35 protein-coding genes and 2 pseudogenes (1 of these 37 cut by a window edge) are annotated in these 57,297 nt (G+C 62.1%); 16 read left to right on the top strand and 21 right to left on the bottom strand.

Annotation, left to right across the window (positions count from 1 at the left end; translation table 11 throughout):
* Positions 1-193: 193 nt before the first annotated feature.
* Positions 194-262 (bottom strand): annotated as a pseudogene (locus C8K63_RS31300) (hypothetical protein); the annotation flags it as partial.
* Between the two features lie 188 nt (positions 263-450).
* Here C8K63_RS31300 and C8K63_RS27030 point away from each other — a divergent pair.
* From C8K63_RS27030 to C8K63_RS27010, 4 genes are all read left to right on the top strand, one after another.
* A complete protein-coding gene (locus tag C8K63_RS27030; protein ID WP_108219472.1) occupies positions 451-1,233 on the top strand; it encodes an enoyl-CoA hydratase-related protein in 783 nt (260 codons plus the stop codon).
* A complete protein-coding gene (locus tag C8K63_RS27025; RefSeq protein ID WP_108219471.1) occupies positions 1,230-2,411 on the top strand; it encodes an acetyl-CoA C-acyltransferase family protein in 1,182 nt (393 codons plus the stop codon). The genes C8K63_RS27030 and C8K63_RS27025 overlap by 4 nt, the downstream gene beginning before the upstream one ends.
* A 299-nt stretch (positions 2,412-2,710) precedes the next feature.
* A complete protein-coding gene (locus C8K63_RS27015; RefSeq protein WP_108219469.1) occupies positions 2,711-3,832 on the top strand; it encodes an HlyD family secretion protein in 1,122 nt (373 codons plus the stop codon).
* Positions 3,829-5,421, top strand: a complete 1,593-nt coding sequence (locus tag C8K63_RS27010; protein WP_108219468.1) for a DHA2 family efflux MFS transporter permease subunit — start codon at positions 3,829-3,831, stop codon at positions 5,419-5,421. Before C8K63_RS27015 ends, C8K63_RS27010 begins: the two co-directional genes overlap by 4 nt.
* 12 nt (positions 5,422-5,433) lie before the next feature.
* On the opposite strand, the gene C8K63_RS27005 is transcribed toward C8K63_RS27010, so the two are convergent.
* From C8K63_RS27005 to C8K63_RS26990, 4 genes are all read right to left on the bottom strand, one after another.
* Positions 5,434-5,874, bottom strand: coding sequence for a carboxymuconolactone decarboxylase family protein (locus C8K63_RS27005; protein ID WP_108219467.1), 441 nt, complete (start codon positions 5,872-5,874; stop codon positions 5,434-5,436).
* A 237-nt stretch (positions 5,875-6,111) separates the two neighbouring features.
* Positions 6,112-7,554, bottom strand: a complete 1,443-nt coding sequence (locus tag C8K63_RS27000) for a mechanosensitive ion channel domain-containing protein (protein ID WP_108219466.1) — start codon at positions 7,552-7,554, stop codon at positions 6,112-6,114.
* Between the two features lie 202 nt (positions 7,555-7,756).
* On the bottom strand, positions 7,757-8,440 hold the full coding sequence (locus C8K63_RS26995) for an isochorismatase family protein (RefSeq protein WP_108219465.1): 684 nt from the start codon (positions 8,438-8,440) through the stop codon (positions 7,757-7,759).
* A gap of 93 nt (positions 8,441-8,533) precedes the next feature.
* On the bottom strand, positions 8,534-9,400 hold the full coding sequence (locus C8K63_RS26990) for a pirin family protein (RefSeq protein WP_108219464.1): 867 nt from the start codon (positions 9,398-9,400) through the stop codon (positions 8,534-8,536).
* Between the two features lie 104 nt (positions 9,401-9,504).
* Here C8K63_RS26990 and C8K63_RS26985 point away from each other — a divergent pair, with 104 nt between their 5' ends.
* Positions 9,505-10,413, top strand: a complete 909-nt coding sequence (locus C8K63_RS26985) for a LysR family transcriptional regulator (RefSeq protein WP_095942547.1) — start codon at positions 9,505-9,507, stop codon at positions 10,411-10,413.
* 83 nt (positions 10,414-10,496) lie between these two features.
* Positions 10,497-10,619, top strand: a pseudogene (locus C8K63_RS30405) (hypothetical protein); the annotation flags it as partial.
* 39 nt (positions 10,620-10,658) lie between these two features.
* Here the strand turns inward: C8K63_RS30405 and C8K63_RS26980 are convergent.
* The 7 genes from C8K63_RS26980 to C8K63_RS26950 form a co-directional block, all read right to left on the bottom strand.
* On the bottom strand, positions 10,659-13,892 hold the full coding sequence (locus tag C8K63_RS26980; RefSeq protein WP_108219463.1) for a transporter substrate-binding domain-containing protein: 3,234 nt from the start codon (positions 13,890-13,892) through the stop codon (positions 10,659-10,661).
* A complete protein-coding gene (locus tag C8K63_RS26975) occupies positions 13,893-14,519 on the bottom strand; it encodes a response regulator transcription factor (protein ID WP_108219462.1) in 627 nt (208 codons plus the stop codon). It abuts the gene before it with no gap.
* A 108-nt stretch (positions 14,520-14,627) separates the two neighbouring features.
* A complete protein-coding gene (locus tag C8K63_RS26970) occupies positions 14,628-15,029 on the bottom strand; it encodes a chemotaxis protein CheY (RefSeq protein ID WP_108219475.1) in 402 nt (133 codons plus the stop codon).
* Positions 15,030-15,156: 127 nt separating this feature from the next.
* Positions 15,157-15,873 (bottom strand): MgtC/SapB family protein, encoded by a 717-nt coding sequence (locus C8K63_RS26965; protein ID WP_108219461.1) that lies wholly within the window; start codon positions 15,871-15,873, stop codon positions 15,157-15,159.
* Positions 15,874-16,012: 139 nt separating this feature from the next.
* A complete protein-coding gene (gene mgtA, locus C8K63_RS26960) occupies positions 16,013-18,724 on the bottom strand; it encodes a magnesium-translocating P-type ATPase (RefSeq protein ID WP_108219460.1) in 2,712 nt (903 codons plus the stop codon).
* Between the two features lie 570 nt (positions 18,725-19,294).
* Positions 19,295-20,632, bottom strand: a complete 1,338-nt coding sequence (locus C8K63_RS26955) for a lysine N(6)-hydroxylase/L-ornithine N(5)-oxygenase family protein (protein ID WP_108219459.1) — start codon at positions 20,630-20,632, stop codon at positions 19,295-19,297.
* A 133-nt stretch (positions 20,633-20,765) separates the two neighbouring features.
* The gene (locus tag C8K63_RS26950) at positions 20,766-21,248 is read right to left on the bottom strand and encodes a sigma-70 family RNA polymerase sigma factor (protein ID WP_108219458.1); all 483 of its coding nucleotides are present in this window, start codon (positions 21,246-21,248) and stop codon (positions 20,766-20,768) included.
* Between the two features lie 388 nt (positions 21,249-21,636).
* Between C8K63_RS26950 and C8K63_RS26945 the strand changes: the two genes are divergently transcribed.
* Genes C8K63_RS26945 through C8K63_RS26935 form a run of 3 tightly spaced genes read left to right on the top strand, consistent with a single transcriptional unit; the run spans position 21,637 to position 26,185 of the window.
* A complete protein-coding gene (locus tag C8K63_RS26945) occupies positions 21,637-22,809 on the top strand; it encodes an efflux RND transporter periplasmic adaptor subunit (protein ID WP_108219457.1) in 1,173 nt (390 codons plus the stop codon).
* Complete coding sequence (locus tag C8K63_RS26940; RefSeq protein ID WP_108219456.1) at positions 22,810-24,783, top strand: MacB family efflux pump subunit; 1,974 nt, start codon at positions 22,810-22,812, stop codon at positions 24,781-24,783.
* A gap of 7 nt (positions 24,784-24,790) precedes the next feature.
* A complete protein-coding gene (locus tag C8K63_RS26935; protein WP_108219455.1) occupies positions 24,791-26,185 on the top strand; it encodes an efflux transporter outer membrane subunit in 1,395 nt (464 codons plus the stop codon).
* A 132-nt stretch (positions 26,186-26,317) separates the two neighbouring features.
* Here the strand turns inward: C8K63_RS26935 and C8K63_RS26930 are convergent, their stop codons facing one another.
* Positions 26,318-27,937, bottom strand: a complete 1,620-nt coding sequence (locus C8K63_RS26930; protein WP_108219454.1) for a PvdJ/PvdD/PvdP-like protein — start codon at positions 27,935-27,937, stop codon at positions 26,318-26,320.
* A 243-nt stretch (positions 27,938-28,180) separates the two neighbouring features.
* Here C8K63_RS26930 and pvdM point away from each other — a divergent pair, with 243 nt between their 5' ends.
* From pvdM to C8K63_RS26905, 5 genes are all read left to right on the top strand, one after another.
* Entirely contained in the window at positions 28,181-29,530 is a 1,350-nt protein-coding gene (gene pvdM, locus C8K63_RS26925; protein WP_108219453.1) for a pyoverdine-tailoring dipeptidase-like protein PvdM, read from the top strand.
* Positions 29,531-29,560: 30 nt separating this feature from the next.
* Entirely contained in the window at positions 29,561-30,841 is a 1,281-nt protein-coding gene (locus C8K63_RS26920) for an aminotransferase class V-fold PLP-dependent enzyme (protein WP_108219452.1), read from the top strand.
* Between the two features lie 16 nt (positions 30,842-30,857).
* Positions 30,858-31,730, top strand: coding sequence for a formylglycine-generating enzyme family protein (locus C8K63_RS26915; RefSeq protein WP_108219451.1), 873 nt, complete (start codon positions 30,858-30,860; stop codon positions 31,728-31,730).
* A 206-nt stretch (positions 31,731-31,936) separates the two neighbouring features.
* Positions 31,937-33,586, top strand: a complete 1,650-nt coding sequence (locus C8K63_RS26910; protein WP_108219450.1) for a cyclic peptide export ABC transporter — start codon at positions 31,937-31,939, stop codon at positions 33,584-33,586.
* A gap of 126 nt (positions 33,587-33,712) precedes the next feature.
* A complete protein-coding gene (locus C8K63_RS26905) occupies positions 33,713-36,130 on the top strand; it encodes a TonB-dependent siderophore receptor (protein ID WP_108219449.1) in 2,418 nt (805 codons plus the stop codon).
* Between the two features lie 136 nt (positions 36,131-36,266).
* Here the strand turns inward: C8K63_RS26905 and C8K63_RS26900 are convergent, their stop codons facing one another.
* The 3 genes from C8K63_RS26900 to C8K63_RS26890 all read right to left on the bottom strand — a co-directional run bounded on the left by C8K63_RS26900 (position 36,267) and on the right by C8K63_RS26890 (position 38,055).
* A complete protein-coding gene (locus C8K63_RS26900; RefSeq protein ID WP_108219448.1) occupies positions 36,267-36,794 on the bottom strand; it encodes a PaaI family thioesterase in 528 nt (175 codons plus the stop codon).
* 65 nt (positions 36,795-36,859) lie between these two features.
* Positions 36,860-37,396: a glyoxalase superfamily protein gene (locus tag C8K63_RS26895; RefSeq protein ID WP_108219447.1), complete on the bottom strand. Its 537-nt coding sequence runs from the start codon at positions 37,394-37,396 to the stop codon at positions 36,860-36,862.
* A gap of 206 nt (positions 37,397-37,602) precedes the next feature.
* Complete coding sequence (locus C8K63_RS26890; RefSeq protein WP_108219446.1) at positions 37,603-38,055, bottom strand: hypothetical protein; 453 nt, start codon at positions 38,053-38,055, stop codon at positions 37,603-37,605.
* Between the two features lie 3 nt (positions 38,056-38,058).
* Here C8K63_RS26890 and C8K63_RS26885 point away from each other — a divergent pair, with 3 nt between their 5' ends.
* On the top strand, positions 38,059-38,403 hold the full coding sequence (locus C8K63_RS26885; RefSeq protein ID WP_256595022.1) for a nuclear transport factor 2 family protein: 345 nt from the start codon (positions 38,059-38,061) through the stop codon (positions 38,401-38,403).
* Here C8K63_RS26885 and C8K63_RS26880 read toward each other — a convergent pair.
* Both C8K63_RS26880 and C8K63_RS26875 read right to left on the bottom strand, forming a co-directional pair.
* Entirely contained in the window at positions 38,400-39,092 is a 693-nt protein-coding gene (locus C8K63_RS26880; protein WP_108219444.1) for a hypothetical protein, read from the bottom strand. The two genes, C8K63_RS26885 and C8K63_RS26880, sit on opposite strands and share 4 nt — an antisense overlap.
* On the bottom strand, positions 39,085-40,272 hold the full coding sequence (locus C8K63_RS26875) for an AAA family ATPase (RefSeq protein WP_108219443.1): 1,188 nt from the start codon (positions 40,270-40,272) through the stop codon (positions 39,085-39,087). Before C8K63_RS26875 ends, C8K63_RS26880 begins: the two co-directional genes overlap by 8 nt.
* 631 nt (positions 40,273-40,903) lie before the next feature.
* Between C8K63_RS26875 and C8K63_RS26870 the strand changes: the two genes are divergently transcribed.
* Positions 40,904-41,263 (top strand): DUF6124 family protein, encoded by a 360-nt coding sequence (locus C8K63_RS26870; RefSeq protein ID WP_108219442.1) that lies wholly within the window; start codon positions 40,904-40,906, stop codon positions 41,261-41,263.
* Between the two features lie 148 nt (positions 41,264-41,411).
* Here C8K63_RS26870 and C8K63_RS26865 read toward each other — a convergent pair whose 3' ends face one another.
* The 3 genes from C8K63_RS26865 to C8K63_RS26855 form a co-directional block, all read right to left on the bottom strand.
* Positions 41,412-42,383, bottom strand: a complete 972-nt coding sequence (locus C8K63_RS26865; protein WP_108219441.1) for an alpha/beta hydrolase — start codon at positions 42,381-42,383, stop codon at positions 41,412-41,414.
* 93 nt (positions 42,384-42,476) lie between these two features.
* On the bottom strand, positions 42,477-54,281 hold the full coding sequence (locus C8K63_RS26860; protein ID WP_108219440.1) for an amino acid adenylation domain-containing protein: 11,805 nt from the start codon (positions 54,279-54,281) through the stop codon (positions 42,477-42,479).
* A protein-coding gene (locus C8K63_RS26855) for an amino acid adenylation domain-containing protein (RefSeq protein ID WP_108219439.1) crosses the window boundary here: on the bottom strand, positions 54,278-57,297 show its 3' portion. It continues 79 nt past the right edge of the window; 3,020 of the gene's 3,099 nt are visible here — the last part of the coding sequence; its start codon lies off the right edge, out of view — the gene reads right to left on this strand; it ends in the stop codon at positions 54,278-54,280. Before C8K63_RS26855 ends, C8K63_RS26860 begins: the two co-directional genes overlap by 4 nt.

Raw genomic sequence — 57,297 nt, 5'->3', positions numbered from 1 at the left:
CTTGGAACACAAGGCGCGCAAGCTGGGCATGCAGTTGGTGATGGCTGGATAATTTTTAGAGCAAAAACAATGGGTTATTTTTTGTTTGATAAGAGCTGCCGCAGGCTCGGGCCGCGTTCGGACGATCTTTTGACTTTCAATGCCTGCGCAACCACTCGATAAACAGCGCAAACAATTCCGACTGCACCCCCACCTACAGCTTCAGGTACAGGTTCTTGCGCACGGTTTCCGACGAGATGTTCATCTGGCTGGCCGTGGATTTTTCACCGATGTAATCCGCCCGGTTGTACAGCCGGAGCGTATTGCTGTCGTCCACCTGAGCGGCGTGGGCATTCGGTGGATTCGCCGGCATGGCAAAAAGCGGCAGTGCAGTTGACCCGTTTTGCCATAGATCCGGGGTTTGTCCGGCGCTTAAAGTGGCAGCCCTGAACCGACCCTGCAGAGCCTGCGATGACCGACCTGATCAAACACGAGCAACGCGATGGCGTGTTGACGCTGACCATCGACCGTCCGGACAAGCTCAATGCACTGAACAACGCCATGTACACGCAACTGGCCGAGCTGTTGCTGGCCGCCGACGAAGACGAGCAGACCGGCGTGGTCATCATCACTGGCGGCCCGACCTGCTTTACCAGCGGCAATGACCTGGTGGATTTCCTCCAACACCCGCCGACGCATCTGGACGCCCCGGCGTTCCACCTGATGAAGGTCGTCACGCGCCTGCAAAAACCGCTGGTCGCGGCAGTCTGCGGGGCGGCCATCGGCATCGGCACCACCTTGCTGCTGCATTGCGACCAGGTACTGGTCACCCGTAACGCCAAGCTGCGCATGCCGTTCGTCAACATCGGCCTGTGCCCCGAGTTCGGCGCCAGCCTGTTGCTGCCACGCCGCCTCGGCCATGCCCGTGCCGCGAGCCTGCTGCTGTTGGGCAACGGCCTGGACGGCAACGAAGCGGTGGCCTGGGGCCTGGCCAACGAAGCCTTCGATGACGGCGAGCAATGCCTGGCGGCGGCGACAAAAATCGCCCAGCGCTTTCTGGCCATGCCCCAGCAAGCCTTGCGCCAGTCCCGGCAATTGATGAAGCAGGCTTGCCTGGCCGAACTGGAAGCGACCCTGCGCGAAGAAAACACGCTGTTCATTCAGCGCCTGAACACCGACGAGGCGAAAGCCGCCTTGAACGCCCTGCTCAATCGCAGTACAGACAAGAATCCACCGAAAGGAAACCAGCCATGAACACTCCGGAAATCTACGTCGTCAGCGCCGCCCGTACCGCCATCGGTACGTTCGGCGGTTCGCTCAAGGACGTGCCACTGGCCGACCTCGCGACCACTGCCGTGAAAGCCGCCCTCGAGCGAGCCGCCGTGGACCCGGCGCTCGTTGGCCATCTGGTGATGGGCAACGTGATCCCGACCGAAACCCGCGACGCCTACATCTCCCGCGTCGCGGCGATGAACGCCGGCATCCCGAAGGAAACCCCGGCCTACAACGTCAACCGCCTGTGCGGTTCAGGCCTGCAAGCGATCATCAACGCCGCCCAGACCCTGATGCTCGGCGATGCCGACATCGTCGTCGGCGCCGGTGCCGAATCCATGAGCCGCGGTCCGTACCTGATGCCGGCCGCCCGTTGGGGTTCGCGCATGGGCAACGCCCAGGTCATCGACTACATGCTCGGCATCCTGCATGACCCCTTCCATGGCATCCACATGGGCATCACCGCCGAGAACGTCGCCACGCGCAACGGCATCACACGCGAAATGCAGGACGCCCTGGCTTTCGAAGACCAGCAACGCGCGGCCCACGCGATTGCCAACGGCTACTTCAGCGAGCAGATCGCGACCGTGGAAATCCAGGATCGCAAAGGCGTCAAACTGTTCAGCGTCGACGAACATCCGCGCGCCACGTCCCTGGAACAACTGGCGGCGATGAAGCCTGCGTTCAAGAAGGACGGCTCGGTCACCGCCGGCAACGCCTCGGGCCTCAACGACGGTGCAGCGGCACTGGTCATGGCCAGTGGCAACGCGGTCCAGGCCAACAACCTGAAACCCCTCGCCCGCCTGGTCAGCTACGCCCACGCTGGCGTCGAACCGGAATTCATGGGCCTGGGCCCGATCCCGGCCACCCGCCTGGCGCTCAAGCGCGCCGGCCTGACCGTCGCCGACCTGGACGTGATCGAAGCCAACATCGCCTTCGCCGCCCAGGCCTGCGCCGTCAGCCAGGAACTGGACCTCGACCCGGCCAAGGTCAACCCGAACGGTTCGGGCATCGCCCTGGGCCACCCGGTGGGCGCGACCGGCGCAATCATCGCCACCAAGGCCATCCACGAACTGCACCGCACCGGCGGCCGTTACGCGCTGGTGACCATGTGCATCGGTGGTGGTCAGGGGATTGCGGCGATTTTCGAACGCGTTTAAGCCATAGCTGCAAAAAAGGCCGGTGATCGCGCAGATCACCGGCCTTTTTCATTCCCGATTCTATGTGGGAGCGAGCCTGCTCGCGATTGCGGCCGTTCAGTCGGCAAAGATGTTGCCTGACACACTGCTATCGCGAGCAGGCTCGCTCCCACAGGGTCCTCCAGCGCACACAAAATCTTCTTTCATTTCCACTTATCAAACGACCTGACGATCGGCAGCAAAAAGCATTTGCCACAAAATATTACATGCGTCATATTACGAGTATCATAATTAACCTCCGCTCCAACAGGTAATCCTCCATGACCAGCATGTCCACCGTTGAACACGACCTGGCTGCCCCGGTGACTGCCGCCAAACCTCCCCTGCTCAAACGCCTGCTCTTGCCCGCCGTGGGGATCGCAGCACTGGTACTGGCCGGTGTGTATGGCGTGCATTGGTGGAGTGCCGGCCGCTTCATCGAGGAAACCGACGACGCCTACATCGGTGGCGACGTAACGGTGATCGGGCCGAAAGTGGCGGGCTACATCGACGAAGTGCTGGTGGCCGACAACCAGAAGGTCAAGGCCGGCGACGTGCTGATCCGTCTCGATTCCCGCGACTACCGGGCCAACCTGGCCAAGGCCGAAGGCGCGGTGGCCGCCGAAGAAGCCCTGCTCGCCAACCTCGACGCCACCGAGCAACTGCAACAGGCCGTCATCGGCCAGGCCCGCGCCGGCATCGATGCTGCCGGCGCCGAGGCCACCCGCTCCCGGGATGACGATGCCCGCTACAAAAAACTGGTGACCACCAACGCCGTCTCGGTGGAAAGCGCCCAGCGGGCCAACGCCACGTTCAAGACGGCCCAGGCCCAAAGCAACCGCGCCCAGGCTGAACTGCTGGCCGCGCAGCGCCAGTTGAATGTGATCGACACCCAGAAACAACAGGCCCGGGCCGCCTTGATCCAGGCCAGGGCCGAGCGCGACCTGGCGCAATTGAATGTCGGCTACACCGAACTGAAGGCGCCGGTCGATGGAGTGATCGGCAATCGCCGGGCCCGGGTTGGCGCCTATGCCCAGGCTGGCTCGCAATTGCTCTCGGTGGTGCCGTCCAGCGGATTGTGGGTCGATGCCAACTTCAAGGAAGACCAACTGGCGCACATGGTGCCGGGGCAGCGGGTGGTGATCCATGCCGACGTGCTGTCGGGTCAGGCGTTCCACGGTCACCTGGACAGCCTCGCCCCCGCCAGCGGTTCGCAATTCAGTGTGTTGCCACCGGAAAACGCCACCGGCAACTTCACCAAGATCGTGCAGCGGGTGCCGGTGCGTATTCACCTCGATCCGGCCGACAGCGTACTCGGCCACCTGCGTCCGGGGTTGTCGGTGACCGCTGAAGTGGACACGCGCAAGGAGCCTGAGGCGCCAGCCGTGGCCAGCGCGCCATGAGCCAAGCCCTCGCCGCCCCGGCGCAACCGTTCAATGCCGCGAACATGGCGACGGCGACCAAGGTCTTCGCCTTTGCCAGCATGTGCATCGGCATGTTCATTGCGCTGCTGGATATCCAGATTGTCTCGGCTTCGTTGCGTGACATCGGCGGCGGGCTCTCTGCCGGCACTGACGAAACCGCGTGGGTGCAAACCAGTTACCTGATCGCCGAAATCATCGTGATCCCGCTGTCGGGCTGGCTGTCCCGGGTGTTCTCGACGCGCTGGCTGTTCTGCGCGTCGGCGGTGGGCTTCACCCTGACCAGCCTGCTGTGCGGCGCGGCCTGGAACATCCAGAGCATGATCGCCTTTCGTGCCCTGCAAGGGTTTCTGGGCGGCTCGATGATCCCGATGGTGTTCACCACCGCGTTCGTGTTCTTCACCGGCAAGCAACGGGTGATCGCCGCCGCGACCATCGGCGCGGTGGCCTCATTGGCACCGACCCTGGGGCCGGTGATCGGTGGCTGGATCACTGACATATCGTCCTGGCACTGGCTGTTCTACATCAACCTGGTCCCCGGCATCTTTGTCGCCGTGGCCGTGCCGATGCTGGTGAAAATCGACCAGCCGGAACTGTCGCTGCTCAAAGGTGCGGATTACTTGTGCATGGTGTTTCTGGCGCTGTTCCTCGGCTGCCTGGAATACACCCTGGAAGAAGGGCCGCGCTGGAACTGGTTCAGCGACCGTACGATCCTGACCACCGCGTGGATCAGCGGCCTGGCCGGCCTGGCGTTCATCGGCCGAACCTTGCACGTGGCCAATCCGATCGTCGATCTGCGTGCCTTGAAGGATCGCAACTTTGCCCTTGGCTGCTTCTTCTCGTTCGTCACCGGCATCGGCCTGTTCGCCACGATTTACCTGACGCCGCTGTTTCTCGGCCGGGTGCGGGGCTACGGTGCGCTGGACATTGGTCTGGCGGTTTTCTCCACCGGGGTGTTCCAGATCATGGCGATTCCGTTGTATGCCTTTCTGGCCAACCGCGTCGATCTGCGCTGGATCATGATGACCGGCCTGGGGCTGTTCGCCTTGTCGATGTGGGATTTCAGCCCGATCACCCATGACTGGGGGGCCAGGGAACTGATGCTGCCGCAAGCCTTGCGCGGGATTGCTCAGCAACTGGCGGTACCGCCCGCGGTGACGCTGACCCTCGGTGGCCTGGCGCCGGCGCGGCTCAAACATGCGTCGGGGTTGTTCAACCTGATGCGCAACCTGGGCGGGGCTATCGGCATCGCCGCGTGTGCGACCATTCTCAATGACCGCACCAACCTGCATTTCACCCGGCTGGCGGAGCACCTCAACAGCACCAACGAGGCGCTCAACCAATGGCTGTCCCAGGTCGGCAACAACTTCGCCGCCCTCGGCCAGAGCGGTGACGCCGGGGTCACCGCCAGCCTGCATCAACTCTGGTTGCTGACCTACCGCGAAGCCCAGACGCAAACCTATGGCGACGCATTTCTGATGATCGGAGTGTGCTTCGTCATCGCCACGGCGATGGTGCCCTTGATGCGCAAGGTGCAACCACCGGCCGCGCCGAGCGCCGATGCGCATTGATGCTTGTGCGGGTCAGGCCTGAGGCATTTTGCGGAAGCCGATGGCCAGGCGATTCCAGGCGTTGATGGTGGTGATGGCGACAGTCAGGTCGACCATTTCCCTGGCATCGAACTGGGCGGTAGCCAGTTCATAGTCTTCGTCGGGGGCATGGGTCTGGCTGATCAGGGTCAGGGATTCGGTCCAGGCCAGTGCGGCGCGTTCACGTTCGGTGAAGAACGGTGTTTCGCGCCAGGCCGACAATGTGGCCAGGCGACGCTCGGACTCACCGCCCTTGCGCGCATCGGCGCTGTGCATGTCCAGGCAGAAGGCGCAGCCGTTGATTTGCGAGGTGCGCAGCTTGACCAGCTCGATCAGGTTTTTTTCCAGCGGCAGTTTCGACACCGCTGTTTCCAAAGCGATCATCGCTTTGAGGGCGTCAGGGGACGCGGTGTAGAAATCGATACGGGGTTGCATGGCGTGCTCCAGGGCAAGTGGGTGTGTCGCTACGTTAGTCCCGCGGCTTGGTTACACAAATAGCCAATTTTCCAGAAGTCGAGTAGGCCATTGGCGCGGGTGTGATGGGTTTCGCTCTTCACTTTTGGTGAGTTCACTGCCGTCATCGCGAGCAAGCTTGCTCCCACAGGGAAATGCGCTCAAATGTGGGGCCAAGCCGACTCCGGGCGGCGATCCGACGATCCGCGTAGCGGCCATTCAAACCCGATTGCGCAACCACCGCAGAAAGCCCTTCTTCTCCACTGTCACCGGCAGGTCCTGAGTCAGGGTTTTCGCTTTGAGCAGCCGGTAATCGAGCAAGGTCTGCATCGCATCGTTGATGTCGTGGCGGGCATCCAGGCACGGCTTGAGGTATGCCTTTTCGATGCGGTACAGGGCACAGAAGGTCTTGGCGGTGAACCGCGCCGGCACCGAACTGTCGGCCAGAATACCGGCCTCGCCGATCACTTCCCCCGGCCCCATGCGCCCGGACTCGAAAGGCGCGCCGTGCCGGGTCAGCGTCACCGTGACCACCCCGGACTCGATGATGAACAGGTGATCGCTGACCTCCCCCGCCTCCAGGATCGTTTCCCCGGCGCGGAACGATTGCAACATCATGTTCTGGCTGAAGGTGTCTTTCTCTTCCTGGCGCAAGGTGGAGAAAATCGGCGAGCTGTCGAGCAACGCCCGGGGCCGCGACAGGTTGCCCGGCGGATTGGGTTCCACGCTCGACAGCAGGTTGACGCCGGACGCCTGCAAGTGCCGGTAGGCCAGGTCGAACAGTTGATTGCGCACCGAACGCTTCTCGTCCATCGACGCGACAAACCCGTTGATTTCATAGACCACTCCGGTGTTGCTGGCGCATTTCATGCCGACATTCGGCGACGGTGTCTCCAGCAGAAAGCGGCAGCCCTGCATGGCCCGCTCCAGGGCTTCGATCACCGTGTTCGGTCGCGCGTGGGGGCTCACTTCCAGCGAGACGGAAATGCCGAACATGTCGCTGGGCCGACTGAAATTGATGATCTTGGCCTTGGCGGCCAGGGAGTTGGGTATGACCGCCATGCAACCCTGGGAGGTCTGCAGGCGCGTGGCACGCCAGTCGATGTCGGTGACCCGGCCTTCCATGCCGTCTATGGAGATGTAGTCATCCAGTTGGTAGGGTTTGGTGGTGTTCAGGACGATCCCGGAAAACACGTCACTGAGGGTACTTTGCAAGGCCAGGCCGACAATGATCGCCAACGCACCGGACGTCGCCAGCACGCCCTTGACCGGCAGATCGAGTACATAGGCCAGGGCGGCAATGATCGCGATCAGGAAAATCACCGCACCGAGCAGATCCTGAAGCAATCGCCCGGTATGCCCGACCCGTTGCATCATCACCGCGCCGATCAGCACCGTCAGCATCCGCGCGCCGAACAACCACCAGCCGATCTGCAATCCGGTGGCGGCCAGGTGCAACGGTACATTGTCGGCCCAGGGCGGCGGCTCCATCGGGTTCAGGCCTTCGTTGAACAGCAGAAGGCTGTATAGCGCGAAAATCGTGACCCGCAACAGAAGCTTCCAAGGGTTGCGGTTGTCACCGATTAAACGCCACAACCCGAGGTCAATCAGGATCAGCGCCATGGCGCAGATCAATGGGTGTTCGGTGAGGAAAGACAGCATCAAGCAACTCCAGCCAAGGCTAATAACGCGAAGATCGCACAGATTGGCCATAGTGTAGGAGCAATTGATTTGGCTGGATTCTGCAATCACCACAAAAACAATTGTAGGAGCGAGCCTGCTCGCGATGGCGGCCTGACAGTCACTACATCAGTGTCTGTTCTACCGTCATCGCGAGCAGGCACGCCCCCACAGGGGCAACCGGTCAGCGCTGGGAGTCCAGCGCCTCGTGTTCATTCGCCACTTGCCGGGCCTTGAGGTAACTCTCGATCAGCAACTGATAATGGGGCATGGCCTGGGCGTAGACAGCGGCCCACTGTTCGGCATCCGGACGGTTCCACGAGCCTTGCAGCTCGGATAGCGTCGCCATGATGTCGATCGGCACCACCCCGGCCTGGGCCAGACGGGCAACGGTCAGCTCGGTGGCCAGTTTCGAGTGGTTGCCCGAGGCGTCGACCACGGCAAACACCTTGTAGCCTTCATGCACGGCGGCGATGGACGGGAACGCCAGGCACACGCTGGTCAGGGTGCCGGCGATCACCAGGGTTTTCTTGCCGGTGGCTTTGACCGCCGCATGAAACTCCGGATTGTCCCAGGCGTTGATTTCACCTTTGCGCGCCACGTACTGCGCATGGGGCGCGGCTTCGTGGATTTCCGGGATCAACGGCCCGTTCGGCCCCTGGGGAACGGAAGCGGTGGTGATCACAGGCATCTTCAGCAAGGTCGCGGCCTTGGCCAGGGCAATGGCGTTGGCGCGCAGTTGAGGCACGTCCATGTCCTTGACGATCTGGAACAGTCCGCTCTGGTGATCGATCAACAGCATCGCGCTGTCATTGGGGTCGATGGTCGGTTTCTGGCCGTTGAAGTTGGCCGCGTAGACAGTGTTCATGTGCGTTTCCTCTTTCTTTTGGGCAACAGCCATCCCTGGCCTGAAAACCGGCCTACTCATCCTGTGTAGAGTCGGGTGTAAAAGCGCTGCGAATTAAGCGTGCATCCGGCCGAAGCGACCGGACTGGAAGTCGGCGAAGGCCTGGTGGATTTCCTGCTCGGTGTTCATCACGAACGGCCCGTGGCCGACGATCGGCTCATCGATCGGTTCGCCGCTGAGCAACAGCACCACCGCATCTTCGCTGGCTTGGAGACTCATCTGGTCGCCCTTGCGGTCGAACAGGGCCAGTTGCCCCTGGCGCACAGATTCCAGGCCGTTGACCTGCACCGTGCCACGCAAAACCACCAGTGCGGTGTTGCGCCCTTCATGCAGATCGAGGGTGAGCAATTTGCCGGCATTCAAACGAATGTCCCACACGTCGATCGGGGTAAAGGTGCGCGCCGGGCCTTGGTGACCGTCGAACTCACCGGCGATCAGGCGCAGGCTGCCGGCGTTGTCCTGCAAGGCGATGCTCGGGATGTCGCCGTCGAGGATCGTCTGGTAACCGGGGTCGGCCATCTTGTCCCTCGCCGGCAGGTTGACCCACAGCTGCACCATCTCCAGGGTGCCACCGCTTTTGGCGAAACCTTCGGAGTGAAACTCTTCATGCAGGATCCCCGAGGCTGCGGTCATCCATTGCACATCGCCAGGGCCGATCTTGCCGCCACTGCCGGTGGAGTCCCGGTGCTCCAGTTCGCCCTCGTAAACGATAGTCACGGTTTCGAAGCCACGATGCGGATGCTGACCAACGCCACGTCGCTCGCTGGTTGGAGTGAATTCCGCAGGGCCGGCATGATCCAGCAACAGGAACGGGCTGATGTGTTTGCCCAGGTTGTCGTAGGAAAACAGTGTGCGAACCGGAAAACCGTCGCCAACCCAATGGGTCCGTGGACTGGTGTAGATACCGATGATGTTTTTCATGGTGTCTCCTGATGAGGTGGGTGAAGCCATGGACAGAGCTTAAAACCGTGACCTTTGCTGCGCTAGACTGCAAAAATCAGCTTTAGCGTTCTATTTGGAGAACGATGGTGGAAGACCTCAACACCCTCTACTACTTCACCCAGGTAGTGGAGCATCACGGTTTCGCCGCAGCGGGCCGGGCGCTGGACATGCCCAAGTCCAAGCTCAGCCGACGCATTGCCGAACTCGAAGAGCGCCTCGGCGTGCGCCTGCTGCACCGCACCAGCCGGCATTGCTCGTTGACGGAAATCGGCCAGGCCTACTACCAGCGCTGCCTGGCCATGCGCGTGGAGGCGGAAAGCGCCGCCGAACTGATCGAGCGCAACCGCTCCGAGCCCCAGGGCCTGGTGCGTGTCAGTTGCCCGACGGCGCTGCTCAATTCCTGGGTCGGGCCGATGCTGACCCGCTACATGCTCAAGTACCCGTTGGTGGAGTTGTTCATCGAGAGCACCAACCGCCGGGTCGACCTGATTCACGAAGGCTTCGACATTGCGCTGCGGGTACGCTTTCCACCACTGGAAAACACCGACATGGTGATGAAGGTGCTGGGCAACAGCACCCAGAGCGTGGTCGGCAGCCCGGCCTATTTATCGCGCCTGTCGACACCGGCCTCCCCGGCCGACCTCAGCGGCTTGCCGAGCCTGCACTGGGGCGCGGCGCAGCGCGAATATCAGTGGGAACTGTTCGGGGCCGACGGCAGCACCGCGATGATCCGGCATGCACCGCGGATGGTCACCGATGACCTGTTGGCGTTGCGCCATGCGGCGGTCGCCGGAATCGGCATCGTGCACCTGCCCAGTGTGGTGGTACGCGATGAAATCGCGGCCGGGCAACTGGTGGAGCTGGTGCCAGGCTGGGCGCCGAAGAGCGGCGTGATTCATGCAATTTTCCCTTCGCGTCGGGGCTTGCTGCCATCGGTGCGCACGTTGATCGACTTTCTCGGGGAAGAGTTCAGCCGCAGTGATATTGCCTAGGGTCGGGGCAAGGGTTTAGACCGAGTGATGGCTATCGCGAGCAGGCTCGCTCCCACAGGGGATTTGTGGCGCATATAGATCCAATGTGGGAGATTCTATGGTTGAGGAAAAGCCCTCAACCCGCCTTCGGCCTGGGTACGTTTCGCCTGCAAGGCCAGGTGGTCATCGATTCGGTAAGCACCGCCCTGGCGCTCGGCCACCGGCTGACCAGCCCCAAGGGCATCGCGCCGCACTGGGTTTGAGCCTCAATCCTGCTCGATACTCTGGTCCAGGCGGGCCATGGCTTGCTGCAACTGGTCGACGGCATCGTCGATCAGTGCCGCGCGGCCGTCATTGCATGCCCGCTCCAGTTGTTCGCAACACTCGACCAGGGCAAGCGCTCGCACCATCAGCGCCCCGCCCTTGATCCGGTGTGCCAGCGTCTGCAAGCCCGGGCGATTGCCGTTGGCGTGCAAGGCCAGCAAATGCACACGGTCCTCGCGGTTGGTCAGCGCCAGATCGTGCATCAGTTGATCGATTAGCTCACGATCCGAATCCGCATAGCGTTCCAGCCCGCTCAAGTCGAACTCGGCGAAGCCAGGGGCGACGATCGCCGCTTGGGGTGCACTGGAAAACCTCCGGGCCAGCCACGCCTGCAAGTCCACCAGGCGAATGGGTTTGAACAGGCAATCGTCCATCCCCGCCGCCTTGCACCGGTCCTTCTCCTCGGCCTGCGCATTGGCGGTAAAGCCCAGAATCAGCGTCGGCGACAGCCCCTGCACCCGCTCTTGCTCACGTATCGCGCCGGCCAGCTCGTAACCGCTGAGCACCGGCATGTTGCAGTCGGTGATGACCAGATCGAAACCGTGCCCGCGCCCACGCCACTGTTCAAGCCCCTGCGCCCCATCCTCCGCCAGCACCACACTGTGACCCAGATAGCTCAGCTGCCGCGAGAGCAACAGGCGATTGGCCGGATAATCGTCGACCACCAGAATCGACAACGCCCGGGTCGTGAGTTGCGCCGGATCCCGGGACACCCCCTCGGCGGGCAACGTTTGCAGGACGGGCAGTACCAGGCTGATGTCCACCCGCGTGCCGCGCCCGGGCTCACTGTCGAGCTGCAACTGGCCGCCCATCGTTTCGCACAGGGTACGACTGATCACCAGGCCCAGGCCGGAACCCTGCCGGGCAGTCTGCTGAGTGTTACCCGCCTGCACGAACGGGCTGAACAGGCGTTGCTGGTCGGAAGCGCTGATGCCGATGCCACTGTCCTCGATACTCAGACAGGCAGACAGATGCGCCGGGCCTTGAGGCAGCACCCGCAGTATCAGGCTCACCTCACCTTCCCGGGTGAACTTGATCGCATTGCTCAGCAGATTGGACAGCACCTGTTTGAAACGCGTGGGATCGAGCATCACGTCACAGTCACTGCGCGCGTCGAGGTCGACCCGCCACTGCAGATTCTTTTGCATCGCCAGCCCTTCGAAAACCCGGCAGACCGACGTCACCAGCGCGTGCAGATTGACCCGCTCCGGCGCCAGCGACAAATGCCCGGACTCGATCCGCGCGACGTCCAGAATGTCGCCGATCAACTCCAGCAACTGCTGCCCGGCGTTGGACGCCACCTCGATGGCGGCGCGGTCGGTCTCCCCTTCATCGGCGCGTTTCAGCGCCAGTTCGAGCATGCCGATCAAGGCGTTCATCGGCGTGCGGATTTCATGGCTCATGGTGGCAAGGAACGTGGTCTTGGCCCGGTTGGCGTCGTCCGCCGCGTCCTTGGCTTCCTGCAATTGCCCGAGCAATTGCTGACGCTGGCGAATCTGCCGCCGCTGCCAGACGATCCCTGCCAACGCCAGCAACAGCAAGACACCCGCCACCGCAAACGCCTGCACGATCGCTTGCCGGTGTCGCAGCCAGTAACTCTGCTCGACCATCGAGTCATAGCGCCAGGGTTGAGTCAGCTCGTCAATTTCTTCGGGGGGAATACTCAGTAATGCCTTGTCCAGAATCGAATGCAGTTCGGTGGCCTCGCGACTGGTTGCCAGGGTGCTTCGGGCGGGGTCGGTGCCCACGGTGCTGGTCACTTGCAGGCGATCGCGATACTGCCGGGAAATCAGGTAACGGGCGCTGATCAACGAGTTGATGCCGCCATGGGCCTTGCCCTGGGCGACCATCTCCATGGCATCCGTAGACAGTGGCGCATCCGCCAGCTGGATCAGCGGGTAATGCTTGCGAAGGTACTCGGCGGCAATGTTGCCCTGGGTCAGCGCCAGGGTTCTTCCCGCCATGTCATCCAGCGTCCTGAGGCCGTCCGTGTCCACGCGGGTCACCAGTACCGACGGGCTGCTCAGAAATGACCGGGTGAACCGCAATTCATCTTCACGCTGGGAACTGAGGCCGATACCGGCCAGCACATCGATCTGCCCGCTCCTGATACCGGCCATCATCTCGGCCACCGACTTCATGCCCTGGATGTCAAATTGCAACCCGGTGCGCAAAGTGATTTTCGCCAGCACATCGACGCCGATACCACGAAACTGGCCTTCGCTGTCGACAAATGAAATCGGCGGGATATTTTCGTTGATCGCGACTTTCACGCGCGGGTGCCGTTCGAGCCAGTGCTGTTCGGCCACGCTCAATTGCAAAGACTGAGTGCCCGGGATAGACACCCCGTTGGCCCCCCAACGACGCAGGATGTTCATTTGTTTATTGGTAGTGATGACCGCCAGCGCCTTGTTGACGATGCGCAATAGCGAAACGTTGTCGCGGGCCATCGCAAAGGCAAAACGCCCGGACTCCATGGGCGAGAAGTCCGTCAGGTGCACGTTGTTCAGGTAATTCCTGCTGATCAGATAATGGGCATTGATCGCATCACCGAGATAGACATCGGCCTGGCCGAACGCCACAGCGCCTATCGCCGCCAGTGTCGAGGGAAACAGCTGGACCTGCGCTTTGGAATAGAACTGTTGCACGCTGTATTCGGGCAAGTAGTGATACAGCATCACCAGTCGCTTGCCGGCCAGTGTCGGGTCGAGCACCGGAGGGAAATCGGTGCGGGTGACCAGCACCGGTTGATCCACCGCGTAGGCGCTGGACATCTGTAGCTGCGGATCTTCGGCTTCGAATCGGTTGGCCGTTCCCAGCAGGTCGGCCTGACCGTCCTTGATGGCCTGCACCGCGTCGGCCCGCGACGGATAACGTTGAACCTCGATGACGACGTTCAACAATTGTTCGAGCAACCCGGCGTAATCGGCTGTCACGCCTTCGAACACCTTGCCTGCCGTGTTGAACTCGAAGGGGGGATAGTCGGGAGCCGAGACCGCCAGCACCAATCGACCCTTTTGCTGCAACCAGCGCAACTCGGTTTCCGACCACCTGACGCTCAGGCCTTCGGCACTCGAACGTCCCAACAGGGTCAACGACTGTTGTGCACAGACCGTCGATGCCCAGAGAAGAAGGCCAATCAGCACCCAACCTGCCAGTCGTCGGAGAGCGTTCATTCAGATCAATTGATTGCGCAGGGCGAAATCCCTCAAGTGCACCGACGAGCTCACGTTGAGCTTGAGGGTGAGGCGGGTCTTGTAGGTACTGACGGTCTTGTAGCTCAGGTGCATGATCTCGGCGATTTCCAGGTTTTTCGAACCCCGGGCCAGGTACTGCAGAATGGTCAACTCACGATTGGAGAGCTTGTCGATCAACTGCTTTTCACTGTGTTGCAACTCCCCCATCGACACGGAACTCGAGGGGAGCTGGGCGAAATAGGTATAGCCGGCCATCACGCAATTCACCGCCGCCTTCAAATCATCCAGGTCCTTGCTCTTGGAAACATAGGCAACAGCCCCGGCCCGCATGCAGCGGTCCTGATAGAACTGGGCCTCCAGCGAGGTGAACACCACCACGCGGCATCGGGTGTTTTCGGCCTTGATACGGTCCATCACCTCAAGCCCCGCCACACCCGGGAGGCCCAGATCAAGCAGCACGACATCCGGTTGATGCTCGCGGATCAATGCCAGGACCTCATCGCCACGGGAGGCCTCGTAAATCTGCTTGAATCCTTCGCCCTTGAGTACGAGTTTGATCATGGAGCGAACCACCGGATGATCTTCCACAATCAGTGCTGACTTCATGACAACTCCCGTGCAAAACAACACGATCGGGCAAAAAATGCCCTCCAGGCACCGCAGCGATTGGGCACAACGCTGCGCATAGACTCTTGCATGGAAGGCTGGAAAGTACTACCTGACAGAAATGACAGTTCCGACGAGCGGTAGCCGACGATCGACAGCGCTCATCAGCTGCGTAATGGACGCCAGGTCCGGCAGAGCGGCCTGGCTCAATCGGACTTTACCCGCGACTGGCGACAACGGCGCCTGCCGTTCATTGAAGATAAACCCGTGATGAACCTGCGGGTTGTCGTCAAGGAAACTGAACAGGTCCAGCGCTCCAATGGCCATCGCCCCATTGACCAGCACCAGGTCCAGAGGCTCGCAACCGTACTCCACCAGTGCAAGGAGCTCGTCGAGGCTCTGCACCGGAGCCACCCGAAAATAGCCGAGCTGGTTGAACAGTCGCTCGATCCGCAGGCGGTTGAAGTGCTGCGCATCGGCGATCAGGATGCGCAAGGATTTGTTCGGCAAGGTGACCTCCAAAAGGATGTCGGTTTCAAGAGGTCGCAAAGACTACGGAAGACCTTCCTGGGTTTATGTAGGAATATTCCTAAATAAATGCCGGTTAATCTGACTCTTGCCCGGGAAACCTTGGCCGTTACTCCCTGGTACTCGGACTCCAGAACGCCTGCACCACCTGGCTCGACGTCGAAATCCGTGCCACCAGCGCATCCAGTTCATCACCATCGACCGAGGTGGTCGCCAGGGTGGCTTCGATTTCAATTTCATCCGTGCCGAAGGCATGCACATCGACATCGCTGGCCGGATAGTTGCTGCGTTCCAGCTCGGCCTCGAGCAAGGCCAGCACGGTTTTCTGCTGCGTACGCCGGGCAATGACATAGACGATGTTGGTGACCTCCGCCGAAATCACATCCAGCGGCTGACGGTTGATGTTGTTGACGATCGGCCGCAGCAAGGTGTTGGCCGCGAGCACGAACAAGGTGCCAAGCAAGGCTTCGGCCAGCAGGTCGGCACCGGCGCAGGCACCGACTGCCGCCGAGGTCCAGAGCGTGGCGGCGGTATTGAGGCCGCGCACATTGCCCTCTTCGCGCATGATCACCCCGGCGCCGAGAAAGCCGATGCCGGAAACCACGTAGGCTACGACCCGCACGGCGCCTTCGGCACCGGCGAGACGGTTGGCCATGTCGACGAAAATCGCCGCGCCCACCGCCACCAGCACGTTGGTGCGCAGGCCGGCGGTGCGCTGCCGGTACTGGCGCTCGAAACCGATCAGGCCACCGAGGATGAAGGCCGCGCTGAGGCTGACCAGGGTGTCGAGCAGGGAGGTCAGGTTGAGGTTGTTGATGGCTTGCATATGAAAATCCTTGAAAAACACACGCCCTCCTGTAGGAGCGAGCTTGCTCCGGGCGGCGTTCCGACGATGGACTCAAGAGCGCCGCGTTTAGCCAGTCAACACGCGTTATCGTTAACGACCATCGCGAGCAAGCTCGCTCCTACATGCCAAACCGGCGAATGTAGAACCCCTTCACCGCCTGGGTCAGCGCCATGTACGCCAGCAGGATCACCGGCAGGAACACGAAGTACAGCGAGGGCAACGCCTGCAATTTGAAGTAATGCGCCAGCGGTCCCATCGGCAGGAAAATCCCCACGGCCATGATCAGGCCGGTCATCACCAGCAAGGGCATGGCCGCGCGGCTTTGCAGGAACGGGATCTTCGGCGTGCGGATCATGTGCACGATCAGGGTCTGGGTCAGCAGCCCGACCACGAACCAGCCGGACTGGAACAGGGTCTGGTGATCCGGGGTGTTGGCATCGAACACGTACCACATCAAGGCGAACGTGCTGATGTCGAAGATCGAACTGATGGGCCCGAAAAACAACATGAAGCGCCCGACATCCGCCGGTTGCCAGCGCTGTGGTTGCTTGAGCATTTCGTCATCGACGTTATCGAACGGAATGGCGATCTGCGAAATGTCATAGAGCAGGTTCTGCACCAGCAGGTGCATCGGCAGCATCGGCAGGAACGGGATGAACGCACTGGCCACCAGCACCGAGAACACGTTGCCGAAGTTCGAACTGGCGGTCATCTTGATGTACTTGAGCATATTGGCGAAGGTCCGGCGGCCTTCCAGCACGCCCTCCTCCAGCACCATCAGGCTCTTTTCCAGCAGGATGATGTCGGCCGCTTCCTTGGCGATGTCCACGGCGCTGTCCACCGAAATACCGATGTCGGCGGTGCGCAGGGCCGGGGCATCGTTGATGCCGTCACCCATGAAACCGACCACATGGCCGTTGCCCTTGAGCAGACGGACGATGCGTTCCTTGTGCGACGGGGTCAGCCTGGCGAAGACGTTGGTGGTCTCCACGGCTTTCGCCAGTTCGGTATCGCTCATGCGCTCGATGTCGTTGCCCATCAGCAGGCCTTGCTGTTCCAGGCCGACTTCGCGGCAGATCTTCGCCGTCACCAGCTCGTTGTCGCCGGTCAGCACTTTCACCGCCACGCCGTGGGCTGCCAACGCCTTGAGGGCGGGCGCCGTGCTTTCTTTCGGTGGATCGAGGAACGCCACGTAGCCGATCAGCGTCAGTGCCTGCTCATCGGCCAGGCTGTAGGTGTCGCGCCCTTCGGTCATCGGCCGCGCAGCAACCGCCACCACACGCAGGCCTTCGGCGTTGAACGTAGCCGTGACCTGACGGATGCGCGCCAGCAACTCTTCGGTCAAGGCTTCATCGACTTCGCCGTGACGCACCCGCGAGCAGACCGCCAGCACTTCTTCCACCGCGCCCTTGCAGATCAGCAGGTGCGGTTGATCGCGCTCGGCGACCACCACCGACATGCGCCGGCGGGTGAAGTCGAACGGGATCTCGTCGACCTTGCGAAACGCCGTGCCGACTTTCAGCTCACGGTGGATCTCGACGTGTTCGAGCACCGCCACATCCAGCAGGTTTTTCAGGCCGGTCTGGTAGTAGCTGTTGAGGTAGGCCATTTCCAGCACGTCATCCGAGTCGTTGCCCCAGACATCGACGTTGCGCGCCAGGAAGATCTTGTCCTGGGTCAGGGTGCCGGTCTTGTCGGTGCACAGCACATCCATGGCGCCGAAGTTCTGGATGGCGTCGAGGCGTTTGACGATGACTTTCTTGCGCGACAGGAACACCGCGCCCTTGGCCAGGGTCGAGGTGACGATCATCGGCAGCATTTCCGGGGTGAGGCCCACGGCAATCGACAGCGCGAACAGCAGCGCTTCGGTCCAGTCGCCCTTGGTGAAACCGTTGATGAACAACACCAGTGGCGCCATCACGAACATGAAGCGGATCAGCAACCAGCTGACTTTGTTGACCCCGGTCTGGAACGAAGTCGGCGCCCGGTCGGTTGCACCCACGCGCTGGGCCAGGGCACCGAAATAGGTGCTGTTGCCGGTGGTGAGGATCACCGCCATGGCCGTGCCGGACACCACGTTGGTGCCCATGAACAGGATGTTGTCCAGGTCCAGCGGGTTGAGCGTGTCGCGGTCCTGCTGGCGGGGAAATTTTTCCACCGGCATCGATTCACCGGTCATGGCCGCCTGGCTGACGAACAGGTCCTTGGCGCTGAGCACCCGGCAATCGGCGGGAATCATGTCACCGGCCGACAGCACGATCAGGTCGCCCGGCACCAGTTGCCTGATCGGCAGTTCGATGCGCTGCGCGCCGCGGTCCTCAAGGTCCCGGCGCATCACCGTGGCGGTGTTGCTGACCATGGCCTTGAGGGCATCGGCGGCCTGGTTGGATTTGGTTTCCTGCCAGAAACGCAGCAAGGTCGAGAGCACCACCATGGAGAAAATCACGATGGCGGCTTTCATGTCTTCAGTCAGCCAGGAGATGACCGCCAGCAACGTCAGCAGCAGGTTGAACGGATTCTTGTAGCAGTGCCAAAGGTGCGTCCACCAGGGCAGCGGCTGTTCGTGCTCGACTTCGTTGAGGCCGTATTGCTCGCGCAGGGCATCGGCTTCGAGTTCGCTCAAGCCGTCGGTGTGACTGCCCAGGGTGTTGAGCAACTGACCGGTGTCGCTGCCGGCAGCGGCCACCAGGGTTTGCGCCAGGGTGGGCGGGACTTCACGGCTGACCGTAGTGTCGGTGAAGGTTTCCAGCAACGCCAGGCGACGGAAGTGCCGGGCGATGTGGCGGTTACGCAGGAAACCTGCGAAGAGTTCCTTGAGGGTAAGTTTCATGGCTGGTGCCCCTTTGGTCAGCCGGGAAACCGTCGAGCAGGCAGGTCCACGCCGCTGCCGCCGGAACGACCGGCAAAGCAAGGCCTGGCGCGCCGGTCACGAATGACAGGCGTGTCGATAGAGCGGCGGCCACGACAAAGAGTCGAAACCACGCACTGTTCAGCGTCGATGAGAGGGACGTCGGGACATGGCCCGGACTGGCCATGATCAGGATGCCGCTGCTCGCTTTTCGGCGAGACAACGGCACAGGAAACTGCGCGTTATCTTGCCGAGAAAATGCCGGTTACCGGGACCGGCCGACAACTGTCACTCGAACAAGTACCCACTGTGGGTCTCCGTAATGGATGAAAACGCGCGAAGCTTACGCCCCGATGTTTGGCGAGTAAACCCGATACAAAAGCTTGCCCGGGGGGAATCGTGGGGATCTTCAGGAAGGGTTCAGGATTGAGGGTCTTGGGTGATTTCAATGGCCTCATCGCGAGCAGGCTCACTCCTACATTGGTCCTGTGAACACCGGTCCATTGTAGGAGCGAGCCTGCTCGCGATGGCGGCCTTACAGACGCAGCAAACTCAGCTGGCGGTCGCCAACAACAAATCCACCACCGACCGCCCATGCCCGCGATGCTTGCCATGCTCATACAGCGAGCCGGCAATCTCATCGGCACGAATCGGCAGGATCGACAGCAAGGTGTCGCTCAGCCCATGGCTGGCCTGGCAGAAGCCCTGCATGTAGAGGCCGGCCTTGCAGCGTTCATCGGTGATCAGTTTGTAGTTGCGATCGACCTCGAAATCACCCAGGTACTCTTCAAGCGGTGCCAGCAACTTGCGGTGCATCTGCCGCTCATAACCGGTGGCCAGCACCACGGCGTCGTAGTGACGCACCGAGACTTCGCCGGTGGCGTTGTTGCGCAACACCAGTTCGATACCGCGCTCGTTGGCGGTGGCCTTTGAGAGGGTGGTCAGGGTGTGGAACGCATGACGAGCGATGCCCGAGACTTTCTGCCGGTAGAAGATGCCATAGATGCGCTCGATCAAATCGATGTCCACCACTGAATAGTTGGTGTTGTGGTACTCGTTCACCAGTCGCTCGCGCTCGCTGTCGGGCTGCTGGAACACCAGGTCGGTGAACTCCGGCGAGAACACCTCGTTGACGAAAGGGCTATCGTCGGCCGGCTTGAGTGCCGAGCCGCGCAGGATCATGTCCACCTGCACCGACGGGAAGCTGTCGTTCAAGTCGATGAAGGCCTCCGCCGCGCTCTGCCCGCCACCGATGATCGCAATGCTCATCGGCCGGTTGTCCACGCACGGCTGTTTGGCCATCTGCGCCAGGTACTGGGAATGGTGGAACACCCGGCCGTCATCCTTGAGCGCCTTGAACACTTCGGGAATGCGCGGCGTGCCACCGGCGCTGACCACCACCGAACGGGTGGTGCGCACCTGCTGATGCCCGCTACCATCGCGGGAAATCACCCGCAACGCCTCGACCTGATGGTTGTGCAGCACCGGCTCGATGGTCAGCACTTCTTCGCCGTAGCGGCTTTGCGCGGTGAATTGCCCAGCGACCCAGCGCAGGTAGTCGTTGTACTCCATACGGCACGGATAGAAGGTGCCCAGGTTGATGAAGTCCACCAGGCGTCCGTGGGCCTTGAGGTAGTTGACGAACGAGTAAGGGCTGGTCGGATTGCGCAGGGTCACCAGATCCTTGAGGAAGGAAATCTGCAACTCGCTCTGGGTCACCAGGGTGTTGCCGTGCCAGCGGTAGTCGGCCTGCTTGTCGAGAAACAGCACATCCAGGTTGCCCTGGCTCGCCCCGCGCTCTTGCAGCGCGATGGCCAGTGCCAGGTTCGACGGGCCGAAACCGACGCCGATCAGGTCGTGAACGAGGGGCGCTGCAATTGCCTGTGTCATGTCCAGTGTCCTCTGGATGTTCCCCTCAACCGCGGGGCATTGAACCTAAGTGACCTGACAGGCCTTGGGCCGCACAACAGGTCGTCTGTTGAGTAGGAACGAGGACCGTGAAAAAAAATTTAACCGCGCAGGATCACTGGGCGTCCCACTGTCGCATCCGCGCACGGCAATGCTTCATGGCGTTGACAATGTGCTTCTCGACCATTGCCCGGGAAATGCCCAGTTGCTCGGCAATCTGCGGATGGGACAGGCCTTCGATCTTGCGCAGCAGGAAACTCTCGCGGCACAGCCGTGGCAACTCCGCCAGGGCCCGCTGAAGCATGTCCAGGCGCTGACCGTGATCGAGGACCTTGTGCGGCGACGGCGTGAAGTAGCGTTCCTCGCTATCGAGCACGTCCAGCGGTTCGGCTCGACGCAAGGCGTTGCGGCGGTGGTCATCGATGACCAGGTTGAGGGCGGTGCGATAGAGGAATGCCCGGGGCTGCTCGATCGGCGCATCGCTGGTCCGTTCCAGCACGCGCAGATAAGCGTCATGCACCACATCTTCGGCCACCTGACGGTTGCCCAGCCTGGCGTTGAGGAAACACACCAGCTCGCGATAGTAGTTTTCCAACATGACTCCCGTCCGCACGGGGGTGCGGTTTCTGTCCTTGAGCCGTTCCGGCGACCGCTGAATTACGCAGTAGCAAGATAGTGGCAATTTAAGTCGCGTAATTTATAGTAATTCTCATATAGATTTAAAGTGCTGCTTCAACTTGCCCGGCAATTTGTCTCGCCCCCTGTAGGAGCGAGCTCGCTCGCGATGGTCGCAAGGACGACGCGTTAAATCAGAAAGTACGCATCATCGTTCACGACCATCGCGAGCAAGCTCGCTCCTACAGTAGTGGTTTGTGTCGTCGCCTAAATTCTGTGCCCGGTCCATCGTTTACAGGACAGCTCCCCGTCTGCGTCCCGGTCTCCCCGTCGCTGAACGACGGGCCGATTTTCCCAGGCCGGAACCCTGCATGAAACGTCCCCGACAGACCCGACGCGCCCTGCTTGCAGCACTTTGTCTGATCCCCGTGGTGGCCGTCGCCGCCTGGCAGTTCATTGCGCCGGGACGCGACGGGCTCGTCACCGTCCAGGTCAGCCGCGCCGACATTGAAAGCAGCGTCACGGCATTGGGCACCCTGCAACCGCGGCGCTATGTCGACGTCGGCGCCCAGGCCTCCGGGCAGATCCACAAGATCCACGTGGAAGTCGGCGACCTGGTCAAGGAAGGCCAGCTGCTGGTGGAAATCGACCCGTCCACGCAACAGGCCAAACTCGACGCCGGGCGCTTTTCCATCGAAAACCTCAAGGCACAGCTGCAGGAACAGCGGGCGCAGCACGACCTGGCCCGGCAGAAATACCAGCGCCAACAGAACCTCGCCGCCGGTGGCGCCACCCGTGAAGAAGACGTGCAGACCGCCCAGGCCGAACTGCGCGCCACCCAGGCACGGGTCGACATGTTCCAGGCGCAGATCCGCCAGGCCGAAGCCAGCCTGCGCAGCGATCAGGCGGAGCTCGGTTACACGCGGATTTATGCACCGATGGCCGGCACCGTGGTGGCGCTGGATGCCCGGGTCGGCCAGACCCTCAACGCCCAGCAGCAGACTCCGCTGATCCTGCGCATCGCCAAGCTGTCGCCGATGACCGTGTGGGCCGAGGTCTCGGAGGCCGACATCGGCCACGTCAAACCCGGCATGCACGCCTGGTTCACCACCCTGAGTGGCGGCACCCGGCGCTGGACCAGCACCGTGCGGCAAATCCTCCCCGTACCGCCCAAGCCGCTGGACCAGACCAGCCAGGGCGGCGGCAGCCCCGCCAGCACCAGCAAAAGCGGGAGTGCCCGCGTGGTGCTGTACACCGTGCTGCTGGACGTCGACAACGCCGACAACGCGCTGATGGCGGAAATGACCACCCAGGTATTTTTCGTCGCCAATCAGGCGCAGAACGTACTCACTGCGCCCGTCGCCGCCCTGCACGCCGGCGCGCAGGCAGACCTGCAGACCGCGCAAGTGGTCGCCAGCAATGGCAGCATCGAACAACGCAACGTGCGGACCGGCATCAGCGACCGCCTGCGGGTACAGATCCTCGAAGGCCTGCAAGAAGGCGATCACCTGTTGATCGGCCCGGTCGACGGGAGTGGCGGCTGAATGCACACGCCCCTGATCGACCTTTCGCACATCCGCAAAGCCTACGGCGGTGGCGACGCGCCTGAAGTCCACGTGCTGCGTGGCATCGACCTGTCGATCCATGCCGGCGAGTTCGTGGCGATTGTCGGCGCTTCCGGCTCCGGCAAGTCGACGCTGATGAACATCCTCGGCTGCCTCGACCGCCCGACTTCGGGCGAATACCGCTTCGCCGGGGAAAATGTCGCCACCCTGGACAGCGACGAACTGGCCTGGCTGCGGCGTGAAGCCTTTGGCTTTGTGTTCCAGGGCTACCACCTGATTCCATCCGGTTCGGCCCAGGAAAACGTCGAAATGCCGGCCATCTATGCCGGCACCCCGGCCGTCGAACGCCACGCCCGCGCCGCCGCCCTGCTCGAGCGTCTCGGTCTGGCCTCGCGCACCGGCAACCGCCCCCATCAACTCTCCGGCGGGCAGCAGCAGCGGGTGTCGATTGCCCGCGCACTGATGAACGGCGGCCACATCATCCTGGCCGACGAACCCACCGGCGCCCTCGACAGCCACAGCGGCGCCGAGGTCATGGCCCTGCTCGACGAATTGGCGAGCCAGGGCCACGTGGTAATCCTTATCACCCACGACCGCGAAGTGGCGGCCCGGGCCAAACGCGTCATCGAGATCCGCGACGGCCTGATCATCAGCGACAGCGCCCGGGGCAATCCCGCCGCGCAGAACTCGGCCAACCCCGGTGCCCTGCAAGCCGTCGATTTGCGCAAGCGCCTGAGCGAAGGCGCCGAAGCCACCGGCGCCTGGAAAGGCGAATTGGTCGATGCCGTACACGCGGCGTGGCGGGTGATGTGGATCAACAAGTTCCGCACCGCGCTGACCCTGCTCGGGATCATCATCGGCGTCGCCTCGGTGGTGGTGATGCTCGCCGTCGGCGAAGGCAGCAAGCGCCAGGTGATGGCGCAGATGGGCGCGTTCGGTTCCAACATCATCTACCTCAGCGGCTCGGCGCCCAACCCGCGCACGCCCATGGGCATCGTCACCCTCGATGAGGTCGCGGCGATTGCCAGTTTGCCCCAAGTGATGCGGATCATGCCGGTCAACGGCCAGGAGGCCGGGGTGCGCTTTGGCAACCTCGATCACATGAGCTACGTCGGCGGCAACGACACCAACTTCCCGGCGATTTTCAACTGGCCGGTGGTCGAAGGCAGCTACTTCACCCACGCCGATGAGCAGAACGCCGCGGCGGTCGCAGTGATCGGGCACAAGGTGCGGACCAAGCTGCTCAAGGACGTGGCCAACCCGATCGGCCAGTACATCCTGATCGAAAACGTCCCCTTCCAGGTGGTCGGCGTGCTCGCGGAAAAAGGCGCCAGCTCCGGCGATTCCGACAGCGACGACCGCATCGCCATCCCCTACTCCGCCGCGAGCGTGCGCCTGTTCGGCAGCCACAATCCCGAGTACATCGCCATCGCCGCCGCCGACGCGCGCAAGGTCAAGGAAACCGAAAAAGCCATCGAGCAACTGATGCTGCACCTGCACGACGGCAAGCACGATTTCGAGCTGACCAACAACGCGGCGATGATCCAGGCCGAGGCGCGCACGCAAAACACCCTGTCGCTGATGCTCGGCTCGATTGCGGCGATTTCGCTGCTGGTGGGCGGGATCGGCGTGATGAACATCATGCTCATGACCGTGCGCGAACGCACTCGCGAGATCGGCATCCGCATGGCCACCGGTGCCCGCCAGCGCGACATCCTGCGCCAGTTCCTCACCGAAGCGGTGATGCTCTCGGTGGTGGGCGGCCTCACCGGGATCGCCCTGGCGCTGATCGTCGGCGGCGTGCTGATTTTCAGCGAAGTCGCTGTCGCCTTTTCCCTGATAGCGGTGCTGGGTGCCTTCGGCTGCGCCCTGGTCACCGGTGTCGTTTTCGGCTACATGCCGGCCCGCAAGGCTGCCCGACTCGACCCGGTCACAGCCCTTACCAGTGAATGATCGATTGATGAAGCCGCCACTCAGTGTGTTGACCCTATGCCTGTTGCTCAGCGCCTGCGGCAGCCCGACACAGCGCCCCGACAGCGGCATCCAGCCGCCCGCCGCCTGGCAATCGCCGCACACCGCCGGCATCACTTATGACAACCAGCAATGGTGGAACCGCTTCGGCAGCCCGCAACTGGGTCGCCTGATCGAACAGGCGCGGCTCGGCAGTTACGACCTGGCCGCGGCCATCGCCAGAGTACGCCAGGCCCAGGCCGATACGGTGATTGCCGGCGGCTCGCAATTGCCCGAGGTCAAGGCCGCGGCCAATGCCAATCGCCAGAAATTGCTGCGCGGCAGCGGCTACAGTCAGCTCGACGCCGACAGCGATAACGACGCCGTCGACTATTTCACGGCGAACCTGACTGCCAGCTACGAAATCGATTTCTGGGGTGGCCAACGGGCTGGCCGCGACAGTGCGCAATTCAGTCTGAAAGCCAGCGAGTTCGATCAGGCCACCGTGGAGCTGACCTTGCTCAGCGGCGTGGCCAACGGCTACGCGCAAGCCTTGTCGTTGCAGGAGCAGAGCCGCATCGCCGAATTGAATCTGGCCAATGCCCAGAGCGTGTTGAAACTGGTGCAGACCCGTTTCGATTCGGGCTCGGCCACGGCCCTTGAACTGGCGCAGCAAAAAAGCCTGGTGGCGGCGCAGCAACGCCAGCTGCCGCTGGTGCAGCAACAGGCCGAGGATGCGCGAATCAGCCTCGCCGCCCTGCTCGGCCGTCCGCTTCAGGCGCTGTCGTTGGGCCAGGAACGCTTCGATCAACTGACCTGGCCTGCGATCGACGCCGGAGTGCCCAGCCAGTTGCTCAGCCGCCGCCCGGACATTGCCCGGGCCGAGGCGCAACTGGCTGCCGCCCAGGCCGACGTCACCGTCGCCCGGGCCGCGATGCTACCGACCGTGACCCTCACCACCGAACTCGGCTCCGGCGCCGACCGGGCCGACGATATGCTGCGCAGCCCCTTCTACAATCTCACCGCCGGGCTGCTCGCGCCGGTGTTCAACAACGGCCGCCTCGGCGCCCAGCGCGACAAGGCCACGGCGCGCCAGCAAGAACTTCTGGAAACTTATCGCGGCGCGATCATCAATGGCTTCGCCGACGTCGAAAAAGCCCTCAACAGCATTCGCGGGCTGGATGAACAACGCGGGTGGCAGAGTGAAGAACTGAGCCAGGCGCAAACCGCGTTCAACATCGCGCAAAGCCGTTATCAGGCCGGGGCCGAGGATTTGCTGACGGTGCTCGAAACCCAGCGCACGTTGTATGCGGCGCAGGATTTGAACGTGCAACTGCGGTTGTCGCGGATGCAGGCGAGTATTGCCCTGTACAAGGCGTTGGGTGGGGGGTGGCAGGTTCTTTAGCTGTGGCGCCTGTCAGGACGCCATCGCGAGCAGGCTCGCTCCTACATTTGATATTGGTCGTACACAAATTTTGTGCTCACTGGCGATCCTATGTAGGAGTGAGCCTGCTCGCGATTGAACGATAACTCGGTATCAAGCCTGGCTCTGCTTAGCCTTCAGATTGCGCGCATACCACGGCCGCTGCGGCACCTTGCGCAACAGTCCGGCCAGCATCTTCTCGTCCTCGCCAAAGGTAATACGCAGCGCCAGCTTCATGGTTTCCGGGTCCATTTCCACCGACTTGCCCACCTGCAACCCCGGCGTGGTGCTGCAGCCATGGGTGCTCGGGCCAATCCACGGATCATCGATCTCGACCCAGCGTCCCGGCGCGAACCATTGCACGCCGTTGACCTGCAGCCGACTGACCTGCCCCGGATGAAAACGCTCGTGGGCGCGGAACCAGTCTTCCAGGCGATCGTCGATCCATCCGTGGAAATGCCAGAACACCGGGCTCACATGGGAAGAAAACGGGTCGCCGAGAAAATCGTTTTCCGGTGCGAACCAGCGTGCGGAAAAGTCCGCCGGATCCCGGGCGAATGGCACCGGCTGACCGTTGGCCGGATCACGCGGCACCGAGGCCCAGCGCATGTGCAGCCAGTCGTGCAGGCCCAGCTCGACCTCCGAGCCGAACTGGCCGAGGGTCAGCGTCGACAGGTAACGCGGATCACGGTAGCGCGACTCCCAAACCTGGAAATTGCTGTGGTACGTCTCGCCGGTCTTGATGTCGCTGACCCATTGCGTGTACTCGTCATCGTCCTCGGCCAGCCAGGTCGGCGGCAGCGCAGTGCCGTCGTGGTTGTCGAAGTAACGCGCAAAGCCGAGCCGGTCCCGCGCCAGTTCCGGTTGCGGTAACGGGAAATGCGTCCAGGACGGCAGGTCCTGCATCGAGCGCGCCGTGCCGAGCATGTGCCGGTGCATGAAGAAAAAATCCACGCCCGAACCATTGCGATCCTTGTGCTCGCCACGGGCATCGCGCTCCTGGTCCCGCGGGCCGGGCTGCCAGCCGAGCCCGCGCAAGGCACCGCGCTGGTCTTCGGACAGCTTGTGCCACTTGTCCCGGGAGGCATGCCAGAGCTGGTGGAACAATCGGTGCTGCGGCGACACCAGCCAGGCCAGCAAGGTCGGATTCAGGCCGGTGCGCTCGCGGGCTTCAGGGAATACCCGTTTGACGGCAATGAATCGATTGTCCTGCGCCGTGAGCATCATTGGTCGATTCAGGTCCAGCACCCGCCCACTGAGACTGCCGCTGCCGGCGTTACCGAAACCGGCCCAGACCTCGTCCAGGGTCATGTCGAATTCGTAATCGCAACAGCCGCTGGCACCCAGCAGTCGCCAACCCAACTGCTTCGGGTTGGCCCCGGACAGATCGCCGAGCACCCGGTAGCGGGGCTCTTCGGCAGAGCGCAATCGCTCGCCGGTGTCGAGAAAACCCACGACGCCACGCCCCTTGTGGCCAATGTCGAGAAACACTTCCAGGCCTTCGAGCGGCAAACCTTCGATACCGGCGTCACGACCTTCGAAACGAATCTGCCAGACCCCGCGCAAGGTATCCGCCAAGCGTTGGCCGGCAATATCCGCCACCTCGAACGAGGCTTCGCCCGGGGTAATGGTCGGGTCCGGCCTGTTCAATTCGTGATGCCCGTAATACACCGCCGGCCCAGCGGCACCGGTCAGCGCCAGCCCCGCGAGGAACCATCGTCGAGAAATCGTCATTGCCCTACCTGTGTCAGCCATGGAGCAGGCTTTATCCAAGCTAGAACGTTCGTTGCCCTCATAAATTTAAAAAGCATCGCGAGCAGGGCTCACTCCTACAGGAGACCGCATTCCCATGTAGGAGCGAGCCTGCTCGCGATGAGGCCATTAGCCGCGCTAATTTTTTCGCCCAGCCACTCGTTCCCCCCAGATAGCAAAGGCCCCCACACCTGATCCGGGGCGGCGAACCTGACTGAGACGGCAATGACAAAACCACGTTCGAAAAAGGCTCTTTTCATCGGCCTGCCGCTGGCCCTGGCGATCAGCGCGGGAGTGGGCTTCGCGGCCTGGGATTACGGGTTCAGGGACAACCCCGGCTACCCGATCAAGGTGATGAAACAGGCCGAGCAATTGCAGGAGCGCATCCTCTCGTTCGACAGCCACATCACCGTGCCCATGGACTTCGGCACCGCCGGCAACGAAGTCGACAAGGACGGCGAAGGCCAGTTTGACCTGATCAAGACCGGGCGCGGGCGCCTGTCCGGGGCGGCGCTGACGATTTTCGGCTGGCCGGAAATCTGGAACGGCCCCAACGCGCCCCATCGCCCTACCGCCGGCTTCGTCGACGAGGCCCGCCATGAGCAGGAAACCCGCTACAAGATCATCAGCGCCATGGTCCGCGACTTCCCCAACCAGGTGGCCATTGCCTACACCCCCGACGACTTCCGCCGCCTGCACGGCGAAGGCAAGTTCGCGGTGTTCATCAGCATGCTCAACGCCTACCCGCTGGGCAATGACCTCAATGCCCTGGACAAGTGGGCCGCGCGCGGCATGCGCATGTTCGGCTTCAGCTACGTCGGCAACAACGCCTGGGCCGATTCGTCGCGGCCGCTGCCGTTTTTCAACGATTCGCGGGACGCCCTTGGCGGGCTGTCGGACATCGGCAAGCAAGCGGTGCAGCGCCTCAACGACCTGGGCGTGATCATCGATGTATCGCAGATGTCGACCAAGGCCCTGGAGCAGGTCGCGCAACTGAGCCGCGCGCCGATGGTCGCCTCCCACTCGGCACCGCGCGCCCTGGTGGACATCCCGCGCAACCTCAGCGACATGGAAATGCAACTGATCAAGAGCAGCGGCGGCGTGGTGCAGATCGTCGGCTTCCCGACCTACATCCGCCCGCTCAGCCAGGCCACCCAGGACAAGCTCAACGCCCTGCGCGCGCGCTTCGACCTGCAACCGCTGCAAGGCCTGGAAATGGCGTTGATGCCGGGCGACCCGGTGATCACCGTCTGGCCCGAGCAACGTTTCGGCGAGTACGCCAGCCAGCTCTATTCGATCCTCGACGAAGAACCCAAGGCCACCCTCAAGGACTACGGCGATGCGATCGATTACGCCGTGAAGAAAATCGGTATCGATCACGTCGGCATCAGTTCCGACTTCAATGACGGTGGCGGCGTGGACGGCTGGAAAGACGTCAGCGAGGCCCGCAACGTGACCGCCGAACTGATCAGCCGCGGCTACAGTGAAGCCGACATCGCCAAGCTTTGGGGCGGCAACTTCCTGCGGGTCTGGGACCAGGTGCAGAAGTCCTCCCGGCCTGTGGTCCAGAACTGATTTTTCCTTTTGCCAAAGCGAACCGAACCCATGACCAACCGTCGTTCATTCCTCAAGCAGGCCGGCATTCTGGCAGCCGGTATCCCCTTGGTCTCGGCCGTGAACCTGCCGGCACTGGCCGCCAGCCCCGCGCCGTTGCCCAAGGACAAATGGGACCAATTGCGCCAGTTGTTCACGCAGGACCCAAACTACCTGCACTTCGCCAACTTCCTCGTCACCTCGCACCCGCGTCCGGTGCGTGAAGCCATCGAGATGCACCGCGCCAACCTCGATCGCAACCCGGGCCTGGCCATGGACTGGCATCGCGGCGAAACCGAACGCCGCGAAGAAGAGGTGCGCGTATGGGCCGGCCGTTACCTGAAGGCCAACCCGTCGCAGATCGCCCTGACCGGCAGCACCACCGAAGGCCTGGCGATGATCTACGCCGGTATCCACGTGCGCCCGGATCAGGAAATCCTCACCAGCGAACACGAGCACTACGCCGCCAACAGCGTGTTCGAGTACCGCACCCAGAAGGACGGCACCCAGGTTCGCAAGATCAAATTGTTCGAAGACCCGTACAAGGTCTCGACCGCTGAAGTGCTGGCCGCGATTGAGCGCAACATCCGCCCCGAAACCCGCGTACTGGGCATGACCTGGGTGCATTCCGGCAGCGGCGTGAAGCTGCCCATCGGCGAGATCGGCAAACTGGTGGAGGAGAAAAACCGTGGTCGCGCCGACAAGGACCGCATCCTCTACGTGATCGATGGCGTCCACGGCTTCGGCGTGGAGAACGTCGATTTTCCCGACATGCACTGCGACTTCTTCATCGCCGGCACCCACAAATGGATGTTCGGCCCACGGGGCACCGGGATCATCTGCGCCCGCTCTGACGAGCTCAAGGACGTGACGCCGACCATCCCGACCTTCTCCGAAGCCACACGGTTCTCTACGGTGATGACCTACGGCGGCTACCACTCGTTCGAACACCGCTGGGCGCTGACCGAAGCCTTCAAATTGCACCTGGAACTGGGCAAGGCCGAGGTCGCGACGCGCATTCACGCCATCAACAGCTACCTGAAAAAACGCTTGCAGGCACACCCGTCGGTGGAGCTGGTCACGCCGCTGTCGCCGGAGTATTCCGCGGGTTTCACCTTCTTCCGTATCAAGCACCGGGACTGCGAAGCAGTCGCCAATTACCTGATGGATCAGCGCGTGGTGTGTGACGCCGTGGACCGTGATGTCGGGCCGGTCATTCGTGTGTCGCCGGGGCTGCTCAATACCGAAGCGCACATCGACCGCCTGATGGAACTGCTGGCCACCCAGGTCTGACTGAGCGAGAGCCAATATGAAAAGCACCCTGAAAAAACTCGGCGCCCTGACGCTGTTGGCCGTGCTCGGCAGCGCCTTGCCCGGCCTCGCCCAGGCCTACACCGCGCCATTGCCGGGCAAGGTCTTCAAGGATTGCCGTCATTGCCCGGAAATGGTCGTACTGCCCGCCGGTACCTTCACCATGGGCACCCCGGAAGGCGAAGTCGGCCGCGAGCCTGATGAGGGCCCGATGCATGAGGTGACGTTCGACAAACCATTCGCCATGAGCCGTTACCAGATCACCGCCGCGCAATGGGACCAGTACCTCAAGGAAACCGGGACCACCCTGCCCAATGGCGACAGCCGCCCCGGCCGCGAGTGCATCAACAGCAAGCCGCGTTATCCACAGGGCCCGCGTCAGCCGGCGGTGTGCATGAACTTCGCCGAAGTCAGCGCCTACGTTGCCTGGCTGTCGCTGAAAACCGGCCAGCACTACCACATCGTCAGCGAGGCCCAGCGCGAGTACGCGGCCCGCGCCGGGTCAACGGGAGCGTTCCCCTTCCCGTTCGACCCCGGCACCGAATACAGCATCGCCACCCACGCCAACACCTACGGGCCCACCGATGGCTACAGCTACAGCTCGCCGGTCGGCAGTTACCCGCCCAACGCCTTCGGCATGTACGACATGCACGGCAATGTCTACGAATGGATCGCCGACTGCTACCACCCGGACTACGTCGGCGCGCCCACCGACGGCAGCGCCTGGACCGAACCGAACTGCGACACCTTGCGCATCCGTGGCAACGACTGGGGCGAAGCGCCGGTGTTTTCCCGCTCGGGCAACCGCAATGACATCGACCCGCAAACCCGTGGCGACTGGATCGGTTTCCGTGTCGTGCGCACTCTTTAATCCCTCCCCAACCCTTGTGGGAGCGAGCCTGCTCGCGAAGGCGTCGTGTCAGTCAACATCAAGTTTTCTGATCCACCGCTATCGCGAGCAAGTCGGATCGCCGCACCGTCGCTCCCACAGGTTTTGCATCGTCCACCTTTTAAATTAAGCCCTCCATCAGACGTTCTACTGGGTATCTGCCTCAAGACCCAAGGAACCCTCTGCTCATGACCCAGCCAACGCGCGGTGCAATTCATGAATTGTTCAGCCTCCTGAAACCGTTCCGGCTCGTCGTCAGTCTGTCGATCCTCCTGGGCATGGTGGGTGGCCTGAGCGTGACGGTGCTGCTGGCCACCATCAACAACGTGCTGCATTCGCCGCAAGGCCTGACCCAAGGCGTGGTCGCGCTGTTCGGCGGCCTGTGCCTGCTGGCCCTGGGCAGTTCGATCTGCTCGGACATCGGCACCAACTACGTCGGCCAGCACATCATTGCCAGGCTGCGCAAAACGCTGGGGGAGAAAGTGCTTTCGGCGCCCATCGAGCAGATCGAGCGCTATCGCAGCCACCGCTTGATCCCGGTGCTGACCCACGACGTCGACACCATCAGCGACTTCGCTTTCGCTTTCGCGCCGCTGGCGATTTCCCTGACCGTGACCCTCGGCTGCATGGGTTACCTGGCGATGTTGTCGTGGCCGATGTTCCTGATGATGGTGCTGGCGATTGCCATCGGCACCGGCATTCAGTTCTACGCCCAGGGCAAGGGCATCCAGGGTTTCATGGCTGCCCGCGACGCCGAGGACGATTTGCAAAAGCACTACAACGCCATTGCCGGCGGCGCCAAGGAATTGCGCATCCACCGCCCGCGTCGCCAACGCATGTTCGAATCGGGCATTCAGGGCACCGCCGATTTCATCTGTAAAACCCAGGTGCGTTCGATCAACACCTTCGTGATCGCCAAGACGCTGGGCTCGATGCTGTTCTTCGTGGTCATCGGCCTGGCACTGACCCTGCAATCGTTCTGGCCCAGTGCCGACAAGGCAGTGATGAGCGGTTTCGTGCTGGTGCTGCTGTACATGAAAGGCCCGATCGAGCATCTGGTCAGCACCTTGCCGATCGTCAGTCGCGCGCGCATTGCCTTTCGCCGCATCGCCGAACTGTCCAGCCAGTTTTCCTCGCCCGAACCGCACCTGTTGCTCAACGACAAAGGCATCCAGCCGACAGTGGTCAACCGCCTGCAACTGGACAACGTCAGCTACGCCTTTCCCGCCGTACCGGGCAGCGACGCGTTTCGCCTGGGCCCGGTGAACCTGACCATCGAGCAAGGCGACATCATGTTCATCGTCGGCGAAAACGGCTGCGGCAAGACCACCCTGATCAAGTTGCTGCTGGGCCTCTACGCGCCGCAACAGGGTTCGATCCTGCTCAACGGCCAGGGCATCGATGCGCACAATCGCGACGACTACCGCCAATTGTTCACCACGATTTTTGCCGACTACTACCTGTTCGATGACGTGGTCCAGGGCGACCAGCACATCCCCGAAGATGCCAACAAATACCTGCAACGGCTGGAGATCGCGCACAAGGTCAGCGTTCGGGACGGCAGTTTCACCACCACCGAGCTGTCCACCGGCCAGCGCAAGCGCCTGGCGCTGGTCAATGCCTGGCTGGAAGAACGCCCGGTGCTGGTGTTCGACGAATGGGCCGCCGACCAGGACCCGACCTTCCGCCGCATCTTCTACACCGAGCTGCTGCCGGACCTCAAACGCCTGGGCAAGACCATCATCGTCATCTCCCACGACGACCGCTATTTCGACATGGCCGATCAACTGGTGCGCATGGAATCGGGCCGGGTCGTCACCGAGCGCGCGACCGCCTGACGGTGGTTGCCGCGTGCAGATCATTGTTTTTTGGAGTTTGTTTTCCGGTTTAGCCACAGTGGTACGTCTAATAATAATTATCATTAACTAAAACACTGCACACACCATTCTGGAGCGATTCGAGCAATGCAAAGCCTTACTCTGTCCCGCGCACCGCTGGCATTAGCCATCGAACGGCAAAAGAAATACCGAACGGTCGTGCCGGGCGCGCTGCTGACCCTGTTGCTGCTGGGCACATCCCAGGTCGAGGCAGCCCCGGTCAGCGTCAATGTGCCGGCTCAATCGCTGGCCAGTGCATTGCGCCAACTGGGCCAGCAGACCAACCTGCAGATTCTCTATAGCCAGGACATGGTCGACGGCATCAAGTCAACGGCGGTGTCCGGCAACATGGAACCGGAACAGGCACTGAAAACCTTGCTGCTGGGGAGCGGCATCAATTTTCAGTTGAATGGCAACACCGTGTCGCTGGTGCCAACGGCCGGTGATTCCAGTGCGTTGCAGCTGGGTGCGACGTCCATCACCGGCGTGGCGCTGGGGCCGACCACTGAAGGCACGCACTCCTACACCAGCGATGAAGTGACCATCGGCAAAGGCAACATCAAGGTCAAGGACATCCCGCAGTCGGTGTCCGTCGTCACGCGCCAGCGCATGGACGACCAGAACCTGAACAGCCTGCAGGACGCCCTGCGTCAGGTCACCGGCGTGACCGTCAAGACCTACAACTCCGGCTCCAGCCTCAATGACATCTTCATGCGCGGCTTCCTCGTCGATCAGGTGCAGGTCGACGGCGTCTCGCAACCCACCGGCCAGGGCGACATGGCCACCAGTTTCGACCTGGCGATGTACGACCGCATCGAAGTGTTGCGCGGCCCGTCCGGCCTGTACCAGGGTGCGGGTGAACCCGGCGGTACGATCAACGTGGTGCGCAAGCGTGCCCTGAGCCAATTCGCCCTCGGTGGCGAACTGGCCGCCGGCTCCTACGATCGCTACCGTTCTTCGGTGGACGTCACCGGCCCGTTAAACGACCAGGGCACCGTGCGCGGTCGCTTCATCACCGCCTATGAGAACAACAAGTCCTTCGTCAACTACGCGCAGAACGAACGCCCGATGGTCTACGGTCGCCTGGAATTCGACCTCGACCCGGTCACCACCCTGTCGGTCGGTGGTGCCTACCAGCAGAACCACTCCACCCCGGCCTTCGGCCTGCCGGCCTACGCCGACGGCAGATTGCTCGACGTACCGCGCTCGACCTTCGTCGATGCCAAGTGGAACACCCTCGACGAAAAAGTCTGGGAAACCTTCGCCGAACTCGACCACGAACTGGACAACGGCGGTCAGTTCAAGACCACCCTGACCTACCGCGACGCCGAAACCCCGCAGCGTAACTTCACCTGGGCCGACGGCGCGGTCGACCCGGCCACCGGTGACAGCTGGGCCGTGGCGTACGACTACTACACCCACATCAAGACCATCGGCGTCGACAGTTTCGTCACCACGCCGTTCGAGTTCGCCAATCGCCGGCACGAGTTCACTCTGGGCGCCGAGTACCAGCACCTGGACAGGGACTTCACCTACGGCGGCGGCGAGTACTTCCCGATCAATGTGTTCGATCCGGGCAGCATCGACATTCCCCGCAACGACTATGCGCACGTCAATGGCAACTGGTCCAAGTCCGACCAGTACGGTGTCTACACTCGTGCCAAGTTCAACGTCACCGACTGGCTCGATGTCATCGGCGGCAGCCGTGTGACCTGGTTCGAAAGCGACGCGAAGAACGCCAACGCCTTCTTCGACAACTTCGGCGAAGCCCACACCAGCATCAACCGCAAGGTCGTGCCGTACGGCGCCATCATCGGCAAGATCACTCCGCAACTGTCGACCTACTTCAGCTACACCGGCGTGTTCAAACCCCAGAGCGAAATCGGCACGGACGGCGAGCCGGTCGGCCCGCGCGAAGGCAAGCAATACGAGATCGGCCTCAAGCGCGAATTCTACGACGGTCGCCTGAACGCCAGCCTCGCCGCCTTTCGCATTTACGATGAAAACCGTGCCGAATACGACAACACCTCCGGTGCCTACATGACCGAAGGCAAGGCCCGCAGCCAGGGTTGGGAAACCGAGTTGAGCGGCAACCTGACCGAGAACTGGAGCATCGTCACCGGTTACGCCTTCACTTCCACCAAGTTCCTGGACGGCGATGCGGCCAACAAAGGCAAGACCTTCAGCACCATTACGCCCAAGCACAACTACAACCTGTGGACCAAGTACGAGTTCACCGACGGTGCGCTCAAGGACTTCAGCGTCGGCGGTGGCGTGCGTGTGGTCAGCGACACTTACTTCCAGCGTGACGTGAAGTTCCAGCAAGGCGGCTTTGCCGTCGCCACGGCGCAGGTCGGCTACAAGTTCAACCAACACCTGTCGTCGACACTGACGGCTAACAACCTGTTCGACCGCAAGTACTACGACCGCGTCGATGCCTCCTGGGGCACCAACTTCTACGGCGACCCGCGCACCCTGACCCTGAGCCTGCGCGCGCAGTACTGATGGCTGAAAGCATCATCCGCAACAAAAAACCGGGCCACTGCTGTAGGAGCGAGCTTGCTCGCGATGGATTCAAGAGCGCTGCGTTTAGTCAGTAAACACGCGTTATCGTTAACGACCATCGCGAGCAAGCTCGCTCCTACAGCGGCCCGGTTCCGTTTTCTGCTTGCGACGTATGGCTGTGCGCTTCGGCCCTGAGTTGCCCTGTATCGACGCGCACAAAAACGGAATCCCCGACAGCGGTCAGGACATCCCCGGCGAAGACCTCGCAAATGACCCGGCTTTTGCGCCCGACATCGCCCTCGACTTTGGCACGCAGTGTCAGGGGTACGCCCATTGGGGTGGGCTTGATGAACTTGATGCCCAGGTTACCGGTGACGCAGGTGATGTGGGGCAAGCTGCCCGCTTCGCGCTGCTCTGCCCGGTAGTGATAAGCCATCGCCGCCCAGTTGGAATGACAATCCACCAGCATCGCAATCAAACCGCCGTAAACCAGATCCGGCCAGCCGCAATACTTGTCATCGGGCAAATGCTGCGCCATGACATGCACCCCGTCTTCATGCCAGAAACTCTTGATGTGCAGCCCATGCGGGTTCTGGCTGCCGCAGCCATAACAAACGCCTTCAGGCGCGGCGATGTCTTGAAGCGAAGTGTCCTGCGTGGTCATGCCGTGTTGATCCTTAATCGTCGTGGTTGAAAGCGAACCGGGTCACCCCGGTTCGCACCGCCTGATCAATATTGGCAGAAGCGAATACGATTACCGAACGGGTCGTAGACTTGCAGCTCCTTGCCCCAGCCTTGCTGAACAATATCAGGGCGTCCGTAGCCGTAGCGCTTGCCCTGCAACTCATCCCTGAGCAGCTCGATGTTTTGCATGGGCACGAATACCGTCGAGCCAGGGCTGGCATCGCCGTGATGTTCGGAAAGATGCAGTTGCAACCCGTCGCGACTGATGCCCAGGTACAGCGGCAGATCAGCCTCGAAGCGATGTTCGAACTCGACGCTGAACCCCATGAAATCCAGATAGAACTCGCGCGCCTTGGCTTCGTCGAAACTGCGCAAAATCGGGATGGGTCTATCAAAGGTAATGCTTGGCGCTGGCGGGGTATTGGCCTGGGTAAGCATCGCCGACGCGGTGTTCCAGTCCTTGTAGCCCAGTTGCTGCGCGACCAGTTCCAGCGCGGTGGAATGGGTCACCACTTGATTGCGTTCCTCCAGCGAGGCGCGCAACTGTTTGGCCATTTGCTTGGCTTGCTCGATTGAAAACATGGCTGCTCCTGTAGCCGAGATGCCTTGGTGCTCGCATTGCCAAACCTCGACCATCAAGAGAGGCGACAGGGTTCGTATGAGGAGGAGATGCTTTCACCTTTCCCAGCGGGAGCGAGCGGCGGGCAGCATCGGGCCGCTGTCGATATTACATAGCCGATACGGGATGCGGAAGATGGCTCGGCAACCCCCTGTCCGTGGCTTGAGGACTATTCCTTCAGGCGTGAAAATTGCTGGACCACAAATGCCCCGACGGTGACCGCGCAGGCTGCCCATGCGCAAGCCACCTGCCAATGTCTGAATAGACCGAGAACATCCCCCATCAGGAAACCGGTCGAAAGCAGAAACATAAACAATGAAATGGCCGCCAGAATGACGCGTGGAATCGCCATTACCCACCGCCACCAGACACCGGGTTCAAAGCGCCGCGTAACCCATCGACTCAACCCTGTCAGCCCCGCCAGCAATGGCGCAGCAATCACCAGCAGGATCGGAATGATAAAGAGAGCCAGCGTGGGTTCGACCTCTCCGCCGTCCTCGCCGGGCGTGTAGAAGCTTTCTTTCCAGATTTCGCTGCACAGGGCGAAGGTCAGATAAATGACTGCCACCGGGGCGATAGGGAATATCAGGCAACTGATGAGGCTTTTCTTGAGATCCATCATTGAATCGTCCTTGGTTTTTCAGAATGGCGCTCTTGTTGTGGTGTCCGTACCATGTCGTCTTATCTCAACGACGCGGTCTCGGAAATGCGCGGTACCCAGCACATAATTTCCACCTTTTTGCTGGAAATTGATGGCCACACTGCGACGGCTCAAACAGTCGCCCCGGCAATGATGATTTCCGGCAATGACGACGGCACAAATGATGTTCTGTTTATTGGGCTGAGGTACCGCGACACTCTGGTGAAAACACTGGATGGCTGGAGTATTCACTCGCGGACGCAGGAGCAAAACTGGGTTTACAACATTCCCCCTTTAGAACTTTACTCATTGGAGGGTCTAGAAAATTAAACGGCAGCGAGAACCGCTGTCTCAAAAGCTTCTGCTTGCGAACAAACGGCTTTGATAGCCGGCCAATTGTCTGTCACCTTGTTTGCATGTTGACGATACTCGCGAACTTTCTTTCGGATCCTCTGATCCAGTGGTAACAGAGAAAGACGAGACTCCAAATTGACATTGCACTCTGCTCCGCGCAAAAGCGCGTGGTCAGCAGAAAGCGATGCAGCCGCGAGCCAGGTTCCTGATGCTTGTGCAGGAAGACACAATACAGTCTTGGTTCCGCGGCTAGATGGATGAAGCCAGCTATCTAAAGTAGCCGTCAATGGTGCAATGCTATGAGCGACCGGAGGGCAAGGTCGTGCGCAAGGTAAAATCCCCCAGCCCTTTTGTACTGCCATGTCATGAACCGTTGGGCCTGCATTTGCATAAAACTCAGTCGAAACATCCACATCTAAATGGATGATTAACAGATCAAACTGCTCCAGCGTGGGGTCGGTATCCAAAGATGCTGAATGTCTTTGACTTGAGGCATCGCACCATTTCAATACACCACTCCAGCCGGTCCCCATCTTGGGTGCAGTCGCTTCAGGTTGAAGCTTGGTCAGGATGAAAGGTCTTTCAATAATGGCTTTTAATGCAGCTTCAATAATTACAAGGTCGGTGTCACCCTCTACAACCAAGGCAATACGCAATTCAGACATTTGGTACCGCCCCCAAACTCCCCATCATCCACAGTCTGGACAATGGATATTGCTCATGCTGTTTCTCCTGCTCCGCCGTCAATACAACTCGCCGAACTACCGTCAGACCGTTGCTATTTCGCTCCACCGCAAACAAACGGGTGTCGGGATCAGATAAGTCCAATCCATCCAGTACCGCGGGGTTGTGAGCAGTGAACAGCAATTGGCGATCAGGGTCGTTATGTCTGAGCCAATGGCTGAGACAGGCTGTCAGCTTTGACAGTAGTCGTGGATTCAGTGCCTGATCCAGGTTGTCTATCGCCAGAATTCTTGGTGCCAATGGAGATAGACAGAGTGCCGCGCAAAACAAAACATACAATGCCCCTTCGCTGGCATCATAGGCGGTCAGTTCATTGCGTGACTTATTCATGAATCGGTCTGTGAACTTCAGCATAAGTTTGGTTCTGGGCACTTTGCTTGAAATCAATGACCCGCCATGACTAGTGGCTTGGACATCGGCAACCCAGTCGATCAGCTCCAAAATCTGGTCCAGTACCTCTTCACCGTCTTCACCCTGACTTTCCAGATGCTTGCGCAAGGCTTCAAAACTTTCGGCTAGCTGTCCACCACTCAGTCCTACAGGTCGTCTGGCTTGCACATCAGGAATGATCCCGCGCAGGGAAGGTGTATTGGGACAGTAGATCGCATACTCTTGCAGGCTCTGCATCAACCTGGCAGCAGGATTTTCTGGTTCTAACTCAACCAATTTCAGTGCAGCCAGACCCGACTGTGGATTCAGATTCTTCTTGTTACGAACCCCATCGGAAAGAATCTCGAAATGGCCGTCTGACAGGACCTCGGTTTTGTAAGTCCAAGCAGGTTCAGGCGAATCGAGCGGATTCAGCAAAGAGACGCGGTAAGCCTCGTTGTCATCTCCAACGATACCTACACCAATATGTGCAGGTGTTCGTTCAGAAGCAAACGAGCTCTTGTAAAGTCGAGGCAGCCCCGCGCGAACGCCGCGACGAAGCAGGCTCTCATCGTCAACAACACCATTCGCCGCAGCACTAAGCACGCCTAGCGCTTCCAGAACATTGCTCTTTCCAACGCCATTGGCACCTATAAAACAATTCACACGGCCTAGCTCTATGCTTTGCTCGTGAACCGATTTAAATCCGTAAACGCCTAATTTACGAAGCATTCTATTAGTCCCATTTTCGCAAGATGGGGCCCCATCAAGTCTTGATCAGGCACATTACCGGAAATCCGTCGAGTCACCCAGTGCGCTAGCAGTTCAGTCCATTTACAAAACCTCCAAAAGCTCCGTCGGAAGGAAGCAATTAGCGGAAAAAAATGGAAGCAACTCTCCCACGCTATACCTTGGGCGTCTGACCACCAACCCTAAAAGTCAGTAGGAAATTTCCTCGACTTTTCAGTACCTCCATCGCGCAGATGATGCATAGCTTTTCTATCAAACAGAAAATGATGGCGCCTGTTTAAGCCGTCTGTAGGTTACTTCGTGAAAGCCACAACGCCTTGCGCCGTTGCCTACAGGTACGCCAGAATCCGCCGGCTTGTGCGCCTTGGGGGGTGTCGGTAACTTGATTCGGGTCACTGATTGTCAGTGATCGGGTTTAGTAGCCCGTGGTTACTCAAGGCGCATAGCCCATCAAACAGTCAGGTATCCCATCCCTGCACTTTATGGTGGCTGTGTGCAGGGCGCCCTAGGGCGCGCCGGCTCCTTGGGTCCCCGGTCTACTAACCTGCGCACAGTTACCACCCTTCTTATTAGTAGAGAAGCGGTGGTAGCTCATACTTACAGGACCCAAATCATGTTCAAAGTTACTCCAAATCCGCCGGACTCCGACCCGGCCTCGCCGTACGAAAGCCCCGACTCCAAACAATTCCACGAAGCCGCCGAGCGCGCACTCAATCACTACCTCAACCCGGGCGCCAACATCATGGCTACCCCGCGCGCACCCGGCACCATGTTCATCGTCAACCCCGAACTCAGTACCGAAACCCTGCTGGTGCACGCCTGTGAATCGCTGGCGTCGGCCAATGTCATGGCCAACGATCTGGTGGATCATCTGCAGGGGACGAGCCGTAATGCGCTGTTGGGGATTGCGCAGGTGATCATGCTGGGGGAGCTGGCGGTGAATCGGGCGCTGGATCGGCTTGATCCGCCCTGATCACAATCTCCAGAACACCGATGTACCTGTAGGAGCGAGCCTGCTCGCGATGGCGGCGGCACATTCAAAATCAATGTGACTGACACACCGCCATCGCGAGCAGGCTCGCTCCTACAGGGGGACGGCGTCGCTGACACTACGCTATGCGTCAGACCAGACTCTCGCTGATCTGCCCCGCCAGTTGCGCCAGCATCCCCGGCACTTCCTGGACCATTTCGCCCATGCGCGCAAAGTCGTGGGTCATGCCGGACTTTACCTCCAGCACCACGGCTTGCCCCCCGGTCCGCAGTTGCTCGGCCCAGGCCAGGCCTTCATCGAGCAATGGATCGTACTCGGCCAGCCACAGGATGGTGGGCGTCAGCCGTTGCAGGCGCTCGGCGTACAGCGGCGAAAATCGCCAGTCGTTGCGGTCGGCTTCGCTGCGTTGATACTGCTGGTAGAACCACTCCAGCGTGGTGGCTTCCAGCAGATAGCCTTCGGCGAACCGCGTAAGAGACGGGCGCTTTTTTACCGCATCGATCACCGGGTACAGCAACACTTGCAGGCGCGGTACAAGCGGCCAACCCAATGGGTCCTGGGCAATGGCGATGCACAGCGATGCCACCAGGCTGCCGCCGACGCTGTCCCCGGCCAGCGCAATGCGCCTCGCATCCAACCCCAACGCTTTGGCACCGGTAATGGCGAGCCAACGGGTGATGTCTTCGGCATCGTTGTACGCGGTGGGGAAACGGTGTTCCGGTGCCAGGCGATAATCCGCCGACAACACGGCAAACTCCCCGGCCAGCGCCAGGCGCCGGCACAGGGTGTCGTGGGAGTCGAGGCTACCCACCACGTAGCCGCCGCCATGGAAGTACAACAATACCGGGAGCGGTGCCTCGTCCGGTTGCGGTTGCGGTTTGGCGTACAGCCGCGCATTGAGTAAATGCCCGTCCCGCGCCGCTACGCTGACCGCTGTCACTGTCAACGTGTCCGTCGGGGCCGCATCGAGTAACTGTGAGGTCTGTTCGAATTGCTGCCGCGCTTCGCCAGGGCTCAGCTCATGCATGGGCTGGCTTTTGCCACTGAGACGGCCGAACTCGGCCAGCTCTAGAAATCCTTCGATGTCCGGGTGCAGTGCCATGGGCGGTAGTCTCCAAAAATAAACAGGCTCGCCCAATAAACGAACCGTGAGGACCGTTCATTAGGGCGAGCCTGTTTTTGTCGCGGGCAAGCCCTAGAGCTGCGGCACCACCTCCCGTCCAAGCGCCGCCAGCACGGCATCCAGGCACTCATCCTGCTGCAGGATATCGAAGTGGCCGGCCGTCACCGTTTGCACCTTGCGCAGCCGTGGTTGCTGACGCTCCAGGGTCGCGCGTTCGGCTGTCGGGTTGCCATCGGCCCACCAGCAATGCAGCTCGGCTTGCGCAATCGGCAAGGTTTCGACCTGCCGTGACAGCGCCTTCAAGCGCGTGCTGACCATGAATGTCTGGGCCAACTCGTCGGCGCCGAGCAGCGCGTAACCGCTGGCCTGATCGCTTTGGCTTTCGATCACCGCGCGTATGATCCGCGCCACGGCGTCATGGTCCCCTGTCGACTCGCTACTCAACACCCGGGCGATCACCGCATCGTCCATGCCCAGGGTGACACCAAGGAATTCAGACAAATCCGCGCACCACTCCTCCGGGCTGGCGACGGCATTGGCCTGGGTCGGCACAAAGCTGTCCACCAGACCGAGGAACGCCACACGCTGGCCCTGCCGTTCGAACTGGTCACTCACCAGCAACGCCAACGCCCCGCCCAGCGACCAGCCCAGCACGTGATACGGCCCTTGGGGTTGCCGGGCGCGGATCGCCTCGACGTAGTCGGCGGCCATCTGCGCCAGCGAGGTGTCGTGCCACTGCCGGTCGAGCAGCATCCGGCATTGCACGCCGTACACCGTGCGCTCACCCTCCAGGCGCCGCGCCAACGGCTCGTAATCGAACACTGTGCCGAAACCGGCATGCAGGCAGAACAGCGGCGGCTGATCACTCACCACCTGATTAAGCAGCAACAGCGGTTGCGGACTCTGTCGCAGCGGCTGTTCATCGACACCGGACAACCCGGCAATCGTCGGCCTGGCCATCATGTCCCGCAGCTTGAGCTGGAAGTTCGGCTCATTCAGGGCACGCACTTTCGAGATCACCTTGAGGGTGCGCAGCGAGTCACCGCCCAACTCGAAGAAGTTGTCGGTAATGCCAATCTTTTCGATGCCCAGCACCTGCTGCCAGATGTCTGCCAGCGCCCATTCCAGCGGCGTGCGCGGTGCCACGTAGTCGCGACCGGTGAAGGCCGGGGTCGGCAGGGCCTTGCGGTCGAGCTTGCCGTTGGGGGTCAGCGGGAAGCGCGGCAGCACCACGACCTGCGTCGGCACCATGTAGTCGGGCAGGCTTTCGCGCAATGCCGCCTGACAACGCGGGCCGAGGCCGTCGTCTTGCGCCGCGACCACATAGCCCACCAGTTGCGGCCCCTGCCCGTTGTCACGCACCACCACCAGCGCATCGTTGACCCCGGCCTGCTCGCGCAAGCGGGCTTCAATTTCACCCAGTTCGATGCGGAAGCCGCGCACCTTGACCTGATGGTCGATGCGCCCGACGTAGTCGAACACGCCATCCTCGCGACGGCGCACCAGGTCACCGGTGCGGTACAGGCGCCCGCCCTCGGTGCTGAACAGGTCGGCGACGAAGCGCTCGGCAGACTGCCACGGGTGGCGATGGTAGCCGCGCGCGACACCGCGCCCGCCGATGTACAACTCGCCGACCATGCCCACCGGCAGCGGGTTGAGGTCCATGTCCAGCACGTGCAGGCTGCGGCTGCCGACGCGTTGGCCAATCGGCGCGTACATCGCCTGGCACTGGCCGTCGGCGGCGATTTTCCACAGCAGCGGCGTGACCACGGTTTCCGTCGGTCCGTAGCCATTGACCAGGAATTGCGGTTTGAGTGTGTGCTTGACCCGTTCGAAGGTGGCGTCCGGCACCGCATCGCCACCGAAGCAATAGATGCGCACCGGCGGCGGATCGCCACCCTGCAGTTCGGCGTGTTCGGCCAGTTGCAGCAGGTACGCCGGCGGGAAGCAGGCGACGCTGATGCGCTGGCGGTGCAGCACGGCCAGGGTCTGTTCGACGGTCCACAAGGTGTTGTCGCGGATCACCAGGGTCGAGCCGCTGATCAGCGCGGTGATCCAGCGCTCATGGGCGCCATCGAAGGCGAACGACATGAAATGCAGTTCGCGATTGTCCGGGTCCATCTCGTACAGCTTGGCGATGGCCTGCACGTGCATGCTCAGCGGCCCGTGGGCCACGGCGACGCTTTTCGGCTTGCCGGTGGAGCCCGAGGTATAGATCAGGTAGGCCAGTTGCTCGGCATGCACCGCGCATTGCGGTGCAGGCACCTCGACGTCGAGGTTCAAGCGATCCACCGCGACCATCGCCGTGCCTGGGTTGAGTTGCGCTGAATCACGCAGACGCTCCTGGGTCAGCAACAGGCGCATGTCGCTGTCGGCCATCATGTAGCGCAGTCGTTCCTGCGGGTATTGCGGGTCCAGCGGCACGTAGGCGGCGCCGCATTTCATCACCGCCAGCAGCGACACCAGCAGTTCCAGCGAGCGCTCCATGAACACGCCGATCACGTCTTCGGCCTGCACGCCTTGTTGCAGCAGATGCACCGCCAGGGCATCGGAGCGCCGGTCCAGTTCGGCGTAGCTCAAGTGCTCGGCGTCGCGGTCGGCATGGCTCAGCACCAGCGCCGTGTGATCCGGTTGCAGTCGCGCACGCTGGCGGATCAGTTCGTGCACCGGCGTCTCGTCACCCTCAGCCACCACCGGCAGCTCGCCGTCCAGCGCCCGGCCTTCGTCCAGGGTCAGCAGGCCCAGCTCACCGACGGCGCGCCCGGCGTCGTCGCACAGGCGCTGCATCAGGCTTTCCATGTGGCTGCGCAGGGTTTCGACGGTGGCCAGATCGAACTGATCGCGCTGGTGCATGTACTCGATGCGCAGCCCTTCGTCGAGGCTGACCATCAGGTCCATGGCGAAGCTGGTCAGGCCGAAATCGGACACGTCCTCGAAGCGCAGGGAGTCGCCGTTCCACTCGCGCAGGGTGCGGTCCACCGGCTGGTTTTCGAACACGATGATACTGTCGAACAACGACTGCCCGCCCTGCCCGGCCCAGCGCTGGATATCGCTGAGCGGGGTTTGCTGGAAGTCACGGATGTCGAGGTTATAAGCCTGGATCTCCCGCAGCCAATCGCCGACGCTGGCCTCGGTCGGCACCAAGTTGACCACCGGCAAGGTGTTGATGAACAGCCCGAGCATGTTCTGCGCGCCGTTGAGGGTTTCCGGGCGGCCGGACACGGTGGCGCCGAAGGTCACCGTGCGCTGGCCGGTGTAGCGCTGCAACAGCAACAACCACGCGGCTTGCACCAGGGTGTTGAGGGTCACTTGCTGTTGCTGGGCAAACGCCTGCAAACCCGCGGTCTGCTGTGCGCTCAGGTGCGTGTAGATCGCGTGATAACCCGCTTGCGGCGCCTTGACCGGCAAGGCGCGAGCCAAGTGCGTGGCGCCTTCCAGATTGCTCAGTTTGCCTTTCCAGAAGGCCTCGCTGGCTTCGGCGGCTTGCTGGCCGAGCCAGTGGATGTAGTCGCGATAAGCGGCCACCGGCTCGTGCTCATCACCGCTGTAATGACGCAGCACTTCACCGATCAGGCGCGACACACTCCAGCCATCCATGAGGATGTGGTGGTAGGTCCAGATCAGGCGATAACGGTCGTCTTCCAGACGCACCAGCAACAGGCGCAACAAGGGTGCGCGGTTCAACGAGAAACCGCGTTCGCGCTCCTTCAGGGCCAATTGCTGGACGCGCTCAGGCTGATTTTCCAGCCCGCGCCAGTCCAGTTCGGTCAGCAGTGACGGCGCGTCACGCAGCACCACTTGCAGCGGTTCCTTGTCGCCTTCCCAGAGGAATGCGGTGCGCAGGATCCCGTGACGTTGGGCAGCATCCGCCCAGGCTGCACGGAAACGTGCACCGTCGACGCCACGCACGCCCACTTCGATCTGGTTGACGTACAGCCCCGAGTCGCCGTCCTGCACCGAGTGGAACAGCATGCCCTGCTGCATCGGTGACAGCGGATAAACGTCCTCGACTTCGTCTGCCGTCAATTCCAGCGCCTGATACTGCGCTTCACTCAGTTCGATCTTTGCTGCCGGTGCAACCAAAGTCGGTATGGTTTGGTCCGCCGTGAGCGGTTGAGCGACCGTCGCCAGTTCGGCAAGGGTCGGGTGGCTGAACACATCCTTGGGCGAAATGCTCAAACCGGCCTTGCGTGCGCGGCTGACGGCCTGGATCGAGACGATGGAATCACCGCCCAGTTCGAAGAAGTTGTCCTGCATGCCAATCTGCGGCACTTCGAACAATGCTTGCCACACCGCTTGCAGCGTTGCCTCCACAGCATTGCGCGCTGCGACATACTCGCGAATTTGCTGATCCGGTTGTGGCAGCGCACGGCGGTCGAGCTTGCCGTTGGGCGTCACCGGCAACTGATCGAGCAGCAGTAAGTGGCTTGGCTGCATGTGCTCGGGCAGCGCTCTGCGCAGGTGTTGCTTGAGTGGATCGAGGGCGGCATCACCTGTGACGTAAGCCACCAGTTGCCTGGACTTGCCAACATCGAGGGCGATCACCACCGTCTCGCGCACCGACGGATGCTCCAGCAGACAGGCCTCGATTTCACCCAGCTCGATGCGCAAGCCGCGGATTTTGACCTGATGGTCGATGCGCCCGACGTATTCGATCACGCCGTCTTCGCGATAGCGCGCCAGGTCGCCGGTACGGTACAGGCGCTCGCCCTGCTCACCGAACGGGCTGGCGACAAAGCGCTCGGCGGTCAGGTCCGGACGGTTGTGATAACCACGGGCCAGGCCGATGCCGCCCAGGTACAGCTCACCGACGCAACCCTGGACTTGCGGTTGCAGGCTGTCGTCGAGGATGTAGGTCACCAGATTGGCAATCGGATATCCGATCGGCACGCTGAAGCCGCCGTCGTCGACACAGGTCCAGTGGGTCACGTCGATGGCCGCTTCGGTCGGGCCGTACAGGTTGTACAGGCTGACATCGGGCAGCACGCGGAACAGGCTGTGCTGCAAGTCCGCCGACAAGGCTTCACCGCTGCACAGGATCTGCCGCAGGCTGGCGCAACGTTCGAAGCCTTCGCCCTGGACAAACGCCTGCAACATCGACGGCACGAAATGCAGGGTGCTGACCTGGTACTGCTCGATCAGGCTGACCAGTCGCGCCGGATCGCGATGGGCACCCGGTTCGGCCACGGCCAGGCGTGCACCCACCATCAGCGGCCAGAAGAACTCCCAGACCGACACGTCGAAACTGAACGGGGTTTTCTGCAACACGGTGTCGCGCCCGTCCAGTGGGTACGCGCCCTGCATCCACGCCAGGCGGTTGTACAAGGCATCGTGACGGTTGGCCGCGCCCTTGGGTTTACCCGTGGAGCCGGAGGTGTAGATCATGTAGGCCAGCGATTGCAGCTCGACCACGCAGGGCAGGTTTTCTTCGCTCAGACCTTTGAGCAACGGCGCCATGTCGTCCAGGCAGATCGCCGTGGTGGCGGCTGGAATCGGCAACTGTTGCAGCAGATGCCGCTGGGTCAGCAGCAGGTGTACGCCGCTATCTTCGAACATGTGGTCCAGGCGTTCGCGCGGGTAGTCCGGGTCCAGCGGCACGTAGGCGCCACCGGCTTTCATGATCGCCAGCAAGCCGATCACCAGTTCCAGCGAGCGCTCGGCGGCGATGCCCACCAACACTTCGGCACCGACGCCCTGGCTGCGCAGGTAGTGCGCCAGCCGGTTGGCCTGTTGGTTGAGCTCGCGATAGCTGAGGGTCTGGCCGGCAAACACCAGGGCCGGTGCGTCCGGTGTCTTCAGTGCCTGGGCTTCGAAGCACTGGTAGACCGGGTGCACATCCGGCCAGGCCTGCGCGGTGCGGTTGAAGCCTTCGACCTGCTGCGTCGTTTGCGCGGCATTGAGCAGGCTCAAGCGCCCCAAGGGCTGTTGCGGCGCACTGACCATGGCATCGAGCAACGCCAACAGACGTGCGCTCAAGCCTTCGATGGCTTCGGCGCTGAACAGCGCCGTGTCGTAGTTGAAACGCAAGTCCAGGCATTCGCCCAGTTCGGCGGCAATGGCCAGGGGGAAGCTGGTCTGGTCGTGGTTGCTGATGCCGGAAAACTTCAACGCGCTGGCGTTACCCTGCTCCAGCGCTTGCGCCACCGGGTAGTTTTCGAACACCAGCAGGGTGTCGAACAGCGCCTCGCCGGAGTGACCGGCCCAACGCTGCACGTCCGCCAGCGGCGTGTATTCGACTTCGCGCAACCTGAGGTTGAGCGCCTGGACTTCATCGACCCATTGGCTGACCGTGCGTTCGGGGTGCGGTGTGGCGATCACCGGCAAGGTGTTGATGAACAGTCCGATCTGCTGCTCGATGCCTTGCAGTTCGCTCGGACGACCCGACACCGTGGCGCCGAACGCCACAGTCTGCTGCCCGGTGTAGCGCTGCAACAGCAACAGCCAAGCCGCTTGCAGCACGGTGTTGGGCGTGACGCGGGCCTGACGGGCAAAGCCGCTCAGGCGTTCGGTAGCTGCGCGATCCAGGCTCAGGTGCAAGGTGCGATGAGCATCGCCCTGCACCGCCACAGGCGTCGGCAAGGCGCCGGCCAAACGGGTCGGCTCAGTGAACAACTGCAATTGCTCCAGCCAGAACGCTTCGCAGGCGGCACGGTCGCGCGTGCCCAGCCAGCTCATGTAGTCGCGATATCGGCCAACACCCGGCGCCGGCATGACACCCGAGTAGCGTTGCAGTACTTCGCCGAACAACTGCGAGGTGCTCCAGCCGTCCAGCAAGATGTGGTGGTTAGTGAAGATCAGGTGATGGCTGTCATCGGCGGTCTGCACCAGCGTCAGGCGCAGCAACGGCGCCAACGTCAGGTCGAAACCGCGCAAACGGTCGTCCTCAGCCAGGCGATCCAGCGCTTCGGTCACCTTGGTTTGATCGCGCCAGTCGAGCACGGTCAGCGGCAACGTCGCGTCGACCAGGATCACTTGCAGCGGCCGCGAGCCGTTGCTTTCGCTGAAGAACGCCGCGCGCAGCACCTCATGGCGCTGCAGTGTCTGTTGCCAGGCATCGCGGAACGCCTCGACGTCGAGCCCCTGCACATCCACGCGCATCTGCGGCACGTAGGCCCCGGCATCCGGGGCGAACAGGCTGTGGAACAACATGCCTTGCTGCATCGGCGACAGTGGCAGGATGTCTTCGATCTGCCCCGCCGTCAGCGGCAAGGCATCCAGTTGCGCCTGATCGACGCGCACCAGTGGCACGTCGCTCGGGGTCAACCCGCCGGCACCGCTCAGGCAATGTTCGATCAGCTGCTGCAGTTCCAACCCATAGGCATCGGCCAGACGCTGCACGGTCCGCGGTTTGAACACTTCGCTACTGAAGGTCCAGCTTAAGCGCAGTTGCCCGGCGTAGACCTGGCCGTTGATGCTCAGGCCCCGGTCCAGTCCAGCCGACGCGCCCTGTTCGGCGCCACTGCTTTCCCGGGCCGGACGCCACGGCGCCTGTTCGTCGAAGCTGGCGTCGAACTGGCCCATGTAGTTGAAGGTGACCTGCGGCGACGGCAGATCCTCAAGGCCGGCGTCGGCCAGATAGCGCAGGATGCCGAAGCCGATGCCTTTGTCGGGCACGGCGCGCAGCTGTTCCTTGACCGCTTTGATGCTCGCGGCCAGATCACCCGCCGGGGTGAGTTTCACCGGGAAGATCGAGGTGAACCAGCCCAGGGTGCGGGTCAGGTCGATGTCGTCGAACAGGTCTTCGCGGCCGTGGCCTTCCAGTTTGACCAGCGTCGATGATTGACCGGTCCAGTTGCCCAGCACCCGTGCCAATGCGGTCAGCAACAGGTCGTTGACCTGGGTGCGGTACGCCGCCGGGGCATCCTGCAGCAGTTGGCGGGTCAAGGTGCTGTCGAGCACGGTTTCCACGCTCACGGCATGCTGACGGACCAGGCTGCCCTGGGGATTGTCGGCGGGCAGTTCCACCTGCACGTCGCGGTACTGGTCTTGCCAGTAACTGACCTGGCTGGCCAGTTCAGCACTTTGCGCATGGGATTGCAGGCGAGCGGCCCAGGCCTGATAGGCGCTGGTTTTCAATGGCAGACGCAAGGGTTGAGCCTGCTGCGCTTGTTGATACGCGGTTTGCAAATCTTCCAGCAGCAATCGCCAGGACACGCCGTCCACCGCCAGGTGATGCACCACCAGCAACAGGCGCTGACCCGCCGCGCCCATGTCCACCAACAAGGCGCGCAACAGCGGGCCATCCTGCAGATTCAGGCTGGCTTGCGCGGCGTTGCACAGCTCCAGCAACTCATCGGCATTGGCAGCCTGGCGCCGCCACAGCACCTCGACGCTGTTCCACTGCTCGGCCTGGGCCTGTTGCCAGACGCCATCGACATTACGCAAACGCAGGCGCAATGCATCGTGATGCTCAACCAATGCGACCAAGGCCTGTTGCAGGCTGGCGCTGTGCAGCGGCTCGCGCAGGTCCAGCAGCAGCGACTGGTTCCAGTGATGCCGGGCCTCGATGTCGTGTTCGAAGAACCAGTGCTGGATCGGCGTCAGCAACACTTCGCCACGCACCGGTCCCTGATCGATCACCAGCCCGGCGCTGCGTACAGCGACCTTCGCCAGGCTCTGCACGGTCTGGTGCTGGAACAGGTCCCGGGGGGTAATGCGAATCCCGGCCTGACGCGCGCGGCTGACCACCTGGATCGAGATGATCGAGTCGCCGCCCAGTTCGAAGAAGTTGTCGTCGATGCCCACGCGCTCAAGCTTGAGCACGTCCTGCCAGATCGCTGCCAATTCGGTTTGCAGCTCATCGATCGGCGCCGTGTAAGCCTGCTGCGCCAATGCTGCGTCGGGCTTGGGCAGTGCACCACGATCAAGTTTGCCGTTGCTGGTCAGCGGCCATTGCTCGAGTTTGATCAGATGCGCCGGCACCATGTAGTCCGGCAAACCGGCCTGCAAGTGTTCGCGCAGGGACTGGCGCAAATCGCTGGCGTCGCCGCTCGCGGTAAACCACGCGACCAGCTGCGGGCTGCCATTGACCTGTGGTGCCAGCACCAGCGCTTGTTCGATGGCCGGATGGCTTTGCAGGCGCCCCTGGATTTCCCCCAGTTCGATACGGAAACCACGGATCTTCACCTGATGGTCGATACGCCCGGCGTACTCGATGCTGCCGTCGGCGCAATACCGCGCCAGATCGCCAGTGCGGTACAGGCGTGCGCCCGAGTCGGCGGCGAACAGGTCCGGGACAAACCGCGTGGCGGTCAGTTCGGCACGCTGGTGATAACCGCGAGCGAGACCGGCTCCGCCGACGTACAACTCACCGACGCAGCCCTTGGCCACCGGGTTCAGGCGCGGGTCGAGCACGTACCAGCGCAGATCGCTGATCGGCTCCCCCAGCGGCGAGCTGTTGGCGCCATCGAGGTCGGCGCGGGACAGCGGCCGGTAGGTCACGTGCACCGTGGTTTCGGTGATGCCGTACATGTTGATCAGCAACGGTTGCCGGTCATCGAAGGCGTCGTACCACGGACGCAGGCTGGCCACGTCCAGCGCCTCGCCGCCGAACACCACGCAGCGCAGGGCCATGCCTTGCGCGTTGGCGCAGGCGAACGGCAGCAACTGGCGGAAGGCCGAGGGCGTCTGGTTGAGTACGGTGACGCGCTCGTCGCTGAGCAAGCGGGCGAAATCTTCCGGGGAGCGGCTGGCCGCGTGGGGCACCACCACCAGCTTGCCGCCGTAGAACAGCGCACCAAAGATTTCCCACACGGAAAAGTCGAAGGCATAGGAGTGGAACAGGCTCCAGACATCGTCGGCGTTGAAACCGAACCAGTGTTCCGTAGCACTGAACAGCCGCGTCAGGTTGCTGTGGGGCAGCAGCGTGCCTTTGGGTTTGCCGGTGGAACCGGAGGTATAGATGACGTAGGCCAGGTTCGCTGGCGCGGTCAGGTTCGGCAGATTGTCGGCACTGGCCTCGAGCAGCCAGTCGATGGCGTGATCGAGGCAGATCACTTCAATGCCTTCGTTCAACGGCAGGCGCGGCATCAGCGCCGAATCGGTCAGCAACAGGCGCGTGCCGCTGTCGGCGAGCATGTAGGCCAGGCGATCCTGCGGGTATTGCGGGTCCAGCGGCACGTAGGCGCCACCGGCCTTGAGGATCGCCAGCAGGCTGACGATCATCTCCAGCGAACGCTCCAGGGCGATGCCCACCAACACGTCCGGGCCGACGCCGCGCTCGCGCAGGCGATGGGCGATACGGTTGGCGCGGCTGTTCAGTTCGGCGTAAGTGAGGGTGACGCCGTCGCAGGTCACGGCGATGTTGTTCGGGTGCGCGGCGGCCTGGGCCTCGATCAGTTGATGGGCGCAAGGCAGGTTCGGCTGATCGCTGTTCAACCCGGCAGTGCGATTCCAGTCGAGCACGGTGGCCTGCTGCTCGGCGGCGTCGAGCATGCACAAGTCCGCCAGGGCAACCGTGCTGTCAGTGCAAATCGCTTGCAACAGGTTCAGCCAATGCCGGCCGAGACGCTCGATGGTCGAGGCGTCGAACAGTTCGGTGGCGTAGACGAACGACGCGTGGATGCCCTCGTCGCCCTCGACGGTGTCGAGCATCAGGTCGAACTTGGTGGTTTTCTCATCCCAGATCAGCGGTTCGACGCTCAGCCCCGGCAGGTCCCAGCGTTGCGGGCCGCCACTGTCGCGCTGGTGGTTGAACATCACCTGGAACAGCGGCGTGTGGCTCAGGCTGCGTTCCACCCCCAGGCCATCGACCAGTTGCTCGAAGGGCAAGTCCTGATGGGCCTGTGCGCCGAGGGCCGCGGCTTTTATCTCGGCGAGAAATTGCCCGAACGGCTGGTCGGCCCGTGGCTGGCTGCGCAGCACCTGGGTGTTGACGAAAAAACCCAGCAGGTTTTCCACGTCCTGGCGGGTACGGTTGGCAATCGGCACGCCGACGCGGATGTCCTGTTCGCCGCTGTAGCGATGCAACAATGTCTGCAACGCCGCCATCAGCAGCATGAACAAGGTGCAGCCTTCGCCGCGGGCAAGATCCCGCAATCGAGCGGTCAACGCAGTGGAGATTTCCAGCTCGACACTGGCGCCCTGCTGGCTCGGGATCGCCGGGCGACGACGGTCGGTCGGCAGGCTCAGTGGCGGGTGTTCATGGCCCAACTGCCCGCGCCAGTAATCCAGCTGGCGCTCGGCCTCGCCGGCCTCCAGCCACAGGCGCTGCCAGCGGGCGAAGTCGGCGTACTGGATGCCCAGCTCCGGCAGCTGCGCAGGCTGCCCGGCACTGAACTGCGCATAGAGCCGGGTGAACTCCTGCAACAGAATCGGCAACGAGCCGCCGTCGGTAACGATGTGGTGGAAGGTCAGCACCAGTACATGTTGCTGCGCATCGAGGCGGATCAGGCGGCAACGCATCAACGGGCCGTGCTGCAGGTCGAACGGCTGCTCGGCGTTCAGGGCGATCTGGCGTTGCAACTCAAGCTCGTCACCAGCGCTGATTTCAACCAGCGGTGCATCCATCCGTGGGTGAATCTTTTGCAGTACTTGCTGATCATCGAAGACGAAGGTGGTGCGTAGCACTTCATGACGCTGCACCAGCGCGCTCAGGGTTTGCGCCAGTGCCTCGCGGTTCAGCTCGCCATTCAGGCGGAAGGCACCGGTCAGGTTGTAGGCGGTGGCCTGGGGCTGCATCTGCCAGAGGAACCACAAGCGCTGCTGCGCGTAGGACGCCGGCAGCGTGTCTACGCTGCGGTCCCGTGGCGGAATCGGCAGCAGTTCCAGGGTCAGCCCCTGGGCGTGCATCTTCTGTTGCAACGCACGCCGGGCGTCGGCGCTCAAGCCGCAGAAACGCTGGGCCAGGGTCATCATTCTGTCCGGTGCGGCACTCATCGCGCGTGTTCCTCATCCACTTCGTCGAACAACGCTTCAAGGGCGTCTACATCGTTTTCTTTATGCTCACTGTGGTGGCGGAACTGCTCGATCTGCGCCGCCAGGCGTTCCAGGGTGTCACCGTCGAAAAACAGCTTGAGCGGGATCGCCAGGTTCAGTTCTTCCTGTATCCGCGCACGAATGCGCGTGGCCAGCAACGAGTGCCCGCCGAGTTCGAAGAAGTTGTCGTGCACGCCGACACGCTCGACGTGCAGCGCTTCGGCCCAGATCGCCGCCAGGTTTTTTTCCAGGTCGTTGCGCGGCGCGACGAAGACGCTGCGGCGCACATCGAGATCGAGCAAGGCCTGGCGATTGAGTTTGCCGTTGGGCATCAGCGGGAAACGCTCCAGCACCTGCAAGCGCGCCGGTTGCAGGTGCTCGGGCAGCGTTTCGGCCAGATGGCTGCGCAACTCGTTGAGGCGGATGTCGGCGGTGTCGGCCGGGGACACGACGAAGCCCAGCAGTTGCGGGCCGGTCGGGGTTTCCCGGGCAATCACGGCGGCGTCTTCGATGCCGGGAGCGCTGCGCATGGCCGACTCGATTTCGCCCAGTTCAATGCGGAAGCCGCGGATTTTCACCTGGTGATCGACCCGGCCCAGATACTCCAGCACGCCCTCGGCGCGATAGCGCGCCAGGTCGCCGGTGCGGTACAGGCGCTGGCCCGCCGCCTTCGCGAACAGGTCGGGGACAAAACGCTCGGCCGTCAGCGTGGCCCGTTGCAGATAACCCCGGGCAATTCCGGCACCGCCGACATACAACTCGCCTTCGACGCCCACGGCCACCGGTTGCAGGTCCGGACCGAGCACGTGGATGCGCATGCCGGCAATCGGCTGGCCGATCGGCACGCTGTCATCCGCTTGACCGAGCAGCAGCTCCCAGGCCGAACACCACACGGTGCCTTCGGTCGGGCCGTATTCGTTGACCAGCGCCACCCCCGGCAATGCCTCGCGATGTCGCTGCACCAGTGCATTGCCGCAGGCTTCGCCGGCGACGATCACACAGGCCAGCGTCTGCTGGTCGAGGTGTTCGAGAATCTGCGCGTGGTACGACGGCAAGGTCAGGTAATGGGAAACCTCTTCACGCTGGATCAACTCGGCCAATCGGGCCGGATCCTTGTAGCTGTCTTCGTCCGGCAGGCACAGGGTCGCGCCCTGCCCCAGCGCCCAGAAAACCCCGGCCACCGAGCTGTCGAAAGAGAACGACGAGAGCATCAGGAATGCCCGCAGCGGCTGGCGATAGAAGGCATTGCGCGCCAGGGTCGAGGCCACGGCATTGGCATGGCTGATCATCACGCCCTTGGGTTTGCCGGTGGAGCCGGAGGTGTAGATAACGTAGGCCAGGTTGGTGCTGTCGCCTTGTGGCTCAGGCCGGGTTGGCGCGGCGGACCAGACTTCGGCCCCCGACATCAGGGAAATGGTCCGCTCACTACGTAATGCATCCGGCAATGCCTGGCAGGCCAGCACTTGGCGCGCGCCGGTGTCGGCGAGCATGAACGCCAGACGTTCGATCGGGTAGTTCGGGTCCAGCGGCAAATACGCAGCGCCGGCCTTGAGCGTGCCCAACAGAGCAATGACCATTTCCAGGGAGCGCTGGCCGTAGACCGCAACGATCTGGTCCGGCGCCACGCCTTGGGTGCGCAGGGTATTGGCCACCTGATTGGAACGCGCATCCACTTCGGCATAGGTCAGGCGCTGGCCGTTGACGCTCACGGCGATGCGTTGCGGATGCAGGCGCGCCTGTTCGCTGAACAGTTCTTGCAGGAAGCGGCACGGCAATGTCTGCTCGGTGGCGTTCGGGTTGAAGCCTTCGATCAGGCGGCTCAGTTGTGCGTCGTTGACCAGACTTGCCTGAGCCAGTGTCAGCTCGGGCGATGCCAACAATTGACGGCTGAACTCGACAAACTGCTCCAGCCATTCGACCAGCATCGATTCGGGCAGCGCCCCGTCAAGACACGACAACTGCAACTGATCGCCCTGTACACGCAGGCGCAGGACTTCGGGGTTGCCGTCGTCCACCTCGATAGTGCTTTCAATGCCGGCCTGATAGACGAAGCCATAACGCAGCGGCGCGGTGCCTTCAGCGCTCAGTTCGAATTCATTGAGGCAATCGAGCCACGACAGCGACTGTTCGACGCTGGCGGCAAACGCCACCAGCGCTTGCGCCAGGGTTTGCTGGCTGCGGTGCTCGAAAGCCACCGGCAATCGCCGGGCGAAGCGTCCGAGGGTGGCGCTGGTTTGCTCGTTGCGCCCGTCCACCTGCCAGCCCATCAGCAGCTTTTCCTGATGGCCGATGCGCGCAACGAATGCGGTCCACAGCAATAGCGCCAATTGCTCTGCTTCTACGCCCGTTTCGCCAGCGACCCGTTGCACGCCGGCCAGCCACGGGGCGTCGATCAACGTTGCCTGATGACGAAGCAGCGTGACAGCGACGGCTTTTTCGAACGGCAAGCGATGGGCCACGGCGAACTGCTGTTGCAGATTGCGCCAGAACGCCGCGCCCTGGTGGCCGATATCCTCTTCGCGCAGTTCTTCCTGCCATGCGCTGTAGTCCAGGTATTGCAGCGCGTCCTCGTCGCCGCCCAGGGTTTCACCGCGCAGCAGGCTGCCCAGTTCACTCGCCAACACCCGCAGCGAGGCCTCGTCGAAGCTGCTTGCCGGGGCCAGCAAGGTGATGAGCGGCTGCCCTGCTCCGTCTTCAACCTGCGCCACCACCAGCGCCTGATTCGAATCTTCAACCATGACTTCACGGCTGCGGCTCAAGGCCTCGGCCACCGAAGGCTGGCTGCCCAGCAGTGTGAGCGGCAGCGCATCGCACAGGCTTTGCACCGGCCACTTCATGCCTGGCAGGCGGCGGTACAGCGTGCGCAGGACTTCATGGCGCCGGCCCAGTGTTTCCAGTGCCGTGCGCAACGCCTGAATATCCGCTGGCCTGGCGACGGGCAACGTCAGCGCGGCAAACAACGGCCGTGCGCCCAGCT

The sequence above is a fragment of the Pseudomonas sp. GV085 genome, from assembly GCF_003050925.1.
Taxonomy (GTDB): Bacteria; Pseudomonadota; Gammaproteobacteria; order Pseudomonadales; family Pseudomonadaceae; genus Aquipseudomonas.
This window is presented reverse-complemented; position numbering and strand designations above follow the sequence as displayed.

Bases quoted from the DNA above. Each gene is read 5' to 3' on its own strand.
- C8K63_RS27030 (WP_108219472.1), top strand. From the start codon at position 451: ATGACCGACCTGATCAAACACGAGCAACGCGATGGCGTGTTGACGCTG.
- C8K63_RS27025 (WP_108219471.1), top strand. From the start codon at position 1,230: ATGAACACTCCGGAAATCTACGTCGTCAGCGCCGCCCGTACCGCCATC.
- C8K63_RS27015 (WP_108219469.1), top strand. From the start codon at position 2,711: ATGACCAGCATGTCCACCGTTGAACACGACCTGGCTGCCCCGGTGACT.
- C8K63_RS27010 (WP_108219468.1), top strand. From the start codon at position 3,829: ATGAGCCAAGCCCTCGCCGCCCCGGCGCAACCGTTCAATGCCGCGAAC.
- C8K63_RS27005 (WP_108219467.1), bottom strand. From the start codon at position 5,874: ATGCAACCCCGTATCGATTTCTACACCGCGTCCCCTGACGCCCTCAAA.
- C8K63_RS27000 (WP_108219466.1), bottom strand. From the start codon at position 7,554: ATGCTGTCTTTCCTCACCGAACACCCATTGATCTGCGCCATGGCGCTG.
- C8K63_RS26995 (WP_108219465.1), bottom strand. From the start codon at position 8,440: ATGAACACTGTCTACGCGGCCAACTTCAACGGCCAGAAACCGACCATC.
- C8K63_RS26990 (WP_108219464.1), bottom strand. From the start codon at position 9,400: ATGAAAAACATCATCGGTATCTACACCAGTCCACGGACCCATTGGGTT.
- C8K63_RS26985 (WP_095942547.1), top strand. From the start codon at position 9,505: ATGGTGGAAGACCTCAACACCCTCTACTACTTCACCCAGGTAGTGGAG.
- C8K63_RS26980 (WP_108219463.1), bottom strand. From the start codon at position 13,892: ATGAACGCTCTCCGACGACTGGCAGGTTGGGTGCTGATTGGCCTTCTT.
- C8K63_RS26975 (WP_108219462.1), bottom strand. From the start codon at position 14,519: ATGAAGTCAGCACTGATTGTGGAAGATCATCCGGTGGTTCGCTCCATG.
- C8K63_RS26965 (WP_108219461.1), bottom strand. From the start codon at position 15,873: ATGCAAGCCATCAACAACCTCAACCTGACCTCCCTGCTCGACACCCTG.
- mgtA (WP_108219460.1), bottom strand. From the start codon at position 18,724: ATGAAACTTACCCTCAAGGAACTCTTCGCAGGTTTCCTGCGTAACCGC.
- C8K63_RS26955 (WP_108219459.1), bottom strand. From the start codon at position 20,632: ATGACACAGGCAATTGCAGCGCCCCTCGTTCACGACCTGATCGGCGTC.
- C8K63_RS26950 (WP_108219458.1), bottom strand. From the start codon at position 21,248: ATGTTGGAAAACTACTATCGCGAGCTGGTGTGTTTCCTCAACGCCAGG.
- C8K63_RS26945 (WP_108219457.1), top strand. From the start codon at position 21,637: ATGAAACGTCCCCGACAGACCCGACGCGCCCTGCTTGCAGCACTTTGT.
- C8K63_RS26940 (WP_108219456.1), top strand. From the start codon at position 22,810: ATGCACACGCCCCTGATCGACCTTTCGCACATCCGCAAAGCCTACGGC.
- C8K63_RS26935 (WP_108219455.1), top strand. From the start codon at position 24,791: ATGAAGCCGCCACTCAGTGTGTTGACCCTATGCCTGTTGCTCAGCGCC.
- C8K63_RS26930 (WP_108219454.1), bottom strand. From the start codon at position 27,937: ATGACGATTTCTCGACGATGGTTCCTCGCGGGGCTGGCGCTGACCGGT.
- pvdM (WP_108219453.1), top strand. From the start codon at position 28,181: ATGACAAAACCACGTTCGAAAAAGGCTCTTTTCATCGGCCTGCCGCTG.
- C8K63_RS26920 (WP_108219452.1), top strand. From the start codon at position 29,561: ATGACCAACCGTCGTTCATTCCTCAAGCAGGCCGGCATTCTGGCAGCC.
- C8K63_RS26915 (WP_108219451.1), top strand. From the start codon at position 30,858: ATGAAAAGCACCCTGAAAAAACTCGGCGCCCTGACGCTGTTGGCCGTG.
- C8K63_RS26910 (WP_108219450.1), top strand. From the start codon at position 31,937: ATGACCCAGCCAACGCGCGGTGCAATTCATGAATTGTTCAGCCTCCTG.
- C8K63_RS26905 (WP_108219449.1), top strand. From the start codon at position 33,713: ATGCAAAGCCTTACTCTGTCCCGCGCACCGCTGGCATTAGCCATCGAA.
- C8K63_RS26900 (WP_108219448.1), bottom strand. From the start codon at position 36,794: ATGACCACGCAGGACACTTCGCTTCAAGACATCGCCGCGCCTGAAGGC.
- C8K63_RS26895 (WP_108219447.1), bottom strand. From the start codon at position 37,396: ATGTTTTCAATCGAGCAAGCCAAGCAAATGGCCAAACAGTTGCGCGCC.
- C8K63_RS26890 (WP_108219446.1), bottom strand. From the start codon at position 38,055: ATGATGGATCTCAAGAAAAGCCTCATCAGTTGCCTGATATTCCCTATC.
- C8K63_RS26880 (WP_108219444.1), bottom strand. From the start codon at position 39,092: ATGTCTGAATTGCGTATTGCCTTGGTTGTAGAGGGTGACACCGACCTT.
- C8K63_RS26875 (WP_108219443.1), bottom strand. From the start codon at position 40,272: ATGCTTCGTAAATTAGGCGTTTACGGATTTAAATCGGTTCACGAGCAA.
- C8K63_RS26870 (WP_108219442.1), top strand. From the start codon at position 40,904: ATGTTCAAAGTTACTCCAAATCCGCCGGACTCCGACCCGGCCTCGCCG.
- C8K63_RS26865 (WP_108219441.1), bottom strand. From the start codon at position 42,383: ATGGCACTGCACCCGGACATCGAAGGATTTCTAGAGCTGGCCGAGTTC.
- C8K63_RS26860 (WP_108219440.1), bottom strand. From the start codon at position 54,281: ATGAGTGCCGCACCGGACAGAATGATGACCCTGGCCCAGCGTTTCTGC.